We start from the raw sequence: 57671 nt of genomic DNA, 5'->3' as shown, positions 1-57671 counted from the left end.
CGAGCTCGCTCGCGAGCCCTTCTATCAATGCCTCGTCGTCGCCGCCCATGACGCTCCACGTGTAGGTCTCGACCTCGAGGTGGCGCGTCAGCGGCGCACCGCTGCCGACCAGCGCGGACAGCGTGTCGACCAGCTCCGCCTGCGTCGTGTGCTCGGCGGTGTGGACGGGGACGTGGAAGTGCACGCGCCATTCGCGCTGCCCCGGCAGCGCGCCGGCGTCCGGCAGGTCGTCGACGCCCTCGACGTGCCCGTTCACCCGCTCCCGGACCTGGTGCAGGAACTTCGGCTCGGTGTAGCGCTCGAGCAGCTCGCGCTCGTGCGGCTCGACGCGCAGTGCGCTCGAGACCTGCGCCTTGACGACGTCCACGCCGGCGTCGCGCAGCCGCTCGATCGCGCCCGCGGGCGTCTCGAACTGGACGGCGAGATGGCAGGCGTCGAGGCACACGCCGATCCACTCCGGCGCCAGGCCGGCGAGCACGTCGCACGCCTGGGCGATCGTCTCGATCGTGCAGCCCGGCTCGGGCTCGAGCGCGAGCCGGATGCGCTTGCCGGTCTCCGCATGCAGCCGCTCCAACCCGGCGGCGACCTCATGCAGCGCGGCGAGCGCGGCCCCCTGCGCCGTCTCGTCCCAGCCCTCGCGCCAGCCGAGCGGCAGCGTCGAGATGCTGCCCTCCTCGATGTCATCGGGCAGCAGCCGGGCGAGCAGGCGCGCGAGCCCGAGCGTGTAGTCGCGGCGGGCGGCGTCGGTCCAGTCGGGCGAGTAGACGCCGAGCTTGACGACCGGCGCGTGGAACGCGGTGTACGGGAAGCCGTTGAGCGTCACGACCTCGAGGCCGAGGCGCCGGACCTGCGCGGCGAGGCGGCCGGCCGCGTTCGCGTCGGCCAGCGCCGGCGCGGCGACCCACAGGCCGATGCCCAGCGTGTCGACCCCCAGCCGCTCGCGGACCCGCGCGGTGTAGCGCTCGAGCTGCGCCGCGACGCCGTCGAGGTCGTCGGCGGGATGGACGTTGGAGCAGTAGGCGAGGTGCAGGAGGCTGCCGTCGGGATGGCGCAGCCGCATCAGCGCTCGCCCCGGAGCACCGTGTTGCCCTCGAAGCTCGCGGCGAGATCGCGCTCGCCCAGGTCGTCGACGATGAGCCGGCCGCTCTGCGCGAAGAACTCGACCGGGTTGCGCCAGACGACGCGGTCGATGTCGTCGGCCTCGAAGCCGGCGTCCTGCATCGCCCTGACGGTCTTGGCGATCTTCAGCGGATCGCTGACGCCCCAGTCGCAGGCGCTGTTGATCAGGATCCGCTCCGGCCCGTGCTGCTCGAGCACGCGGACCATGCGGTACTCGTCCATCTTCGTGTTGGGATAGATGCTGAAGCCCGCCCAGCAGCCGGAAGCGAGGACCTCGGTGACCGTGAGCTCGTTGTTGTGGTCGATCAGGACCGTCTCGGGCGGCATGCCCGAGGCCTCGACCAGCTCGAGCGTGCGGCGCGTGCCGGCGGCCTTGTCGCGGTGCGGCGTGTGGACGAGCACCGGCAGCTGTTGCTCGTGCGCGAGCTTGAGCTGGGCGTCCAGCGCCTCCTCCTCGGCGCGGGTCATCGCGTCGAAGCCGATCTCCCCCACCGCGACGACGCCGTCCTTGGCCAGGAAGCGCGGCAGCAGCGCGAGGACCTCCTTGCGCAGCGCGTCGTCGTTGGCCTCCTTCGGGTTGAGGCCGATCGTGCAGTGATGGCGGATGCCGAACTGGGCGGCGCGGAAGCGCTCCCAGCCGAGCAGCGAGTTGAAGTAGTCCACGAACGACCCCGCGGACGTGCGCGGCTGCCCGAGCCAGAACGCCGGCTCCACCAGCGCCTTTACGCCGGACGCGGCCATCGCCTGGTAGTCGTCGGTGGTCCGCGACGTCATGTGCGCGTGCGGCTCGAAGATCCTCATGGTCGTCCTCCAAGTGCTCGTTCCGCCGCGACCCGCCGATCCTCGAACGGGCTCTCCAGCTCGGCTCTGATCGCCGCGATCTCCTCCTCGGGCGAATGGCGGTCGATCACCGTCCACACCTCCGCCGGCACGTCGCGGCCGGCGGCGACCCGCTCGTGGACCAGCGCCGCGAGCATCCGGGCCCCGTCGGGCGTCACGCGCTCGAGGCCGTCCAGCGGCGTGATCGGCACGCCGACGAAGACGCACTTGAGGACGGCCTGGTCGTACGCGGCGCCCGGCAGGCGCTCGGTCGCGTACGGGCCGAGCGCGGCGGCGATCAGGCGCGTGTCATTGGTCCGGATCGCGTCCTCGACGAGGTGCAGCGCGTCGACGTCGAGGTGCTCCAGCGCGCGCAGGATGCCCCGGCGCTCGGCGGCGTCGCCGTAGCGATACAGCTGGTCGAGCTCGGACTGCGCGTGCCCGCCCAGCGCCTGCAGCAGATAGGTCCGCGCCGCGTCGTCGATCGTCCACGCGTGCACGTCGTCGGGATCGGCGTTCGGGTCCAGCGGCCCGCGCCCGACCTTGCGGCCGACGGCCGGGAAGCGGGCGCCGATCGCCGCGGGGTTGTGCGCGACCTCGGCGGCGGCCTCCTGCAGCCAGGCCAGGCCTTCCGGGGCCACGCGGTCTTCGAGCTGGTCGATCATGCCGGCACCATCGCTTCCCTCAGCGCGGTCATCGCCGCGGGCACCACCTCGTGGGCGCGGTGCGCGTGGCGCGAGAGCTCGACCGCGACGAGGCCGTCGTAGCCGATCTCCTCCAGCGCGGCGAGCGCGGCCGGCAGCTCGAGCTCGCCCTCGCCGAACATCAGGTGCTCGTGCACCCCGCGCACCATGTCCTCGATGTGGACGTGCGCGAGCCGCGCGCCGGCGCGGCGGATGCAGTCGGCCGGCGACTCCGGCTCGAGGCAGACGCAGTGGCCGATGTCCAGCGTGAGCGCGAGGGCGTCCGGGCCGCCGAGCCGCTGCTCGAGCAGCTCGTAGTCGGAGAGCCGCTCGACGAGCATCCCCGGCTCGGGCTCGAAGGCCAGCGTCACGCCGGCGCGCGCGGCGTGCTCGAGCACGCGGCCGAGGCCGTCGATCAGCAGGTCCCACGCGCGCCCGGGGTCGATGTCGCCGGGGGCGGCGCCCGACCACAGCGAGACGACCGGGGCGCCGAGCTCGGCGGCGACGTCGACCGCGCGGCACAGCAGATCCACGCGTCGCTCGCGGCCGTCGGACACGAGCGTCGGGAAGTGCTTGCGGCGCGGATCGAGCACGAAGCGCGCGCCGGTCTCGATGACGCACGCGAGGCCGAGCGCCTCGAGCCGCAGCCGCAGCCGCCCGGCCCGCGCCCGCAGCCTCGGCGCCAGCGGGTCGAAGTGCACGTGGTCGAGCGTCAGCGCCACGCCGTCGTAGCCGTTCTCGGCGAGCAGCTCGAGGGCGTCCTCGATGCGGTGGTCGGCGAGCCCGTTGGATACGTACCCGTACCTCACGACCCGGCCCTCGCGAGGCGCGCGGAGATCCCGGAAGGCCGGCCGGAGGCGGCGGTCCCGCCGCGCGACGCGGTCTCGCGCGGGCGGTGCATGGCCGGCGCGCTCACGTGACGGCCCGCTTGCGGGCGAGCTTCCGGGCGACGGGCCACAACCCCGCGACCGCCGCGGCCTGCGCCGGCGCGCCGGTGCCGGCGAGGAGCCCGGCCTCGAGCGGGATCAGGCCGAGGATGCCGGTTCCGACCGCGCGCTGGAGACGCTCCGGCGACGGGTCGGCGATCGCCTCGGCGTGCGCGCGGCCGACGACCGCGGCGTACGCCCCGACCAGCCCGAGCGCGGCGATCCGGCCGGCCCGGCCCTTGGCCTTGGCGACGCTCAGACCCGCGCTCGCGGCGGCGACCGCGCCGGTGGCGACGAGCGCGCGGGTCGCGACCGCCGCGGATCCGCCCTCGACCTCGCGGCGCGAGACCTCGGTCACCACAGCCGTGTGCGCGGCGACGACCGCGGCGGCGGGCAGCGCCCGCGCGGCGCCGTGGGCGCCGGCGCCCATCACGACGTCCAGGCCGCGGCAGGCCGACATGCCCGGCGTCGCGGCGAGCGTCGGCTTCAGCGCCAGGTCATAGCCCCAGACCGCCATCGCCAGCGGCGCGACCACCTTCAGTGCGCGCGGCCCGTCCGCGGCGATCGCGAACGCCGCGCCGCCGGCCGTCAGCCCCGCCGCGAGGCCCAGGGCGAAGCCCGGCGACACGCGCCCCGAGGGGATCGGCCGTCCCGGCCGCTCGACGGCGTCGACGTCGCGGTCCGCGTAGTCGTTGAGCGCCATCCCCGCCAGGTACAGGCACGACGACGCGGCCACGAGCCCGGCGGTGCGCGCCACGTCGCGCACCTGGCCGGACGCCGCGGCGCCGACCAGCACGTCGCCGGGCACGCTCAGGACCGCCGGCAGCCGGACCAGCTCGGCGACCGCGGCAGCGTCCGGCATGACGACGCTCACGGCGCCGCGACCTCGGTTCCCACCCACTGCTCCAGCAGCTCGTACTGCCGGTGCAGCGACTGCTCCGTCGTACCCGCGGGGTCCTTGAAGAAGAACGCCAGCTGCGCCTGCGTGCCGGCCTCGCGGCGCTCTAGCGCCAGGGCGCTCAGGCGCGCGAGATCGAGGATCAGCGGCGCGGCGAGCGCCGAGTCGCAGCCCTCCCACGTGAACTGCAGCCGCATGCGCACGCCGAGGAAGCCCTCGAAGGAGACGTGGTCCCAGGCCGTCTTCCACTCGCCCAGGTCGCGCACGTTCTCCATCCGGATCGGCGCCTCGACGGGGTAGCCGAGGATCTCCTCCAGCAGCCGCCCCTTGGACGCGAGCTTCGACGCCGCGCGCGTCGGGTCCGACAGCGCCTCGCCGTCTCCCCCGCCGAGCAGGTTCGTCGCCGCCCACGAGCGCACGCGCAGCGAGCGTGCGGCGAACGCGGGCGCGAGCACCGACTTCATCAGCGTCTCGCCGGTCTTCCCGTCGCTGCCGCCCAGTGGCACCTCGTACGCCTCGGCCAGCGCCTCGAGGGCCGGCATCCGCGCGCCGGCGGAAGGCGTGAAGTCCACCCACGCGCATCCCGCCTCGATCGCCGCGATCGCATACAGCGTGCTCGGAGGGACGATCGCCTCGCCGCGCTCGAGCGCGTCCAGCAGCGCCGTCAGGTCCTCGTGCGCCGGGTGCTCCGGGACCGGCGCCTCGGTCGAGGACACGTTGATCACGACCACGCGCGCCAGGCCGTGGCGCGTGCGGAACGCGCGCAGGTCGTTGAGGATCCGCGTGATGCAGCCACGCGGGTCGTTGCGCGCGTCGAGCCCCGTGATGCCGGGCCGCTGCTCGGACTCGGCGGCCTCCAAGGCGCCCGCGAGCGCGCCCGGCAGCCCGACCGGCAGCACGCCGCCGTCGACGAGCCGCGCGGCGCGCACCGCCAGCGGCGTCTCGACCACGTCGTGGCCGCCGAACACGAGCTCGCCCAGCCCTGGGAGGCCCGCGTCGGTGAACGGCGGACGCATCGTCACCAGGCCCGTCGGCTCGGCCAGGCCGGCGGATACCGCCGCCGCTCCCGTCACCGCGGTCGTCGCGACCGACCCCCGGCCGCCGACCAGCCACACGCCCACGCGGCTCATGACGGCCACCGCGGCGCCCGGAAGGTCACGGTCTCCCGCATCAGCTCGCGCTCCTCGACGTCCTCGTATCCAAGCTCGGCGAGCCGCCTCAGGATCGCGTCGACGAGCCGCTGTGGAGCGCTCGCCCCCGCCCCCACGCCGACCACGCGCGCCCGCTCCAGCCACGCCGAGTCCAGCTCCGGCGCGTCCGGCACGAGGTGCGCCGCCGTTCCCTGCGCCCTCGCGACGTCCACGAGCCGGTTGGAGTTCGAGGAGTTGCGCGCGCCGGCCACGAGCACGAGGTCGCATTCGCGCGCGATCGCCTTCACCGCCGCCTGGCGGTTCTGCGACGCGTAGCAGATGTCGTCCTTGCCCGGCCCGATCAGGTCCGAGAAGCGCTCCCGCAGACGCGCGACCAGGCGCGCCGCGTCGTCGACCGCGAGCGTGGTCTGCATCGCGTAGGCGACCGGCGCGTCCGGCGCGATCGGCAGCGCATCGATCTCCTCCTCGCTCATGACCACGTGCGTGTACTCGGGCGCTTCGCCCACCGTCCCCTCCACTTCCTCGTGACCCCTTCGCCCGATCAGCACCACAGTACGTCCGGCACGCGCGTAACGCCTGACCTCGACGTGGACCTTCGCGACCAGCGGGCACGTCGCGTCGATCACGCGCAGGTCGCGCGCCGTCACGCGGCGCCTGACCTCGGGCGCGACCCCGTGGGCGGAGAGTATGCAGACGGCGCCGTCCGGCACCTCCTCCTCGGAGTCCACGAACACCGCGCCGCGCCCGGAGAGGTCCTCGAGCACCTGCTCGCTGTGGACGATCTGCCCGCGCACGTAGACTGGCGCGCCGTATTCGCCGAGCGCCCGCTCCACGGTCTCCACCGCCCGCTCGACGCCCGCGCAGAAGCCCAGGGGCATCGCGAGCAGCACGCGACGCGCGTTCCGCCTCTCCTCCGCCATGTCACTCCCGGACTTTAGGTGCATTGTCAAGTCGAAGCCGGGATAGAGTCAGTCAAAAGCTCAGTCGCCGAGCCACACCCACGTGGAGTCCGACCGCGAGTCGAGCAGGGCCGCGTCGGTCGCCACCACCTGGACGCGAGCCCGTCGTGTCGTGAGGTGCACGCGGGCCCGCGCCCGCACGGTGAGGAAGCGGTCCCCCGGCCTGGGCGCCTTAACCCGCGCGGTCGCGATCGTCCGCGAGCCGAGCTTGAGCTTGGCGGTGAGCGTCCCCGCCTCCGACGTCCGCACACGCACGCGGGCGCCGCGGCGCACGCCCGACACCGACAGCACCTGGACCTCCGGCCGCTTCGTGTCGCCGAGCTCGAAGACGGGCGGCGCGACCGAGGTGTTGAACGCGGCCGCGGGCCCGGCGGGCGCAGGGCTGGTATCCGGCACCGTCCAGGGCTGGCCGGGATCCTCGACCGGGCCTGGATCGTCCGTTCCGACCGTGATCGTCCCGTTCATGCCGTTGGGCGAGAGCCCGTCGTGGACCGAGCAGTAGAAGCGATAGACGCCGGGCTGGTCGACGACCGCCGTCGCGCCGTCGCTCGGCCCCGCGTACGCGAGCTGCGTCCCGGTCGTCTCCCCCGGCTTGATCAGCCACACGTCGTGCGACGCGGCGATCGGGTTGCCGGGCTGGCGCAACCGCCACTCGATCGTGTCGCCCACCTGCGCCGCAACGGCGTTCTTGAACCAGTAGCTGCGCCCGCCGGCGTCGGTGGCCTGGATCGGCCGGGTCGCCGCCGACGCGACCGGCGCGAGGACCGTGAGGACGAGCGCGCAGAGGCAGGCGGCGCGGATCATGCGACGACCTCCATCTGGCCCATCATCGACATGTCGCCGTGCTCGGCGGCGTGGCAGTGGAACACGTAGCGGCCGGTGTAGTAGTCGAAGTTCGGCCGGATCACGACCGTCTGGTGCGGGAGCACCGGGATCGTGTCCTTCCACGCCGCATCCCCGGGTTGCGGCGGCTTGCCCTCGATCGAGACGACGCGGAAGAAGTGCCCGTGCGTGTGCATCGGGTGCGTGCGCTCGGAGTTGTTCGTGAACGTCCACAGCTCCGAGGAGCCGAGCCGGGGGCGGCAGTCGATGCGCTCATCGTCGAAGCCCGCGCCGGCGATCTGCCACTGCGCGCGGCCGAGGCCGTTGAACGTCAGCGGGAAGCTGCGCTGGGCGTTGACCGGCGGCAGCGGCTCGAGCTCGCGCAGCACCTTCGGCACGCGCGCCTCCTCCGCCCCGCCCTTGACGACGTCGAAGCGCATGACCGCCGACGTCGTCGCCTCCCCCACCGTGTTGTGCAGGATCACCTCCGAGCCGACGCCGAACTGGCGGAAGTCGACGACCACGTCGACGCGCTCGGCCGGCTGCAGCGAGATGCTCGTGCGCCGCACCGGCTTGGGCAGCAGCCCGCCGTCGGAGCTGATCTGGATCACTTCGCGCCCGTTGCCGAGGACGAACTCGTACGGGCGCGCGTTGGACGAGTTGAGCAGGCGCAGCCGGTACAGCCGGCGCTCGACCTTCATGCGCGGCGCGATCGCGCCGTTGACGAGCAGCGTGTCGCCGCGGAAGCCGCGGTCGATGTCGACTCGATAGCGGAACGTGCCGTCGGCATTGAACGCCCGGTCCTGAATCATCAGCGGGACGTCGTAATCGCCCCGCGGCAGCTCCAGCGCGTCGTCTTCCTCGGGGTCCTCGACGATGTAGAACGCGGCAAGCCCCGCGAACAGCGTCTTGGCGGTCTCGCCGTGCGCGTGGTCGTGGTACCAGAGCGTCGCCGAGTGCTGCACGTTGGAGTAGTGATACAGCCGCTCGGTCCCGTCCGGCACGGCGTCGTGCGGATGCCCGTCGAACTGCGGCTGGGTCACGCCGCCGTGCAGGTGCACGTTGAGGTCGCGCCCGCTGCGATTGATCTGGCGGACCTCGACCGCGCGCCCGCGGGTCGCGCGGAACGTCGGGCCTGGATACATGCCGTAGTAGCCGAGGATCGGCGTCGTCAGGCCGGGCAGGATGCTCGCCGTGCCCGGCTTCATCTCGGAGATGTACTTCTGCAGCGACTTCGTCTGCTCGACCGGCCTGGCGACCGGCAGCAGCGGGACGTCGCGCTGGAACGGCTCGAACGGCCCGGCGGCGGAGGCGCGCGCCCAGGCGCTGGTGGCCGTGCCCGTGACGGGGCGCGAGCGCTTGTCGGCGGCGAACGAGCAGACGAGGAAGACGCCGCTGAACCCCTGGCTCAGCGCCTTCCGGCGCGTGACGGCCATCACCGCGCCGCCGCGAGCGTGAGCGCCCGCTTGGTCGTCACGCCGCCGGCGCGCAGGGTGACCGTCGCCGCGACGCGCTTGCGGTAGCGCTTGAGCGCGCGCTTGGCCGCGGCGGTCGGCTTCAACGTCGCGGTGAACCGGCCGTTGCCGTTGCAGCGCGCGGTCCCGCTCGCCAGCGCGGCGCCCTTGAGCTTGAGCTTCTTCGCGACCGCCTTGGACACGGTCAGCGTGAGCGTGCCCTTGCCCAGCGAGGCGCAGCGCGCCGTGAGCTTGAGCTTGCCCGCGAGCAGGATCGGGAGCGTCGTCTTCGAGCCCGCCGGCCTCTCGAGCGCCGCCCAGGCCTTCGGCTTCGGCGCCGGCGTGCCGTCGCGGACCGGCGGCGGCTCCGGTGAGGCGCTCGCCTGCACGGCCGGCGTCGGGGTCGGCGTCGGCGTGGGCATGGACCCGTCGGCGTTGGCGACGGTGACCGTGCCGTGCATCTCGGTCCGGTGGGCGTCGCAGACGAAGGCGTACACGCCGGCGCTGTCGAACCGGCAGTCGCCCGCCCAGCCCTGCGGCATGACGTACTTGGGCAGCGGCGGCACGGCGCCGAGGTTCGGCCCGGCCGTCTGCGTGCACACGGGCTTGGCGTCGCCGGTGAAGTCGACGTTGTGCGACGTCGCGCCGGCGGGGTAGCTGAAGTGCACGGTGTCGCCGGGCTTGACCGTGACGTCGCCGTTCTCGAACCAGTTGCGGGCCGGCGAGGCCTGGTCGCGTGCGGTGACGGACGCGGCGGCGGTCGGGGTCGCCGTCGGCGTTGCGGTCGGGGTCGCCGTGGGAATCGCGGTCGGCGTTGCGGTCGGGGTCGCCGTGGGAGTCGCGGTCGGTGTCGCCGTCGGCGTGGGCGTCGGCGTCGCCGTGTCCGCGACGACGATCGCGCCCTTCATCTGCTGTGGGTGCGCGGTGCAGTAGAAGCTGTAGGTGCCGGGCGCGGCGAATGCGCACGTCGCGGTCCAGGGAGCATTCCACGCGATCTGCGGGACGGGCGGGATCGGGAACGCCACCGGGTCCAGCGGCGGCGGACCGCCCGCGGTGACCGCGCACGTGGGCTTGGGGCTCTCCGGGGTGAACGCGACGTTGTGCGGCTGCGTGCCCGTTCCCGTGGCGTAGCTGAACGTCACTGTCCCCCCGGCGGCGATCTCCACCGACGTGTCGGCCGGATCGGACTGCGAACCGTCGCGGAAGCCGGTGTCGAACGCCACGATGCTGCCGGTCTGCGGCGGAGCGCTCGCGGCGGATTCCGCCTCTCCCTGCGCGAGCGCAGGGAACCCCACCGCCGCGATCACGGCGCACACCACCCACGGCAGCCACTTGCTCCTCACGACCAACGACTCTCCCCCTCGACGGAATAAATCCGGGACCTGACCCGAACGGAACGGTAGCTCGTACGTAATACCTACGTCAATTCATTCGTCCTATCGCCCAACAAATGCTGGGACGAAATGTCAGGCGGGCCACCAATTGCGCTCGCCGAGCATGACGGCGAGCGACGGCACCAGGAAGGTCCGGACGAGGAACGCGTCGACCAGCAGCCCGAGCCCCACGGTGAAGCCGACCTGGAAGAGCGCCTCGAGGTCGAGCGCCATCAGCGCCGCGAACGTGCCCGCGAGGATCAGGCCCGCGGAGGTGATCACACCGCCGGTGCTGCGCAGGCCCGCGAGCACAGCATCATGCGTGCTGAGCCCACGCCGGTGCTCCTCGCGCACGCGGGTCAGCAGGAAGATGATGTCGTCGACGCCGAGCGCGACGAGGAAGATGAACGCGAAGATCGGCAGGTTCGGGTCGGAGTCCGGCTGGCCGAAGACGTGCGTGAAGACCAGCGAGGACGCGCCGAGCGCGAACGCGAACGACAGCAGCACCGTCGCGATCACGTACAGCGGCGCGACGATCGCACGCAGCAGCAGCACGAGGACCACGAAGATCAGCCCGAGGACGAGCGGGACGATCAGCTTCGCGTCCGTGCGCAGCGCCTCGAGGTTGTCGTGGTTCTCGGCGGTGATCCCGCCGATCAGCGCGACGTGGCCGCCCGCAGCGCGCCTGGCCACCTCGCGCAGGCGCGGGATCAGGTCCATCGCGCGCTTGGAGAACGGGTCGACGTCGAGCAGCGCCTCGAGCGAGACGAGCGTTCCGTCGCGGGACTGCGAGTCGGTGTCGGCCGACGAGATCCCCGGCGTGCGACGGAGCGCGTCGCGGACCTCGATGTTGACCTCCGACGACGCCAGCACGTCGAGCGGCGCGACGCGCCCCGCCGGGAACCGCCGGCGGATGAGCTCCTGCCCGGCCACGGCCTCGGGCTTGGTGCGGTACTGCTCGGACAGATCGAGGTAGCCGCGGCCCTCCAGGTTCCCGAGCGCGCCGGCCGCGAGCAGCGCGATCGAGACGGCAACGAGCAGCCGCGGGCGGCGCTCGACCAGCTGCGCGACGCGCGCCCAGCCGCGGCCTGACCCCTCCGCGCGCGGCCTCGCCGGCCAGAAGGCGCGTCGCCCCAGCACCGCCAGCGTCGCCGGCAGCAGCGTCACTCCGCAGGCCATCATCACGACGATGCCGAGTGCGAGGATGGGTCCCATCTCCCGCGTCGCCCGGAAGCCGGCGAGGCCGAGCACCAGCATGGAAGCGACGACGATCGCGCCCGAGGCGAGGATCGCCGGGCCGGTCCGGCGCGCCGCGCGCGCCAGCGCCGCGTCGACGTCGTCGACGCCCCGCAGCTCGTCGCGATAGCGCGAGACGATCAGCAGGCAGTAGTCCGTCCCGGCGCCGAACATCAGCACGATCAGGATCGCCGTGGACTGGCCGCTGACCGACGTGGCTCCCGCCGCCACGAGGCCGTAGATCGCGCCTGTGGCGATCACGTAGGCGATCGCGACGACCCCGAGCATCACCCCGGCGATCAGCGGCGAGCGGTAGGTCAGCAGCATCAGCGCGACGACCATCGCCATCGTGATCGCCAGCAGCTTCCCGTCGATGCCCTCGACCGCCGCGCTGCGGTCGGCGTCGAAGCCGGCCGGGCCCGTCACGTAGCTGGCGAGCGGGTTCCCGGCGGGCCCGGGGAGCGTGGCGCGCATCGCGGCGACGTCGTGCGCGACCGAGTCCGTGTCGTCGCGGCCGTTGATCGCCGTCACCAGCAGCGTGCTCTCGGGGAAGTCGTCGGAGATCGGCGACGGTGGCGTCTCCGGCCCCAGCACGTGGCCGAGCTCGCCGCACACCGGCCCGTCCGGGCCCCCGACGCCCTTCAGCGCCGGCAGCGCCCGGTCCGCGCACAGCGCCTGGTTGTGCGCGTCCATCTCACGGCTGTGGAGCAGGACCTGCCCGCGGCGCGAGACGTACGCGATCACCGCGGTCGAGTCGCGGCCCTCGGGGAAGCGCTCGTCGAGCAGGTCGCTGACGCGCGTCGAGTCGGCCCCGCGGGTCAGGAAGGTCTTGCTCTCGTCCGCCGCGCGCGCCTGCAGCTTCGGCTGCAGCCCGGCGAGCGCGACCGCCAGCGCCAGCCACGCGCCGACGGTCACCCATCTCGCCCGGCGCCCGAGCGCCAGCACCGCGATCCTCCCGAGCATCAGCGCGGCAGTATCCCGGCGAACGGGACCGCGGCGGCCGTTCGGGCCGCCGCGGCCTCCGCCTGGTTCACGGACTGGTGGTCGAGAGCGTGAACGTCAGCGTCTTCGCGTAGGGCCCGGTCCGCAGCGGGTCGGTCGAGCCGACCGTCTGCTGGAACTGGAGCGAGACGCCGTCGTTGGTGATCGGACCCGCGTAGGTCAGCAGCTGCCGCGGCGTGCCCGAGACGTCGCCGAACGCCGTGTCCGGGTTCGCGGCGTTGGTCGCCCGCGCCTTCAGCGCCTGCGGCATCACGTACGTCCCGTTGACCAGATGGCCCGGGGCCTGCGATGACGGGTCGGTGACGCTCAGCGCCGCGTCGCCCGCGCTGGACAGCACGGTCGCCGTGGTGCTGGCGTTGTAGGTGTTCGGCACGCCGAGGACGAAGGCGCCGAAGCCGGCGTTCGGGCCGAGCGAGAGCGAGAGCGTCTGGGGGACCGTGCCCGAGACGTCGGTCGAGGTCGACGGCGGGACCTCGGTCGTCACCGTCTTGCTCGCGGTCTGGCCGTCTGCGTAGGTCACGGTCAGCGTCGCCGTGTGCGAGCCGCCGTTTCGGAACGCGTGCTCGGCGGTCGCGCCGGTCGCCGCCCCGCCGTCGTCGAACGCCCATTTGTACGACACGCCGCCCGACTTGCCGATGTCGTACTTGACGAGGCTCGACGTGGCGCTCGGCGTCGCCTTCGGATCCGGGCCCGGGGTGTCGGGACCGCCCGTGTAGGTGAAGCGCCATACCCCAGTGTTCGCGTTGCTGACCGAGAAGTTGCTGCCGCTGTAGCTCGCGACGTACAACGCCCCGTCGGCACCGAAGTCGAGGTCGATCGTGCGGTTGGGCCCGAACAGGCTCGTCGGGATGATCCCGTACAGCGAGTCGGCCGCGATCGGCTGGCCGCCGGTGAACTCCGTCGCCGGGTCCATCAGCAGCGCGTGGCGGATGTTGTTGGCGCCGGCGAAGTCCGACAGGAACCAGCGGCCGTCCCAGTAGGCGGGCCAGGCGCCGGGGCTGTCGGACGTCTTGCGATACGTGCCGGCGGTCATCGGGGCCTGGCTGCCGCCGAACGCGAACGGGCAGCGGCGGAACGTGTCCGGCCCGGTGCCCGTGTTGGTGCCGTTGTAGATCGGCACGCCGTTCGCGTTGCGCGGGTAGTCGTGGCAGCCACCCTGCGGGCCGTACCAGATGTTGGTCGGGCGCGGCGCCGGGATCGTCGTCAGGCCGGTGTTGTACGGCGAGTCGTTGAGGAGCGGGCCGCGGCAGTCCCAGTAGCCGCCGGTCTGGCCGTCGGCCCCGCCGCCGACCGTGCCCGGATGGCCGAGCGGCGCCGCGGCGCCGCCGCCGGTCGTGGCGGGCAGCTTGGCGCGGTAGTCGAGCCGGTCGCCGGTGCAGTAGGGCCAGCCGTAGTTGCCGGCCGAGTCGATCAGGACCGCGTTCTCGGTCTTGGCCGGACCCCAGGTGGTGCTGTTGGTGCCCTGGTCCGGGCCGACCCAGGCGGCCGCGACCTTGTCGGTCTTCGGGTCGATGTCGATCGAGTAGAGGTTGCGGACGCCCATGGCGAACACCTCGGGCTTCGCCTTGCCCTGCAGCACCGCGTCGCTGTCGGGCGGGAACATGTTCGGCCCGTTGGGCGCATTCGCTCCGGGGATCGTGTACGTCTTGCCGATGCCAGGCGTGTCCCCCGGGTCGGCCATCGGCTTGATCCGCAGCAGCTTGCCCTCGTAGGCGTTCGTGTTGCCCGACGTCTGGCGCGCGTCGGCGTAGCTGATGTGGCCGCAGCGGGCCTCCGAGCCGGGTCCGGTCTCCGCGCACGGCTCCTTGACGCCGCAGCCGGTGCCGTCATAGGTGGCGGGATCGCCGCCCGGGCACGGGATCGTGTAGGCCGGGCTCGGGTTGGTGTAGCCGCCGTTGTTGGAGTTCGGGGTGTTGCCCGTGTTGTCGCCGGTGGCGAAGTACAGGTTGCCCTGCGAGTCGAAGTCCATCGAGCCGCCCAGGTGGCAGCAGCTGAACACCTGGGTCATCCAGTGCAGGATGATCCTCTCGGAGCCGGGGACCAGCGTCTTGGTCGCGTCGTCGTACGTGAAGCGCGACAGGCGGCGCTCGGCCATGTAGTCCTTGCGGACGAAGCCCTCGCCCAGGGCCGGGCCCTCGTTCTTGCCCTGCTCGCCCTTGTAGTACGGGTGGTACTGGACGTAGATGTACGGCCGGCCGTTGGTGAAGTCGGGATCGAGCGCGATGCCGAGGATGCCCTGCTCGTCCTTGGACTGCTGGCCGGTCTCGTTGCCGGAGCCCTTGGCGCCGAACACCGGCATCTCGGCGACCTTGGAGACCTTCGCCGCGTTCTGGTCGTCGGAGCCCGCGACGCGCGGATCCCACACGTGGATCGTGCCGCAGCCGAGGCCGACCTGCGGATTCGTCCAGTCGCGGAACTGGACCGCCGCGGGCGAGCGCGCCTCGTCGCAGACTGCGCGGCCGGCGTAGAACACGCGGCCGTCCTTGGCCATCGAGAGGCCGTCGATCTCGCCCACGTACGCGTTCGAGTTGGGGTTCGGGTTCGGCGGCGTCAGGCGCGTGCGCGCGTAGTTGGAGTTGATCGTCGCCTTGCAGTTGCCGCGGACCATGCCGGCTGCCCACTCGATCGCGCCGAGCAGGTGCTTGCCGAGCACGTCGCCGTAGCCGGCCGTGGTCTGGCCGAGGCCGGTGTAGAAGGAGCGGCCCTGCTGGATGTCGCGGCACCACGAGACGGCGCGCTCGAGCTGCGGCTGCAGCGTGGCCGTCATGCCCGAGAAGCGCGTCACCGCGTCGTTGGTGACCGACGTCCCGTCGGGGATCGTGTTGAAGCGCACGCGCGCGACGGTGTGCACCTGGCCCGTCGGGTTGTTGGTCCAGGCGTAGAAGTTGTCCGAAACGCCCTTCTGCAGCAGCGGCAGCGCGCGCGTGGCGGGGTGCACGCGGTCCAGGAACTCGACGTCCTGGGCGCTCACGGCGGCGCCCGCGGTGCGGCTCGCGCCGGTGAGGCCGATCAGCGTGTCGAAGAACGCGTTGCCCTGCTCCAGCAGGGCCGTCTCGCCGATGCCGACGAAGCCGCCGCCGCCTTCGACGTAGGACTGCAGGTCCGCCTGCTCGGTGTTGTCGAGCGCGTCGCCCTGCGAGTTCACGAACACGACGGCGCGGTAGCCCGCCAGGTTGGCGGCCGCGATCTTCGTCGCGTCGGCGGTCACGTCGACCGTGAAGTCATTGGCGCTGCCGAGCGCCTGGATCGCCGTGGCGGCGGTCGCGCTCGCGGGATTCGCCTGGCCGGCGGTCCACGTGAAGACCAGCACCTTCCCGGCGTCCGCCGCAGCGGGCGCGACGCCGATCGCGGCTGTCGCCGCGAGTGCCCCTATGAATCCGAGGAAGCCTCGGACCGCGCGTAGCCTCCGCCCGCGCGGGTCAGACACCGTCTCGCTCACTCCCATCCCTCTCCTCCGGGTCGAACGGTGAATGCCGATGAGAATCCCGGCGCCCCTGAGCACCCTGGACTTTCGTCGTATGTCGGCGCGGATGCTATTTGGCTTTCGTGAGGGTGTCAACGCCTTTTGCCGTTTAGATTGGCAGAAGTCGGACATTTCCTCTTGGCTTAACGAGACGGGTTTAAGGTTCGTCAGGTCCGGCCACGAAATCGAGGAGAGTGGATGCGGGGAGGGCAAGTGCGCGCGGCCGCGGCGGTCGCGCTGGTCGCCGGTTCGGTCGCGGCGTGCGGTGGCGGAGGCGAGGCGCCTGCCGCCAAGGGCAAGATCGTGCGCGGTGAGACGGAGACGGGGATGAAGCTCGAGGTCGAGACGTTCGTCGACCCGGCCTCGGATCCCGAGCTGAAGAAGCTCGACGCGTGGCGCTCGGCGCGCCACTACCCGGCGGTCGACTACCACCGGATCACCGCCGACAACACCAAGGGCCAGATGCCCGACCGCGACCGGACGATCAGCTTCGCCAAGAGCGCGGACGCGATCGCGACCGGCCAGGGCGTCGAGAGCCGCTTCGCGTGCGACGCGCTGCGCTACGAGTGGCTCCCGGTCAACGGCGCCGGCAGCGCCACGTACGAGGGGCTGCGCAAGCAGCTGTGCCCGGTCGCGCCGGACACGCCGGACGCGATCGCGCCGGGCAAGCGCGAGGTCTACTACCTCGTGACCGATCGCGGGTTCGCCGAGCGCGGGCTCGACCGCCTGCGGATCTTCGGTCCGCGCTCCGCCGAGCTGCGCTAGCGCGCTCGCCTCGCCCCGAACGAGGAGCGGCCCGCCGAGGCGGGCCGCGATCCTTGCTTGGCCGCGGCGGTCGCTCGGACCGCCGCGGCCGGGTGTGCCCGCTAGGGCGTCGTGGTGGACAAGGTGAACGTCAGCGTCTTGCTGTAGCTGCCGGTGCGCAGCGGCTCCAGCGCGGTGACGGGCTGCTTGAGCGCGATCGTCACCGGGTCGTTGGCGATCGGCGCCGAGTAGGTCAGCAGCGTCAGCGGCGTGCCGGACAGCGGCCCGAACGCGGTGCTCGGGTTGGCGGCGTTGGTCGCGGCGACCTGCACCGGCGTCTCGAGCGCGAACGAGCCGTTGACGAGCTTGCCCGGCGCCGTGGCGCTGGTGTCGGTCACGCTCAGCGTCGTCTCGGCCGCCGAGCTCGACACGGACGCGGAGACGCTGGTCTCGTAGTCGTGCGCCAGGCCGGCCGTGAGCGAGCCGAAGCCGGCCGCGCCGCTGATGCTCAGCGAGAGCGTCGGGTTGACCGAGCCGGAGACCTGGCCCGTCTTGCTGACCGAGTCGACGGGGGTCGGGGTCGGGGTGGCCGTCGGCGTTGCGGTGGGCGTGGCCGTCGGGGTCGCCGTGGGCGTGGCCGTCGGAGTCGGCGTCGGGGTCGCCGTGGGCGTCGCGGTCGGCGTGGCCGTCGGGGTGGCGGTCGGCGTGGCCGTCGGGGTCGGCGTGGCCGTCGGCGTCGCGGTCGGAGTCGCCGTGGGCGTCGGGGTCGGCGTCGCCGTGGGCGTGGCCGTCGGAGTCGCCGTCGGCGTCGCCGTGGGCGTCGGGGTCGGAGTCGCGGTCGGAGTAGGCGTCGCCGTGGGCGTGGCCGTCGGAGTCGCCGTCGGCGTGGCCGTCGGGGTCGGCGTCGCGGTGGGCGTCGCCGTGGGCGTGGCCGTCGGCGTCGCCGTGGGCGTGGCCGTCGGCGTCGCCGTGGGCGTGGCCGTCGGCGTCGCCGTCGGCGTGGCCGTCGGCGTCGCCGTCGCCGTCGGAGTCGGAGTCGGAGTCGGAGTCGGTGTCGCGTCCGCCACCACCACGACGGTGCCCCGCATCTCCGACGAGTGCGCCTCGCAGTAGAACGTGTACGTGCCGGGCGCGCCGAACGTGCAGCGCCCGGCCCATGGAGACCGCATCGGCAGCTGCGGGACCGGTGGGACGGGATACGGCGGGTTCGGCAGCTGCGTGCCCTGCGTGACCGTGCACGCGGAGGGCTTCGGGCTCTCGAAGTCGAACGCGACGTTATGGACGCTGCCGCCACCGGCCGGATAGCTGAACGTCACGGTCCCGCCGACCGCGATCTCGACGGTCGAATCCGAGTGGTCCGTCCCCGAGCCGTCGTAGAAGCCGTTGTCGAAGGTGACGATGCTGCCGGTAGCAGGCGCCGCGTCCAGAGCCGGCGCCGGGGCGCCCAGCGCCAGCGCCGGGATGCCGACGGCCGATACGACCCCGCACGCCAGCCATGGCACGTACTTCTTCCTCAGACCCAACGTTTCCCCTCCTCCGGACGTGAGTACCGCGCAAGCGGAACGGTATCCCGCGTCCAGGCACAAGTCAACGACTTTTGCAGCTGTCAGCGTCAAAACATTGCCGCTCACCGCGCAGTGTCAGAGCACGGCTCGAAACGGCCGCATTTCCAGCGTCGTCGCGGGCGGTGAGCCGGACGCGCGCACGCAGCGAACGCGCCCGCCGTACGAGCGCCCGCCCGCTCGGGGACAGCCGCACGGTGACCGTCCCGCGCGCCTGAAGCCGCCGCTCTGACCGTCCGAGCACGCGCGACCGGGCGGAGACGACGACCATCGCCCGGCACCGCTCCGAGCACGCGACCGTCACGGGGAAGCCCCGCGCCAGCAGACGGGCGCGGGAGACGGCCGCGACGCGGAACGTGACGCGCGGAGCGACACGATCGCGCGAAGGAGGCCAGGCGCCGCGATCGGGCGAAGCGACCGGCGCCGGCGGCCCCGTCGCGCCGGGAACGCCCGTCGCCGTGGCGAACGCGGTCGCGGCCGGCACCGCCGTGGCCGCGGGGGTCGGCTCAGGCGTGGCCGCTGCCGTCGCCGTCGCCGTCGCTGTCGCCGTCGCGGTCGCTGTCGCCGTCGCGGTCGGCGTCGCCGACGGCTCTTCGCCCAGGCCCGCCTCGACTGGCGCGTACGCGATCCCGGTGTCTCCTCCGGCGTCGGTGACCTTCAGACCGACCGTGTGCGCGCCCGCCGCCACCGTCGCGGTCGTGCCCGCGGCGTCGCCGAACGTCCCGTCGTCGTCGAGGTCCCAGGAGAAGGCGGCGAGGTCGTCTCCGTCCGGATCGGAGGCCGTGGACCTCAGGGTCGTGCCGTCGATCGTGAACGAGGCGGCCGGCGGCCGGGTCCCGACGGTCACGCTGCGGGACGCCACAGCGGCCGCGCCATCATCGTCGGTCGCGCGCACCGCGATCGTGCGCGCTCCCGTCACAGGCGGCGGCAGCGTGAGCGAGGCGCCCGCGCCGTCGTCGAACTCGCCGTCGCCGTCGGCGTCCCACGCGAGCGCGACCGTCCCGCCGTCCGGATCGGCCCCCTCGGCGCTCACCGTGACCGGCGCGCCCGCGACCAGGTCGGCCGGCCGCAGCGCGACCACCGGGCCCACGTTGGACGCGACCGGCCGCACGTGCGCGGTCCGGATCGCCGAGCGCCCGGACGCGTCCGTCGCGCGGACCGCGATCGTGACGGGCGTCGTGAACGTCCAGCCGGCCGGCGAATCCCCGAACGCGCCGTCCCCGTCGAGGTCGTAGTCCAGGGCCACGGCGGCGTCGTCCGGGTCCGCAGCGGCGGCCGACACGTCCACCGGCCGGCCCGCGCGGATGACCGCCGGCAGGGTGAGCGCCGTGACCACCGGCTGGACACCGGCGTCGTCGCGGACGTCGACGGTCGCCAGCTCGACCCCCTCGCCGCCGCGTCCGTCCGTCGCCCGCACCCGCACGCGGTAGAGCCCCGGCGACGGGAACGCGAACCGCAATCCGGTGCCCGCGCCGTCGTCGAACGCGCCGTCGCCGTCCGCGTCCCAGGCCAGCACGACCGGGTCGCCGTCCGGGTCGCCGGCGGTCGCGCGCAGGTCCGCCGGCACGCCCGGATGGACGCCGCGGCTGGGCACCGCGAGCTCGAGCGCGGGCGCGCGGTTCGCTCCCGGCAGCCCGTCCGCGGCCACGCGCACGGTGCGCCGGCTGACCGCGCTGTTGCCGGCCTCGTCGGTGACGCGGACGCCGACCTCGTGGCTTCCCGCGTCGCCGAAGCGCGCGACCGCGGACGGCGTGCCGCTCGCGTCGGTCTCGTACGCGCCGTCGCCGTCGAGGTCGAACGCGTAGTCCGCGACCGGACCTTCAGGGTCGAAGCCGTGGGCGGCGAGCGTCACCGGCTCGCCTGGACGGACGGCGCCCGGCGCGGCGTCCAGCGTGGCCGAAGGCGCGAGGTCGCCGTCGTGCACCTCGAGCCCCGCCGACACGACCGTCGCCGCGCCCGCGTCGTCGATCGCGCGCACGTGGAGCGTCTGGCGTCCGGCGCCCGGATCGCGGTAGTCGTGCTCGACCTCGGCGGCGGCGCCCGGCGGGATCTCGTCGGCGAGCTCGTACTCGCCGTCGCCGTCGAGGTCGCTCTCGATCCGCGTCACGCGCCCGTCCACGTCGGTCGCGGACACCTGCGCCTCGACCGGCGACGTCGAGGCCGGTGACGGATGCGGGAGGCGCAGCACCACGTGCGGGGCCACGTCGTCCTCGTGGGCCGCGAGCGAACGCTCCGCCACCCCCGCCCGGCCGTCCTCGTCGGTCACCCGTACGCGGGCGAGTCGCGTCCGGGCGACCACGGCGGCACCGGCCGCGTCGTCGAACGCGCCGTCGCCGTCGAGGTCCCACGCGTAGGTCACGCCGCGGCCTGGGCTCGCCGCCGTCAACCATGCGGGCGCGCCCGCACGCGGCACCGGCGGCCGGACGTCGATCGACGGGCTCGGGCGGCGCGCGTCGCAGCACGGCGACAGCCCGGCGAGCGCGACGGCGAGCACTGCGGCGGCGGACACGCGCCCCACGGTAACCGAGCGCCATGCTTAGGTCCGGCTCCATGCAGAAGGTCTACCCAGTACACCAGATCTTCGAGTCATGTCGTGCGGGATTCGAGCTTCTGGTGCTTTGTAATGCAAAAGTCATTGACTTGTGCGCATTCCATGGATAGCTTGCCTCGCGCGCTGGAAGCTCGGGGCAGGGCGCTCGAGTCGAGGGTCGAACCGCGTCGGACGGTTCGCGAACCGTCCAGAAGGAGGAGAGAGGCTTTGAAGGGATTCGGGATGGTGCGCGCGAGCGCCGCGGTCGCGGCTGCCGGTGCACTGCTGTCATGCGCAAGCGCCGCACAGGCGCAGCGGCCGCCCTCGCTCGGCGCCGGTGCGCCGAGCGGCCAGATGGGCGTCCAGCTCTACGACTGGAGCCAATACATCGGCTCCGGCGCCGGCGAGCTCAACCCGCCCGCGCCGACGACCACGGACGGCCGCGTCGAGCGCGTCTTCCAGTACCTGCAGTCGCGCAACGTGAAGCTGGTCGAGCTCTACGGCTACTCGAACATCTTCCCGGGCACGAACCCGGCGACGCCGAACAACACGGCGGCGCTGACGGCGCTGCGCGCGCTCGGCGACCAGTACGGCCTTCGCTTCGTGAGCCGCCACGGCAACCTCAACGAGGCCAACTGGGACAACGACATCGCCGCGTCGAAGATCCTCGGGCAGGAGTACATCGGCGCCGCGGACCTGCCCAGCGACTACCGCAACAACTACGCCGCGACGCTCGACGTCGCGCAGCGGCTCAACCGCCTCGGCAAGCGCTCTGTGGAGGCCGGCCTCGGCCCGGTCTACTGGCACAACCACGCCGCCGAGTTCTCGACCAAGTTCGTGGACAACGGCGTGCTCAAGAGCGCCGAGGAGATCGTCCTCGACCACACCGATCCGCGCTACGTCAAGGCGCAGATCGACATCTTCTGGGCCGTCTCCGGGGGAGCCGACGTGACGGCGTTCGTCAACAAGTACCAGAGCCGCGTCGTGAGCTTCCACGCCAAGGACGGCGTGAATCCCAACCCGAGCGCGGGCACCTCCAACCTGCGTGCCCTCGGCCAGGGCGTCGTCGACTTCGCCCCGATCTTCGCGGCCGCGAAGAACCGCACGAGGTACTACCTGTACGAGTACGACCCGGTGGCGATCGGCGCCAACGGCGGCTTCAACCCGTTCACGAGCGCGGACACGAGCTTCGCCGCCCTCAAGGGCGACGCGGCGCCGGTCCTGTACGTCCCGCCGACCAACTTCCCGTCGGTCCCCGCCGGAACCGCCGCGGCGTCCAATGTGGTCCCGGTCACGGTGACCAACGCGGGCGACGCACCGCTGACGATCACGGGCAACCCGGCGATCGCGGCCGACGCGAACGACGGCGGCGGCGCGACGGCCGCCGACTTCTCGGTCGTCAACCACAACTGCACCACCACGCTGCAGCCGGCCAAGGCCGCCGTGGCCGACGATCCGGCGACGCCGGCCAACGAGGCGTCCCCGGCCGTCCTGGCGGGCACGTGCGTCGTCAACGTCGGCTTCAAGCCGACGCGCACCAACTACGTGTCGGTCGCGCGCCTGCAGTTCACGTCCAACAGCGACGACGCCGTCGAGAGCGCGCCGCTGTACGGCAAGAGCACCGGCACCGCCATCGCGACCGTCGGCGGCGACGTCCCGAGCTTGCTGAACCTCCAGCTCAACAGCGCCTCGGCGAGCTTCGGCACGTTCGTCCCGACGATCGGGCGGTCCTATGAGACGGCGCTCGCCGCCACGGTGACCACCACGACCGGCGACGCGGCGCTGTCGGTCTCGGACACGAGCACGACGGCTCCCGGCCACCTGGTCAACGGCGCCTTCGCGCTGCCGCAGCCGGTCAACGTCCGCGCCGGCAACGCGGCCAACCAGAGCCCGGCCTACGTCCCGCTGGCCGAGTCCACCGGCGCTGCCACGCCGCTGCTCACCTACACCGGCCCGACGAACTCCGACATCGTCACGCTCGGCCTGCGCCAGGCGATCGGCGCCGGCGACGTCCTCCGCTCGGGCACCTACAGCAAGTCGCTGACGTTCACGCTGGCGACCACCGCTCCCTAGCCGCAAGGGGGTCCGTCAGAACGCCGGCCGCGCTGCGCGGCCGGCGTTCTACGTCCACCGGCCGTATGCCGTCCGTCCGCATCCTCGTCACCGCGCTCGCCGCGGTCCTCTGGCTCGTCCTCACGCCCGCGGCGCACGCCGACGGCGATCCCGCGAGCGACGTGCTCGTCCAGCAGGACGTCTTCTACGGCAGCGCGCTCGACCTGGAGTCCAAGCCCGCCGCCCAGCTCCCCGCCCTGCTCGCGCAGGCCTCCCAGAAGGGCTATGAGATCAGGGTCGCGGCGATCTCGCGCTTCGCGGACCTCGGCACCGCGGGCTCGATGTGGGAGGTGCCGAAGGCGTACGCGAAGTTCCTCGGAGAAGAGCTCAGCCTCGTGTACGGCGGGCGCCTGATGATCGTGATGCCCAACGGCTATGCGCTGTTCCACCTCGGTCACTCGACCGTGCGCGAGCAGCGACTGCTCGGCCGGCTCGCCGCGCCGCGGCGGGCGGAGCGCTTCCTCCCCGGCGCGATCGACGCCGTCGAGCGGCTCGCCGCCGCCGAGGGCGTGAAGCTCTCCGTGCCCGAGGTCGAGCCGCCCCCCGGCGGCGTCCCCGCCGTCGACCCGATCCACGCCGCGCCGCCGGCCGCGAGCGTGACCACGGCGCCCGGCGCGACCGTCACGCCGCGCTCGGGTCCCGCCCGCGCGCCCGCGGCCGCGAGCGGCGGATCGAGCGGCGCCTGGCTGTTCGTGCTCCCGGTCGCCGCCTTCGTGCTCGTCGCCGTCGTCGCGATCGTCCGCGGCCGCGTGCGCGACCGGCGCTCGTCGCCGACCTAGCCGGGACGTACGCCAGAATCACGGGGTGGACGTACGCGACCGCATCGCCGAGCTGACCGCCGAGGTCAAGCGGCTCAACGACCTCTACTACCGCGGCGGCGACAGCCCGCTGCCCGACGCCGACTACGACGCGCTGAAGGACGAGCTCGCCGCGCTCGTCGCCGAGCACCCGGAGCTCGAGCCGGCCGACAGCCCGCTCGGCAAGGTCAACGCTCCCGCCGAGCTGACCGGGCCTACCATCCGCCACGCCCGCCCGATGCTCTCGCTCGCGAAGGCGACCGGCGAGGAGCAGATCCGGACGTTCTGCGAGCGCTTCGGCGGCCAGGTGTTCCGCGTCTCGGAGAAGCTCGACGGGCTCTCGCTCAGCGCCGTCTACCGCGACGGCGAGCTCGACTACGTCGCGACGCGCGGCACGGGCGCGGTGGGCGAGCTCGTGACCGAGAAGGTCCGCTGGGTGATCCCCGGGCTGCCCGCGGAGATCGCCGCCCCCGGACGCGTCGAGGTCCGCGGCGAGGCCGTGATGCTGCGCTCGGTGTGGGCGGCCTACAACGAGGCGCATCCGGACCGGCCTCTCACCAACCCGCGCAGCGGCGCTGCCGGGACGCTGATGCAGAAGGACCCCGAGGCGGCCGCCGAGGCCAAGCGGCTGCTGCGCTTCTTCGCCTTCGGCGCCGACCGCGACGGCGTCGCGCTCGGCCTCCCGGAAGGCTTCGAGCCCGCCGCGCAGTACGTCTGCGCGACGGTCGAGGAGGTCATGGACGCGATCCACGAGATCGGCGGCCGCCGCGAAGGGCTGGACTACGACATCGACGGCGCGGTCGTGCGCCTGCACGAGCCGGCAGCGTTCGACGCGGCGGGCTTCAACAGCGCCGAGCCGCGCGGCGCGATCGCGTTCAAGTACCCGCCCGAGGAGAAGCTGACGAAGCTGCTCTCGGTCGAGTGGCCGGTCGGCAAGATCGGCCGCGTCCCGCCGCGCGCGAAGGTGGAGCCCGTGTTCGTCGGCGGCGTGACGGTCGAGAACATCACGCTCCACAACCCGCGGCTGATCCGCGAGCGCGACCTGCGCCTCGGCGACACCGTGGCGGTCGTGCGGCGCGGCGACGTCATCCCCTTCGCGGGCCGCTCGCTCCCGGAGGAGCGCGACGGCTCCGAGCAGGAGATCGTCCCGCCCACACACTGCCCGTCGTGCGGCTCCGAGCTCGAGGTCCGCGGCACCGGCGAGGAGCGCTGGTGCCTGAACCTCCAGTGCCCGGCACAGGCGACGCGCCGGCTGATGCACTGGGCCTCGCGCGCGGCGGCCGACATGGAGGGCGTCGGCGACGTCTGGATCGAGAAGCTCGCCGAGGACGGCGTGCTCAAGCGCCGCAGCGACTTCTACTCGCTGACGGCCGAGCAGCTGCTGGGCTACGAGCGCATGGGCGACGTGAGCGCCCGCAACATGATCGCCTCGATCGAGGGCTCCAAGGGCCTGGGCCTGCGTCGCGCGCTGATCGGCCTGGCGATCCCGATGGCCTCCGAGGGCGTCGCGAAGCGGCTCTGCCTCGCCGGGTACGAACGCATCGAGGCCGTCGCGGCCGCGAGCGCCGAGGAACTGGTGGCGATCCGCGACATCGGCCCGAAGGTCGCCGAGAGCGTCGTCGCGTTCTTCAATCGGCCCGAGATCGGCGAGGAGATCGAGGCACTGCGCGGGCACGGCGTCGTGCTCGACGTGCTCGAGGAGGACCGCCCGGTCGACGCGGCCGCGGCCGGCGACTCGCCGCTGAAGGGCAAGACGGTCGTGATCACCGGCGCGTTCACCGACCCGCGCTCAGGCGCAAAGGTGAGCCGGCCCGACGTGACGCGGCTGGTGGAGCAGGCCGCCGCGACGACGGCGTCCTCGGTCTCCGCCGCCACCGACTACCTGCTCGCCGGCGAGAACGTCGGCGCGTCCAAGACGGGCAAGGCGGAGAAGCTCGGCGTCGAGGTCGTCGGCCAGCAAGACCTCTGGCGCTGGCTCTCCGAGGCCGGGGTGGCCTAGGACGCCGCCGCGGCGCGCGCCGTGTCGTGCATGTGCTCGACGCGCACGAGCTTGACGCGCGGGCGGCCCTGGGCCTCGCCCGCGGCGGTCTCATGCTCGTCGATCGCGCGCCAGCCCTCCCAGGTGATCGCGCCCTCGGGCGCCTCGGGCACGGCGACCGGCTCGTTGAGCACGCCGTTCTGCTCGTCCTCGAGGATCTTCGCGACCGTGTCGGCGGCGTCCTTCTTGTTGGTCCCGATCACGCCCGACGGCCCGCGCTTGACCCAGCCGACGACGTACTCGCCGCGCTGCTGCGCGCCGTCGTCGCCGATCACGCGGCCGCCCTCGTTGCGGATCAGCCCCCGCCGCTCGTCGAACGGGATCCCGGCCAGCGGCGTGCCGCGGTAGCCGATCGAGCGCAGGACGAGCCCGCACGAGATCACGGCCTCCTCGCCGGTCGGGACGGCGCGGCCCTTCTCGAGCCGGTTCTTGACGACGCGGACGCCGGTCACCGGCCCGTCCTCGCCCTCGCCCAGGATCTCCACCGGCGACCACAGGAAGCGCAGCTCGACGCGCCGCTCGCGTCCCGACGGCTCGCGCTCGGCGTAGTCGCGCATGACCTCGACGTTGCGCTTGGTCGTCGCGTCGCACTCGCCGGACTCCAGGAACGCGGCGCTCGCCTCGTCGAGCTCCATCGCCCCCGGCTCGATCGCGATGTCCGCGCGCGTGAGCTCGCCGAGCTCGCGCAGCTCGGGCGTCGTGAACGCCGCCTGCACCGGGCCGCGGCGGCCGAGCACGATCACGTCGTGGACGGAGGCCGAGGCGAGCGCGTCGACCGCGTGGTCGGCGGTGTCGGTGGCGGCCACCTCGTCGGGATCGAGCACGAGCATGCGCGCGACGTCGACCGCCACGTTGCCGTTGCCCACGACGACCGCGCGCGTCGCGCTGAGGTCGAACTCGTGGTCGGCGAAGTCCGGGTGGCCGTTGTACCAGGCCACGAACTCGGTCGCCGAGTGCGAGCCGGGCCGGTCCTCACCGGGGATGCCGAGCCGGTTGTCGGTCGCCGTGCCGATCGCGTAGACGACCGCGTGATAGCGCTCGAGCAGCTCCTCGCGCGAGATGTCCTTGCCGAGCGCGACGCCGCCGAAGTAGCGGAACGCCGGATGCTTCGCCGTCTTCTCGTAGACGCGGGTGACGCTCTTGATCTTCGGGTGGTCGGGCGCGACGCCGGCGCGCACGAGGCCGAACGGCGTCGGCAGCACCTCGTAGAGGTCGACCTCGAATCCGGCCTTCAGCAGCTGCTCGGTGGCGTAGAAGCCGGACGGCCCGGCACCGATGACGGCGGCGCGATTGCTCATATTCCTATCCAGATTAGGACTTGAGCACCACCGACTTGAGGTCGGTGTAGTGGTCCAGCGCCTCGGAGCCGTGCTCCTTGCCGAACCCGCTGCTCTTGACGCCGCCGAACGGCAGCTGGTCGTAGACCTTGGTCGGCGAGTTGATCCACGTGTAGCCGCAGTCGAGCTCCGATGCGGCACGGCGGGCGCGGGCGACGTCGCGCGTCCAGACGCTCGAGCCGAGGCCGAACGGCGACGCGTTGGCCAGCTCGATCGCCTCGTCGAGGTCCTTCACGCGCCAGATCGGCAGCGCCGGGCCGAAGACCTCCTCGGTCGCCATCGGCGAGTCGCGCGGGGGCTCGAGCACGACGGTCGGCTCATGGAAGAAGCCCCCGGCCAGCCCCTCGGGGCGCCCGCCGCCGGTCAGCACCTCTCCCCCGCGCTCGAGCGTGCGTGTGAGCTGGTCCTCGAGGAGGTCGCGCTGGCGGGCGGAGTGCAGCGGACCCATCTGGATCCCCTTCTCCGTCGGTAGGCCGACCTTCAGGCGGCCGGCCTTGGCGGCGATCGCCTCGATCACCTCGTCGGCGACGCTCTCGAAGACGTAGACGCGCTTGATCGCCAGGCAGGCCTGGCCGCAGTTGAAGAAGCGGCCCATCGAGGCGGCGGACGCGGCGGCGGCGAGGTCGGCGTCGTCGCAGACGATCAGCGGGTCGCTCCCGCCGAGCTCGAGCGTGACGCGCTTGGCGCCGCGCGAGGCGAGCGCCATCACGCGCTCCCCGGTCGGCGTCGAGCCGGTGAAGGCGACCTTGCGCACGAGCGGGTGCGTGACCAGCGCCTCGCCGGCGACCGGCCCCGTGCCGGTGACGACGTTCAGCACGCCGGGCGGCAGCCCCGCTTCGGTGAGGATCTCCGCCAGCGCCAGCGTCGTGAACGGCGTCGTGTCCGCCGGCTTGGCGACGACCGTGTTGCCCGTCAGCAGCGCAGGGCCCAGCTTGTTCGACAGCAGCGTCGTGGGGAAGTTCCACGGGACGATCGCGCCCACCACGCCGAGCGGGCGGCGCAGGACCGTGCCGTCGACGCCCGGATCGAGCTGATGGACAGAGATCGCACGGACCTCCTTGCCCATTCCCGCGTAGTGGTCCAGCGTGTCTGCGGCCTTGTGGATCTCGAGCTTCGCCTCGCGCAGCGGCTTGCCCTGCTCGGCCGTCAGCCCGGGCGCCAGCTCGTCCGCGCGGGCCTCGAGCAGCTCGGCCCCGGCGCGCAGGATGCGCGCGCGGTCGGTGATCGAGCGGCACGACCACTCGGCGAACGCCCCGTTCGCGGAGCGCACCGCGCGGTCGACGGTCTCGGCGCCGGCGGCGGTCACCGTGCCGACCGGCTCGCCGGTCGCGGGATCGTGGATGGCGAGCGTGTCGCCGTCGATCGGCTCCACGCTCCCGTCGATGAAGCACCCGCGCGCGAGTGCGGTCATGGCAGGGCTTGACGGCATGCCCAGAAGACTATACGCTTGCGGACGTGAGTCAAGTGTCACACGTTGACGAGCTCGCCCAGCGGACCGAGGACGAGGTGCGCGAGCACCTGAAGGCCGGCAAGCTCGTCGAGGGGCTCCAGCACATGTCCCCCGAGTACCTGAAGGGCATCCGCCGCATCCTCACCGTGTCGGCGGACACCGAGCTGGTGTCCGCGCCTGCGTATCTGCGCGCCGCCCAGCACGCGCCCGCGCTGAACAACTTCGGGTCGGCGATGTCGATCATCCAGGACGAGCTCGCTCACGCCCACATCGGCTACCGCCTGCTCGGCGACCTCGGCGTCGACATGAACGCGCTGATCTACGAGCGCGAGCCTGGCGCGTTCAAGTACCCGTACGCGTTCGACGTGCCGCTGGACTCCTGGTACGAGCTGGTCCTCGCCAACGCGCTCTACGACCAGGCCGGCTTCGTGCTGCTCTCCGACGTCCACGCCTCCTCGACCTTCGGCCCCTGGAAGCGCGCGCTGGCCAAGGTCGACAAGGAGGAGACGTTCCACCTGCGCCACGGGCGCACGTGGGTCAAGAAGCTCGCCGCCGACCCGGACGACAAGAAGCGCCTACAGGCGTCGCTGGACTGGATGTTCGTCCTCACGCTGGAGTGGTTCGGGCTGCCGGACGAGCGCAAAAGGCACGGCATCCAGCTCGAGTACGGCTTCAAGGGCAAGAGCAACGACCAGCTGCGCCAGGACTGGATGGCCGAGGTCGTGCCCTTCATGACGGAGGTCGGGCTCGACGTGCCGGCGCACCACGATGGCGAGCGGTGGGTCATCGACTGCCCGTTCCCGCGCGCCTTCGACGAGGAGGCCAAGCGCTGGGGCGACGAGATCAGCTGGGACGATGTGATGGTGCGCTGGAAGGCGCGCGGCCCGATGAACGTCGACTACGTCAACCGGCTCCAGCGGGGCTACCGGCATGCGTAACGTCGACCCCGTTCTCTCCCGGCTCTGGAACGCCCTGCGCGAGGTCGAGGACCCAGAGATCCCGATCTCCGTCGTCGGCATGGGGCTGATCGTGTCGCTGCGCTACGACGCCGGCGTGGTCGACATCGAGCTGACGTTCACCGCGATGGGCTGCCCGGCGATGGACTTCATCCAGGACGACATCCGCGACCGCCTGCTGCAGGAGCCCGACGTCGACGACGTGCGGATCGAGATCGTCTGGGACCCGGTGTGGACGCGCGCGCGGATCCGCGAGGAGTCGCGCGCGACCATGCGCAGCCTGGGGATCGTCGCATGACCTGGGAGGTCTTCGCGCGGCAGGCGTACGACGAGCCGCTGCACCATGTGGGCGCCTTGAACGAGGACGACGAGGACCTCGCGCTGGTCGCGGCGCGCTCGATCTACGACGAGCAGCCGTGGATCCAGATGATCATCGTGCCGCGCACCGCGATCCGGGAGGCGATCAGCGCATGACCATGCTCTCGCTGGTGGGCTCGCTGGCCGACAACAAGGCCGCGCTCGGCCGCCGCTACGGCGAGTGGGCCGTGAGCGCGCCGACGCTGGAGTCCGCCGTCGCCGCCGCCGCGATGGCGCAGGACGAGCTGGGCCACGCACGCTCGACGTACCCCGTGCTCAAGCAGCTCGGCGCCGCCGACCCCGAGATCGACGCCGGCCGGCGCCTCCCGATCCTCGACGAGGAGCTTCCGGACTGGACGACGTTCATCGCCGTCAACCTCGTCGTCGACGGCGTCCTGACCGCGTTCGTCGAGGCGTCGACCGACAGCGCGCTCGAGCCGCTGGCCCAGCGCGCGCGCAAGATCCTCCAGGAGGAGGGCTCGCACCGCGTGCATGCGGAGGCATGGACGCGGCGGCTGCTCAGGCAAGAGGACTCCGAGTTGCCCGCGCGGATCGCCGAGGTGTGGGAGCAGGCGGCGCGCTGGCTCGGTCCGGCGGACGATCCCGGATTCGCGTCCGCGGTCGCCGACGGCTACGTCGCCTCCGGCCCCGCCGAGCTGCGCGCGGCGGTCGCCGGGCGCATCGGCGCGCTCACGGGCATCGAGCTCTCCGAGCCCGCCGACTTCACGGGCTGGGACCCCGACCGCCGCCGGTGACCGCGCCGGCCTGCCCGTTCTGCTCCTCCGCCGACTGCGAGCGCGTCTCGCAGTTCGGCGGCCAGATCATCACCGCGCAGTGGCGCTGCCGCGCGTGCGGCTCCTACTTCGAGGCCGTGCGCGAGGACTTCGGCGACGCGACGCCGCCCGCGGCGTAACTATCGCGGCTCCCGCGGCGGCCCGTCCTCGTCGTCGAGCACCCGCTGCATCCACGCGACGTCGTGCCAGGCGCCGTGCTTGTAGCCGACGCGCCGGTACACGCCCGCGGGCTCGAAGCCGAGCGCGCGGTGCAGGCCGGCGCTGGCCTCGTTCGGCAGCGTCATCCCTCCCATCGCGACGCGGTAGCCGCGCTCGGTCAAGCGGGTCAGCAGCGCCTCGTAGAGCATCCGGCCGCCTCCGGTGCGGCGGCGCCCGGACTCCAGGTAGACGCTCACCTCGCACGCCCAGCGGTACGCGGCGCGGGGTGCGAACGGGCCGCCGTAGGCGTAGCCGACGACGCGTCCCTCGTCCTCGAGCACGAGCCAGGCGTGGGTACGCTCGGCGGCGGCGATGCGCCGCGCCATCTCGGCCTCGGAGGGCGGCTCGGACTCGAAGCTGACCGCCGTGTCGGTGACGTATGGGGCGTAGATCGCGGCGCACGCCGCCGCGTCGTACTCGGTCGCGTGTCGGACGATCATGCCGCGATAGTAGCCGCCATTGCCACTATGATGCCACCCCATGGATGAGCTCACGTCGTCGCTGGCCGAGGCGGTGCGCGCCGCGCGCGTCGACCGCGGGCTCTCCGCCAACGCGCTCGCCGAGCGCTCGGGCGTGTCGCGGGCGATGATCGCGAAGGTCGAGCGGGCCGAGGCGCAGCCGACGGCGGCGCTGCTGGGCCGGCTCTCGGCGGCGCTGGGGCTGACGCTGTCCGAGCTCGTCGCCCGCGCGGAGAACGCCGACCGCCGCCTGATGCGCGCGGCCGAGCAGCCGACGTGGACGGACCCGGAGACCGGCTACCGCCGGCGCGCGCTCTCGCCGGTCAGCGGCGGGCCGCTCGAGCTGGTCGAGGTCGAGCTCCCGCCGGGTGCTGAAGTGCCGTATCCGGCGGACTCGTACGCGTTCATCCACCAGCAGATCTGGATCCTCGAGGGGCGCCTGCGCCTGCGCGAGGGCGCCGCGCTGCACGAGCTGGAGGCCGGCGACTGCCTCGAGTTCGGCCCGCCGTCGGCGCGCACGTTCTCGAACGTGACCGACCGGCCGTGCCGCTACCTGGTCGCGCTCACCCGCCGTTGAGCCGTGCGAGGGTGCCGGGCCGCGGGAGGTGGATCCAGCCCTCCTCCGCCGCCAGCTCCGCGTGCTCCGGCGGCGGCCCGGCGGTCAGGTCCAGCGCCGCGGCGCGGGCGATCAGGGCGGCGATCAGCGCATCGAAGGCGTCGTGGACGCGCGCGCACAGCTCGCGGTCGGAGAGCTCGAGCGGCACGGCGTCGAGCACCCGGTCGAGCTTCGCCGCGAGCGCCTCGGTGCTCTTGCCCTTGTATCCCGAGGCGCCGAGCCCCCAGACCTCCAGGGCGCCGGCGGGATAGACCTCGACGAACTTCCCGCGACCGCTGCGATCCACGGCCTCTCCCGCGATCCTCCAGCGGTGCAGCAGGTGCGCGCAGCGCATCGCCGTCACGCCGATCCGGTCGGTCGAGACGCTCAACGGGCGGCGCGTCGGCATCACGGCGCGGTCGGTCTCGCGGTAGCTCAGCTCCGCCCGGTACTTCTCCGGCTCGCCGTCCGGCGCGGGCCACGCCTCGTGCCCGCGGTGCGCGACCAGCGCCTCCACGAATGCCCGCGGCCAGCCGAACGGCGCGTCGATGCCGACCTTCTCGCGGCCCGCCGCGAGCTCGAGCAGCGTGTCGTCGTCGCAGCGCTCGTGCAGCTGCGCGCGTGTCCCGTCCAGCACGCACGCATACGTGCGCCTCGCCCCCGCCGCCAGGTCGATGCCCAGCACGCTCACGACCCAAGTGTGCCGGGTTCCTTGCCCGCTGAGCCGGGAAGTGGGAGCGTGGGCGGATGGAGCCGACGCGGATCCTGGTCGTCGCGAACCGGACCGCCGCCGCGCCGCGGCTGCTGGACGAGGTCCGGCGCCGCGCCGAGCTCGCGCCGTGCGAGTTCGCGCTGCTGATCCCCGACGTCAACGTCCACGGCACGGCCGACTGGACGCTCGAGGTCGCGCTGCCGATCCTGCGCCGCACCGCGCGCGGGCCGGTGGAGGGCATCATCGGCGGCCCGGAGCCGCTGGAGTCCGTCAAGGCCGAGCTGGAGCGCAGCCGCTACGACGAGATCATCGTCTCCACGCTGCCGCGGCGCGTCTCGCGCTGGCTGCGCCGCGACCTGGTCGGCCAGATCGCGCGCCTCGGCCTGCCCGTCACCACGGTCACCCCGCGCCGCCGCGCCGATCGCGCCGCGGATGATCGCCTGGCGCGGTTCGCCGGCATGGGCGGCGGTCCGGGAATCCCGTAGGGATCAGAAGCCCAGCGGGTGGCGCTCGGTCCGTGTCCGGCGTGGGCTGGAGCGGGCGGCATGAGCCCGGCGAGAGCCCCGCGCCGCCTGCGAACAGCGCAAGCCGCAGCTCGACGGCCCCGGCGCGCGAGCCCGCGATCTGCGACGGCTGGGCGACACAGGGCGGACCTTCGCGCGTCTGCGCGACCAGCAGGCCGTGGCCCGGGCCGCCGCCGGGATCGGGCGCGCGCGCCTCGACGCGCTCGCTGCCCGGGACCGGCGTCGGGAACTTGATCTTCACGCGGCCGCCGAAGGTCGGGGCGCTGCGGCTGGGGCCGAGCCGCAGCGTATGGCCGCCCGCCTCCACGCGCGCGTCGTCGTCCGCCTTGGCCTCCGGGCCGCCGAGGCGCAGGAATGCGTCATCGCCGGACGGCGCCGGACCGTCGGCGCCGCCGGTGCCCGCGACGGTCACCGGCGCCGGCTTCGGCGCGATGCCCCAGACGACGCTGCCGGTGATCGTGGGCGCCGCCGAACCTGCCGTCCTTGATCCGGCCGAGCTGCACGCCGTTGGCCTCGGGCAGCTCGCGGAAGCGCCCGTCGAGGCCGACGAGGCCGAACGCGCCGTCGCGCACCTGGCCGACGGTGCTGCGCAGGTCCTCATCACTGCGGCGATCGTGACGGCGCACCATCTATAGAGACGCACCGCGCGAGATCTTGTGACGTGGACCGGCGGTCGCCGCGATGTCGACCGACGGGCGATACGGACGATGAGACCCGGTTGGCAGCATCCCGGCCCGGTCAATCCAAGGAGGGGTTCGTTCGTGAAAAGGGCGTCATCGCTGCTGCTCACGGCTGCCGCCGCCGCGCTCGTCGCGGCGTCGCCGGCCGCTGCCGTCACCACCGTCACCAGCGCCAACGGCGCGAACTGGCAGATCCACGACGCGGCGCCGCCGGGCCTGGACACCGGGAGCATCCGGGCGATCACCGACAACGCCTTCTTCGGCTTCGGCGGCATCCGCGTGCGGGTGTCGAACGTCCCGGCGAGCGATCCCTCCGGGCGCTTCAACGGCGAGCTGATGCGCGGCTTCGGCCTGAAGTTCGACGGCACCGACGCATTCGCCACGACCGAGCCGGTCGTGCTCGGCGGCGTCGCGATCAGCCGCGCGGTGAAGGTCGGCACGGCGGGCAACTGGACGCGCTGGCTGGACACGTTCGCGAACACCACGTCGCGCGCCGTCACCGTCGATGTCTCGTTCGGCGGCACCGCGGGCTACAACAGCGGCAACAACCGCAGCTTCGTGGTCGCCAGCTCGAGTGGCGACGCGGCGATCGGGACCGACGACAGCTGGGTCGAGGTCGCGGCGTCCGCGGCGGCCGCCGGCCCGTCGCCGCGCGGGCCGTCCGCGGTCGTGCTCGGCACGCCCGGCTCGCTGTTCGGCACCGGCAACTTCCAGTACGGCCCATTCGGCGCCGCGCTTCCCGCGACCGGGCTGGAGAGCAACTTCTACGGCTACAACAGCACGCTGACGCTCGCGCCTGGGCAGACCAAGTCGCTGCTGCACTTCGTCGTCGCCGGCCGTTCGGAGACGGCGGCGACGGCGGGAGCGCAGATCTCCTCGGTCGGCTCGACGGCGGCGACGCTGGCCGGCGCGCCCGACGTGTCCGGCATCGACGCCGCGCTCGCGTGCACGGTCGCCAACTTCCCGCCGGCGAGCGCCTGCGCCGCGACGCCCGCGCCGGCCGCGCCGGCGGAGACCGAAGAGCGCTACCCGGTCACGACGTCGCCGTACGACGTGGTCGACAAGCCGATCATGCAGCTCCAGCACGACATGGAGACGGGGCTCGCGACGTCGCAGCAGATCACCCAGGCCTACCTCGACCGCATCGCCGCCTACGACGGCGGGCCGTTCGGCTTCCACACCTACATCACTGTCGCCTCCGACGCGCTCGCGCAGGCGAAGGCGGCCGATGCGGCGCGGGGGGCCGGCGCGCACGGCGATCTCCTCGGGATCCCGGTGAACGTGAAGGACCTCTACGACACCAAGGACATGCCGACGACCGACGGCAGCCTCGCGTTCGAGGGCTGGCAGCCCAAGCGCGACGCGTTCCAGGTCGCGCGCCTGCGCGCCGCGGGCGCCGTGATCCTCGGCAAGGGCACCCTGTCGGAGTTCGCGAACTCGGGCTCCTACAGCGACTCGGGCTACGGGATGGTGTGGAACGCGTTCAAGCCGTCCAAGACGTCGCTGGGGTCCAGCGGCGGCCCGGCGGTCGCCACCGCGCTCAGCCTCGCCGGGTTCGGCATGGGCACGCAGACCGGCGTGTCGCTGTACGCGCCGTCGACGGGAGCGTCATTGGTCTCCCTGCGCGGGACCGACGGCATCTCCTCCGGCGCCGGCGTGATGCCGCTCACCTGGCTGCAGGACTTCGAGGGCCCGATCGCGCGCACGACGTCCGACGTCGCCCGGATCCTCAACGTGACCACCGGCACCGACCCGGACGATCCCGCGACGGTGCACGCCGACGCGGACGCCCAGCGCCCGGCCGACTGGAAGACGGCGCTCGATGCGAATGCCCTCGCGGGCAAGAGGATCGGCTACATCCCGGCGTCCTTCGACGGGTCCTTCAGCTACGGGCAGGACGACGGCACCTCGGCCGCGCTGAAGGCGCGCTTCGCCGACATCGAGGCGGCGGGCGCGACGATGGTGCCGATCGCGACGGCGGCGCCGGGCGCGCCGTCGAGCCCGCGGCTGTCGGGCAGCCGCACCGAGGAAGGATGGCAGCGGTACTTCGATCGCCAGGAGAACCCGCCGTACCACACGGCGTCGGAGATCCTCTCCTCGCCGAAGGTGCTGCCGTACAACCGCGGGACGCAGGCGCCGGCGGCGCGGCTCAACGAGGCCGACGTGCAGGCGATCTTCGCCAACCGTGACGAGTACAAGGCCCGCTACAAGGCCTGGATGGACGCCGCGGGCGTCGACGCGGTCGTCTATCCGGGCTTCCGCAGCGACGTCTACGACAACGACGGCGCGCAGACGATCTCCTCCGACCGCGGCTCGAACGTGCCGACGTCCAACGCCGGCCTGCCGACGCTGATCCTGCCGGTCGGCGCGAACCCGCACGGCGACCCGATGTCACTGCAGTTCGTCGGGCGCGCGTTCGACGACGCGAAGATGCTCGGCTTCGGCTACGCGCTCGAGCAGCAGCTGGGCGGCGAGGGGCACCTGATGCCCGCGACGGCGCCGCGGCTCGCGTACGAGACGTCGACGACCGGGAACGTGGGCGGCACGGTTCGCGCGACGCTGACGCTGACCCTCGGCGGACCCGCCTCGTTCGGCGCGTTCGCGCCGGGCGTCGCGAACACCTACGAGGCGCGGACGAGCGCGAACGTGGTGTCGACGGCGGGAGACGCGGCGCTCAGCGTCTCGGATCCCGGCCACCTGGTCAACGGAGCGTTCGCGCTGGTGCAGCCGCTGCAGGTCTCGCTCTCGAAGGCCTCCTGGACGGCGCCGGTATCCAACGATACGGTCGCGATCCTGTTCAAGCAGGCGATCGGCGCCAACGACCCGCTGCGGACCGGCGGCTACTCGAGAACGCTCACGTTCACGCTCTCGACCACGACTCCCTAGAGCCGTGCTATGACCGCGGCCGTGACCTCGGCGGTGGTGTGCGAGCCGCCGAGGTCGCGGGTGCGGATGCCATCGCGGATCGTGGCGGCGATCGCCGCGCGGATGCGGTCGCCGAGGTCCGCGCGGCCCAGGTGCTCGAGCAGCATCGCGCCGCTGCCGATCGCGCCGAGCGGGTTCGCGATCCCCTGGCCGGCGATGTCAGGCGCCGAGCCGTGGACGGGCTCGAACATGCTCGGGAAGCGGCGGTCGGGGTTGAGGTTGGCGCTGGCCGCGAGGCCGAGGCTTCCGGCGAGCGCGCTTCCGAGGTCCGACAGGATGTCGCCGTGCAGGTTGGACGCGACGACGACGTCGAGCGTCTGCGGGCGCAGGACGAACCGGGCCGCGGCGGCGTCGACGAGCTCCTTGTCGGTCGTGACGTCGTGGTAATCGGCCCGGACTCGGTCGAAGACCTCGTCCCACAGGACCATCGCGTACTGCTGGGCGTTGGACTTCGTGATGCTCGTCAGATGGCGGCGCGGGCGCGAGCGGGCGAGCTCGAAGGCGAAGCGCATGATGCGCTCGCAGCCCTTCTCGGTGAAGAGGCTGGTCTGGACGGCCACCTCGTTGCCCGGGCCGCGGGCGGCGAGCTGGCGGCCACCGAGGCCGGCGTACTCCCCCTCACTGTTCTCGCGCACGACCACCCAGTCCAGCGACGGGTCGCCGTCGAGGCCCTCGTAGAAGCGCACCGGGCGGACGTTCGCCCACTGGTCGAAGCCCTGGCAGATGGCGAGGCGCAGGCCCCAGAGCGTGATGTGGTCGGGGACCTCGCGCGAGCCGACGGCGCCGAAGTAGATCGCGTCGAACCGTCGCAGGCGCTCGAGCGCGTCGGGCGCCAGCATCGCGCCGTGCTCGGCGTAGTAGGCGGATCCGTACGGGAAGGTCGTGACCTGGATCTCGGCGACCTGCTCGAGCACGCGCAGGCCGGCGTCGAGGACCTCGCCTCCGATGCCGTCCCCGGGGATGGCGGCGATCTCGAGCGGCGGCATGGCCGTGATCGTAGATAGGCTCGTGCGATGACACCGGTCCGCACCGAGCGCGCCGGAGGCCTGGCGATCCTGACGCTCGACTCGCCGCCCCTGAACCTGTTCGACGAGGCGCTGATCGAAGGGCTCGAGGCGGGCGTGCGCGAGCTGGACGGCGCGCGTGCGCTGCTGATCCGCGCCGAGGGGCGCGCGGTCAGCGCGGGCGTCGACGTGCACCTGTTCGACGGGTTGTCCGAGCATGCCGCCGCCGCGCTGTTCCACCGCCTGCTCGAGCTGACGCGGCGCGTGGAGTCGCTGCCGTTCCCCGTCGTGTTCGCCGCGCACGGGCTGTGCCTGACGGCGGCGTTCGAGGTCGCGCTGGCGAGCGACCTCATCCTCGCCGCCGAGTCGGCGCGCTTCGGGCTCGTCGAGTCGGTGATCGCGATCACTCCTGCGATGGGCGGGACGCAGCGGCTCGCGGAGCGGGCCGGCACCGGGCGGGCGCGCGAGCTGGTGATGACGGGCGACCTCTACGGCGCCGCCGAGCTCGAGCGCTGGAACGTCGTCAACCGCGTGCTTCCGGACGAGGGATTCGGCGCGGCCGCGCTGGCGTTCGCCACGCGGCTGGCCGACGGGCCGACGCGCGCGCACGCCGTGACCAAGCAGATCGTGCGCGCGTTCGTGGCCTCCGGCGTGAAGGGTGCGGACTCGATCACCGCCGAGGCGGTCGGCGACCTGTGGGGGACGCAGGACACGCGCGGCGCGATCCGCTCGTTCCTCGAGAACGGACCGGGGAAGGCGTCGTTCTCCGGGCGCTGATCGTCGCGTGCGCGGTATGCGCCTTGCTTGCCGCGGACGCGGACGCCGACGCGCGCGTGCTCGTCTTCACGAAGACGACGGGGTACCGCCACGACTCGATCCCGGCAGGGGTGGCCGCGCTCTCGCGCATGGGGTTCGCGGTCGACGCGACGGACCACTTCCCCACATCTCGGCTGTCCCGCTACGAGGCGGTCGTGTTCGTCTCGACGACCGGAGATCCGCTGCCGCGGGCATCGCAGCGGCGGGCCCTGCGCGCCTATATGGCGCATGGCGGCGGGTTCCTCGGCATCCACGCAGCCGCCGACGCCGGCTATTCGTGGCCGTGGTACCGGCGGCTGGTCGGCGCGACGTTCAAGCATCACGCGCCGGGGACGCCGTCGGCCGTGGTCAGCGTCGTGGATCGGTCCTCGGAGGCGACGCGCGGGCTGCCGCGCGCGTGGACGCGGATGGACGAGTGGTACGAGTTCCACGACGACCCTCGCGGCCGCGTGCACGTGCTCGCGACGGTGCACGGCCATCCGATCGCGTGGTGCCGGCGCTTCGGCGGTGGCCGCTCGGTCTACACCGGCATGGGGCACACGACGGCGTCCTACTCCGAGCCGCGGTTCCTGCTCCACCTGCGCGGCGCGCTGCGGATGGCGGCCGGGAGGGCGAGCTTCAACTGCGGCGTCAGCGGCGCGGCGGTGCGGTGACGCAGCGCGCCGGCGACGACGCCGGCGCGGTAGGCGGGATGGCCGCGGGCGATCCCGCGCGCGCTCGCGGCAAGGGCGCGGAGGGTGTAGAGCGGGGCGAGCCGCGCGGGGATGCGGAGCGCGTGCAGGCGGCGCGCCAGCAGCGCGGTCTGGAGCGCCAGGACGGCCGCCGCGGTCCTCGGGCGGCGCGCCGCCAGCAGGGCGAGGATCGAGGCGGGCACGGGATCGATGACGAACGGCGCCAGCCGCTTCGGGTGGCGCTTCGCGAGCGGCGCGGCTGACGTCCCGTAGCGGAAGCGGCGCGCGGTGAGCGCGACCGCCGCGTGCGCGACGACGACGCGCGGGTCGTAGCGGACCGTCCACCCACGGTCGTGCAGCCGCCAGACGAGGTCCACGTCCTCGCCGAAGCGCAGCGCCTCGTCGAAGCCGCCGCCGATCGCGACGCGGCGGACCAGCAGCGCGGCGCCGGGGACATACGGCACGCCGGTTGCGGGCGCGACCGCCGCGGGCCTGCGGCCCATGTCGAGCGCGGGATCGTCCACGCGCGGGGCGACCGCGGCGACGCGCGGGTCCGCGAAGTGGCCGGCGAGGTCCGCGATCCAGCCGGGGGGCGCGACGCAGTCGCTGTCGAGGAACGCGACGAGGCCGGTCGTGACGTGGGCGAGCGCGTGGTTGCGCGCGGCGGCGGGGCCCCCGGACGCGGCGCGGCGGAGGAGGCGCGCGTCGCGCCGGGCGCAGATGGCCGCGATCGCGCAGGGGTCGCGGGAGCCGTCGTCGACGACGATCACGGGCGGGCGGCCGCCCCCCGCGATCGCGCCGAGGCAGCGGTCCAGCTCGCGCGGGCGGTCGCGGGCCGGGATCACGACCGTGGCGGCGGGCGGCTCGACGCGCGCGGGGATCGGGTGCGCGAGGCCCGCGTCGACGAGGCGCCGCGCGAGTGCGGGGTGGGCCGCCTCGCCGGCGAGGAGGGCGTCGAGGGCCGCGGCTCCCGCGTCTGTGAGCCGCAGGATCCGGCCGGCGGCGCCGACGAGCACCCGCCCGGCGTCGTAGCGCCGGACGCGGTCGTCGAGCACGACGGCAGCGAGAGCCCGCTCGCCCGTCACACCGACAGCCCGCCGTCGAACGGGAGCTCCGCGCCCGTCGTCCCCCGGCCGCCCGGGCCGGCGAGCCAGGCGATCAGCGACGCGACCTCCGCCGGCTCGAGCAGCCGCTCGATCGGCGCTTGGGCGGCGAAGGCCTCGGCCGATTCGAGCCCGTAGAGGCGGGCGCTCTCGTCGAGGATCGGCGTTCGCGTCGAGCCCGGGCTGACCGCGTTGGCGGTGATGCCCGTGCCGCGCAGCTCGGCCGCGAGCCCGCGGATGAGACCCGTCACCCCGGCTTTTGCGGCACAGTACGCCGCCAGCATCGGGAGACCGCGCCCGGAGGCGCTGGACGCGATGGCGATGAAGCGGCCGTCGCGCGGCGCGGGCCGCCGCAGCAGCGCAGGCACGGCCACGCGGGCCGCGGCGACGACCGCGAGCAGATCCACCTCCAGCACCGCCTCGACCTCGGCGCCGGGCATCTCCCACAGCGGGACGCCGCCGGCGATCACGCCCGCGGCGGCGACGAACGCGTCGAGACCGCCGAACGCGCGATCCGCGATCGCGACCGCCTCGCGCAGGACCTCTTCGCTCGCCGCGTCGCCCTGCAGGACCTCCACGCGCTCGCGCGCGAGCTCGCGAAGCTCCTGCGACGTCCCCAGCGCGTACGGCAGGCGCGGATCGTCCGCGGCGCGATCGACGGCCACGACCGCCCAGCCGGCGCGCCCGAGCTCCCGCACTGTCGCCGCGCCGATCCCGCGCGCCGCGCCCGTCACGATCGCGACCCGGTCCACCCCCGGCCCGCCCCCGGCCCGCGCCCGCAGGGGCCGCGGCCGCGAGACGGGGCGCCGCGCCGCACGCGGGCGAAAGCGCGTGGACGGCGGCCTCACGCGGCGAGCTCCGCACCGATCCAGCCCCTGACGAACGCGCGCAGCTCCGCGGTCGCGCGCTCGAGCAGCTCGCGGCCCTCCGCCGCCGTGGCGCCGGTCGGGTCTCCGAGGATGCCGTTGGGACTGACCGCGCGCACGCCTTCCCGCGTCAGCCGCGGCATCAGGGCGCCGATGTCCTCCGTGCAGCCCGGCTCCGCCAGCTCCATCCGCACGCGCGACGGCGCGAGCGCGAGCATCATCGACGTCTCGGTCCGGCCGGCGTGGGCGTCGCCGCCGAAGCGCGGGCTCCAGGCGCGCACGTCGCGCCCCTCGAAGCGCAGGTACTCGACGGCGCGGCCGACGGGCGCCGCGTTGCCGCCGTGGGTGCTGACGAACAGCACGTGCGGGTAGGACTCGCTGGCCGAGCGGCCGAGCTCGATCAGCACCAGCTGCGTGACCTCGCGGCCGATCGAGAGCGTCCCGGGGAATCCCGCGTGCTCGCCCGAGGACCCGAAGCACAGCGGCGGCGCCGCGACCGCCCCGGTCAACCGCGCGACCAGCGCGACCGCGATGTCGGTGTCGGTGGTGAGCGGCAGGTGCGGCCCGTGCTGCTCGGTGGAGCCGACCGGGACCGCCAGCAGCATCAGGCGAGCCCCGCCACCGGACTCTCGTCGCAGGCGCGCACGCGCGAGTGGTCGACGCGTGGCTTTGGCGGACGCCGCTCGCGCACCGCCAGCGCCGCCTCGCCGTGCCCGAGCACGCACTCGGGATCCGGCCCGTCGAGCGGCAGGCCGGTGAAGAACTTCGCCGCCATGCACCCGCCGCGGCACGAGTCGAAGAACGTGCAGCTCGAGCACGCGCCGCCGCCCTGCGGCGAGCGCAGCCGGGCGAACAGCTCCGACTCGCGCCACACGCCCGCGAACCCGCCGGGCGCGCGCACGTTGCCGGCGAGGAACGCGTCGTGGATGGCGAACGGGCACGCGTAGACGTCGCCGACCGGGTCGATCAGGCACACGACGCGCCCGGCGCCGCACAGGTTCAGTCCCGGCAGCGCCTCGCCGAACGCCGACAGGTGGAAGAACGAGTCGCCCGTCAGCACCTCCTCGCCGTGGGCGAGCAGCCACGCGTACACCTCGCGCTGCTGCGCCGCGGTGGGATGCAGCTCGTCCCAGACGTCGACCGCGCGACCGGACGGCCGCAGGCGCGTCAGCCGCAGCTGCGCGCCGTAGCGGTCCGCGAGCGCCTTGAACGCGTCCAGCTGGCCCGCGTTCTCGCGCGTCACCACCACCGACAGCTTGAACCCGGTGCCGGCCAAGTGCTCCATCGCCCGCACCGCGGTGGCGAACGAGCCGGCGCCGCGCACGCGGTCGTTGACCTCGGCCGTCGCGCCGTCCAGCGAGATCTGGACGTCGACGTAGTCGTTGCCCCGCAGCCACTCGGCACGCGACGCCGTGATCCGGCTGCCGTTGGTGGAGAACTTGACGCCGACGTGGTGGGAGGTCGCGTACTCGACGAGCTCCCAGAAGTCCTTGCGGACGGTCGGCTCGCCCCCGCCGACGTTCACGTAGAAGACCTGCATCCGCTCCAGCTCCTCGATCACCGCGCGGCACTCGGCGGTCGTGAGCTCGCGCGGGTCGCGCCGGCCGGAGCTCGAGAGGCAGTGCACGCACGCGAGGTTGCACGCGTACGTCAGCTCCCAGGTGAGGCAGATCGGCGCGTCCAGCCCGGCCTCGAAGTGCTCGACGAGCTTCATGCGCGCGCTCGGATCATGTCCGTGTCAGCCAGCGTCGCGAGCGCGCGCTCGTAGGCCGGCAGCTGGGCTTCGGGGACTCCGGCGGAGCGGCACGCGGCGAGCGCGGACGGCTGCTCGGCAAGCGACTCGACGACGCGCAGCAGCCCCGGGCTCTTCAGGAACGAGAGGCGGCGCGTGCCGAAGTGGTAGGCGAGCGCACCGAAGCGCTCCGGTCGCAGCGACACCTGCGGCGACAGCGCCCAGGGCCGCTCGAGCTCGAACGCCACCGGCTCAGTAGACGCCGCACATCCCATCGATCGACACGTCCTCGACGAGCAGCTCCTCCTCGACCAGCTCGCCGGCCTCGACGGGCTCCGGCTCCGGCGCCGGGGGCACCTCGGTCACCGTGGGCGTGGGATCCGGCATGACGTTCCTCCTCGCTCGGGTCGCAGGATGCAAAGCTACTACGTGCTCCCGAGCGATTTCCGGGTCGCGCTCGACCCCGCGACGATCGTGCGCGGCGACGCCCTGCTCGGCGGGACGCCGTTCCGGCTCGTACGGCTGAGCGCCGCGCAGCGGGCGGCGGTCGAGGCATGGCGCGAAGGCGCGCCGGTCGGAGACGACGGCGCGCTCGCACGGGCGCTCGTGCACGCCAACCTCGCGCAGCCGATCCCGCCGGGCCGGCCGCGCTTCCCAGGCCCGGACGACGTGACGATCGTCGTCCCGGCGCGCGATCGCGACGTCGCGCATCTGACCGCGCTCGCCCCCCGCGTGATCGTGGTCGACGACGGCTCGCGCGTCCCCATCCCCGGCGCCGCGATCCGCCACGACGCCCCGCGCGGCGCCGGCGCCGCGCGCAACGCGGGAGCGCGCCTGGTCACGACGCCGCTCGTCGCATTCCTCGACTCGGACACCCACCCCGAGCCCGGCTGGCTCGATCCCCTCCTCCCCCACTTCGCGGACCCGCGCGTCGCGCTCGTCGCGCCCCGGATCACCTCGCCGGCGCCGACCACGCGCCTCGCCCGCTACGAGGCGGCCAACTCCCCGCTCGACCGCGGCCCGCTCCCCGCGCGCGTCGTCCCGCACGGCCGCGTCCCGTTCGTGCCCGGCGCGGCGCTGCTGATGCGCACGCCGCTCGCGCGCTTCGACCCCACGCTCGAAGGCGGCGAGGACGTCGACCTCGTCTGGCGGCTGACCGCGCAGGGTCACCACGTCCGCTACGAGCCCAGGGCCCACGTCCTGCACGCCCACCGAACGAGCCCGCGCGCCTGGCTCGCGCGCCGCGCCTACTACGGCCGCACCGCCGCGCCGCTGTCGAGGCGCCACCCCGGCAACGCGCGCCCGCTGCACATCTCCCCCTGGACGACCGCCGCCTGGCTCGCGCTCGCGGCGCGCAGGCCCGTCGCCGCCGCCGCCATCACCGCGACGGCGACCGCGCTGCTCGCCCGCCGGCTCGACGACCCGCGCCTCGCCACCAGGCTCGCGGCCGGCGGCACGCTCAAGGCCGGCCGCCTGATCGCCGACGCGATCGCCCGCACCTGGTGGCCGCTCGCGCTCGCGAAGCCGAAGCTCCTCGCGGCCGCGCTGCTCGCCACCGGCTCACCGCTCCGGGCGCTCGACGGCGCCGCCTACGGCTGGGGCGTCTGGCACGGCTGCATCGTGCAGCGCACGGTGGATCCGCTGCTTGGAGACCTCTCCTGGCGGATCGTCGAGTGTCCGGCGGAGATTCTCATTGAACTCGCGCGCCCGGACTGAGAGGATCGCGCGCGGTCAATAGGGCAAGGAAGCAAGGAGGGTGTTGTTTTGAAGTTGGCAGGCATTGCCGCGAGCGCGCTTGCGCTCGCGGCGATCGGCGCTGGTGCGACGTCCGCGCAGGCGCAGACGACGCCGGCTCCCAGCTATCAGCTGGGCGCAGATGGCACCACCGCGCCGATCTACAGCTACGCCGACGCCATTCGCGAACGGGTCTTCGTGCCCGTCGCCGGCGTCGACCAGGATCAGGACGGCGTCACCGACCGGGTGGCGATCGACATCATCCGGCCCAAGGAGTCCGGGCCGGACAAGCAGGTCCCCGCGATCATCGACGACAGTCCGTACTACACGTCGGTCGGCCGCGGCAACGAGACGCAGTTCATCCACACCACGGCGGCGGGGAACCTGGACTTCTTCCCCCTCTTCGTGGACAACTACTTCGTCCCGCGCGGCTACGCGTACATCGCCGCGGAGGCCGTCGGCACGGCGTTCTCCACCGGCTGCCCGCTGCACGGCGGTCCGGGTGACGTCGCCGGCTTCAAGGCCGTCATCGACTGGCTCGAAGGGCGCGTGCAGGGCTTCACCAGCGTCGCCGGGAACGTCCCGGTCGTCGCGAGCTGGGCCAACGGCAAGAACGCGATGATCGGCAAGTCCTACGACGGCACGTTCGCCAACGGCGTCGCGGCGACGGGCGTCGACGGGCTCACCACGATCGTCCCGATCTCCGCGATCTCGTCCTGGTACGACTACTCGCGGATGGGCGGCATCGCGGAGAACAGCAACTACCCGCGCAGCCTCGACAACAGCATCACCTCGGACCAGCCGGCCAGCAGGCTCGGCGTCGTCCCGCCGGTGAACCACAACACCGCGTGCCAGAAGACCCCGATCCCGGACGTCTTCAACTACCTCAACGGCGTCGACGGCGACGAGACGGGCGACATGAACCCGTTCTGGATCGATCGCGACTATACGAAGGACGTCAGCAAGGTCAAGGCGGCGGTGTTCGAGACGCACGGCCTCAACGACGGCAACGTCATGCCGAAGCAGTTCTCGCAGTGGTGGACGCAGCTCAACGTCCCGAAGAAGCTGTGGCTGTCCAACGAGGGTCACGTCGACCCGTTCGACTACCGCCGCGACCAGTGGGTCGACACGCTGCACAAGTGGTTCGACCACTGGCTCTACGGCATCAACAACGACGTCATGAGCCAGCCGCAGGTCGACATCGAGCGCGAGCCCGGGCAATGGGAGACGCAGGCCAGCTGGCCCGCGGCCGCCTCCAGCACGGTCAACGGCTACCTGCAGGGCACCAAGCCCGGCGCGGCCGGCGCGATCAACCTGAGCTCGGGCGGCGCCGCCGACACGGTCACGTTCAAGGACGGCTTCACGTCGTCGTCGAACGGCCCGACCGAGGCGACCCAGATCGCCAACCCGACCGGCTCGCAGGCGAACCGCGCGGTGTTCCTCACGGCGCCGCTCAAGCACGACCTGCACCTCTCGGGCACGCCGTACATCGACCTGTTCGCTTCGCTCGACAAGCCGCAGAGCAACATCGGCGCGATGCTGGTCGACTACAACTCGACGCCGTTCACGAAGATCAATCCGGCCAACGACGGCGTCAAGACGGACACCGCGACGCCGCGTGACTGCGTCGGCGACTCCACGCCGGCCGACAGCGCGTGCTACCTGCGGATCATCAAGAACCTGCAGTCGACGACGTCCTTCCGCTTCACGCGGGGCATCCTGGACTCGTCCAACCGCGACTCGCTGTACTCGTCCTCTCCGGTCACCCCGGGTCAGGAGTACGAGTTCAAGGTCGAGCAGGAGCCCGTCGACTACATCATCCCGGCGGGCCACCAGCTCGGCGTGATCGTCGAGGGCAACTTCCGCTCGTTCGGCCTGGCCAACACGCTCGGCGCGACGTTCACGATCGACACGAAGAAGAGCACCGTCCAGCTGCCGGTCGACGGCGGCGCCGGCGCGGCGTCCGCTTCGGGCGGCTTCATCACCGACAGCACGGCGCCGACCATGACGCCGGTGCCCGCGGACATGACCGTCGACTCGACCGACGCCACCGGCGCGACCGTGAACTTCGCGACGCCGACGGCGACGGACGACATCGATCCCAACCCGATCGTGACCTGCACGCCGGCCTCCGGCACGAAGTTCAAGGTCGGGACCACGACGGTGACCTGCGCCGCCAAGGACGCCAACGGAAACGCCTCGGCGTCGGGCTCGTTCAACGTCACGGTGCGGTTCGTCGGGACGGCGACCGGCGGCGCCAGCGGCGCCGTGCCGGCGACGCTGTCGCTCACGCTCGGCACGCCCGCCTCGTTCGGCGCCTTCGCGCCGGGCGTTGCGAACGACTACACCGCCTCCACCACGGCGACGGTGACCTCCACTGCCGGTGACGCGACGCTCAGCGTCTCCGATCCCGGCCACCTCACCAACGGCGCGTTCTCGCTCGCGAGCCCGCTGCAGGTGAGCTTCGCCCCGGCGTCCTGGACGGGCCCGGTCTCGAACGCGAACGTCGCGATCTCGTTCGCCCAGCACATCGGCGCCAATGACGCGCTGCGCACGGGCACGTACGGCAAGACGCTGACGTTCACCCTGTCCACAACCACCCCCTAGGACGGCCTCAGGGGCGCCGGCTCGATGGCCGGCGCCCCTCGCCGCCTGCTAGGGACTCGTCGTCGAGAGCGTGAAGGTCAGGGTCGTGGAGTACGTCCCCGTCCTCAGCGCCTCGTTCCCGCCGATGTCCTGGCGGAAGCCGATCGGCACGACGTCATTGGACACCGGGCCGTCGTAGCTCTTCGCTGCGCCGACGATCTGCAGCGGCGACGCGAGCGAGAACGCGCCGTTGCGCAGGTGATCCGGGCCCGTCACGCCGAGCGTCGCGTCGCCGGCCGTGGAGACCACGTTCGCCGTCGTCGACGCCTCGTACGTCTTGCCGATCCCCGGCGTGAACGCGCCGAGGCTCGCGGCCGGGCCGAGCGTCAGCGACAGCGTCGCCGGCACGTCGCCGGCGGCGGTCCCCTGGTCCGACACGGCGTCCGTGCCCGGGTCCGGCGCGTCCGCGAGCAGCTCCAGCTCGGCGATCGTGGGCGTGGGCGCGTCGCCGCTGCTGGCCGTCACCACGAGCCGGTACCTCGCGTACTGGCCCGGCTTCGCGATGGTGAACGGGCGCGTGTAAAGGCGCCACGTGAACCCCTGGTCGGAGCGGGTGTCGAGGTCACGCCACTTCACCCCGTCGTTGGAGCCCTGCAGCGTCCAGCTCGACGGATCGCCCGCCACGTCGCCGGACGTGATCGTGTACATCGTCGCCTTGCGATGGCCGGCGGGCAGCGGGAACTCGATCGTCGGCGTCGCCGAGGCGAACGTCTGCCGCGTGCTCGAGGTGTTGTCGAACAGCGCGCCGGTCGCCGTCGTGGCGTCCATCAGCGGGGCCGGCTTGTGCGAGCCCTTGGTGATCGACGGCGGAGCGTCGTCCTCGCCGCTCCCCCAGCCCGACGGCGCGGGCCCCATGTCGAAGTCGAGCGTCGCCCCGCCCGACAGCACCGACGCCGGGATCGAGGTGCTCGAGTACGGCTTGCCGTTGATCTTCAGGCCCTGGACGTAGACGTTCTTCGCGCTGTTGCCGGGCGCGTTGATCACCAGGTCCTTGCCGTTCTCCAGGTGGATCGTCGCCTTCTTGAACAGCGGCGAGCCGACCGCCCAGTTGGCGCTGCCCATCTGCAGCGGGTAGATCCCCAGCGAGGACATGACGTACCAGGCCGAGAGCTCGCCGTTGTCCTCGTCGCCCGGGTAGCCCTGGCCGATCTCGGAGCCGATGAACTCGCGCTGCAGCGCTTCGCGGATGATCGCCTGCCCCTTGGAGGGCGCGCCCGCGAAGTCGTACATGTACGGGATGTGGTGCGACGGCTGGTTGGACAGCCCCCACTGGCCCAGGCGCACCGCGGCCGCCTCGGTCATCTCGTGGATCGTCCCGTAGGAGCCGAGGCCGGTGGCCAGCTCAGGCGTCGAGAAGAACTGGTCGAGCTTGGCTTCCAGCCCTGCCTTTCCGCCATAGAGGTTGGCGAGGCCGTTGCCGTCCTGGGGAACCGTGAACTGCATGTTCCACGGGTCGGTCTCGGTGAACTGCGTCGAGCCGCCGGCCTTGCTGCCGGTGCCCCAGATCGCCGGGTCCCAGTTGGCCGGCGAGACGGTGAACGCCCCCGCCGCGTTGCGCGACTGGAAGAAGCCGATCGAGGGGTCGAACTGGTTGACGTACTGCGTCGAGCGGTTCAGGAAGTACGTGTAGTCGTCCCAGTACTCCTGCTTGCGCGGGTCGTTCGCCGACGCCTTGTCGTACAGCGCCTTGGCCATGTTGGCGACGCCGTAGTCGTTGATGTAGCCGTCGACCGCCCAGGAGAAGCCCTCGCTGGTCGACGTGGGCGTGTAGCCGAGGAAGGCCGACTGCGCCAGCCCCTTGCGGCCGACGTTGGCGTTCGGCGGGACGACCGCCGAGTTCTTCAGCGCGGCGTCGAACGTCGCCCCGGCGTCGGAGAGCGGCGCGCCCATCAGGTACGCGGTCGCGAAGGCGACGTCCGAGCTCGCGCCGTCCATCAGGTTCGCGTAGCCCGGCGAGGACCAGCGTGCGATCCAGCCGCCGTCCTTGTACTGCTGGACGAAGCCGTCGACCATCTCGCCGGTCTTGCTCGGGTACAGCAGCGAATCCGATGCCCAGACGGTCCGGTAGGTGTCCCAGAACCCGTTGTTGACGTAGGCCTTGCCGGCCACCGGGGCGACGCCCGTGGTCGCCGTCGCGCCGGAGCCCGGCGAGGACAGCGTCGAGGCCTGCGGGGCGTGCATGTAGACGGGCGCGTCGGCCGAGCCCGTGTTCTCGAACGCCGAGTTGGGATAGAGGTTGAGGCGGTAGAGGTTCGAGTAGAGCGTCGTCGACTGGTCGGGCGTCGCGCCGTCCACGTCGATCACGCCGAGCGCCTTGTCCCATTGCTTCTGGGCGTCCGCCTCGACGTCGTCGAAGCTCTTGCCGGTCAGCTCCAGCTCGAGGTTGTGCTGGGCCTGCGCGACGCTGATGAACGACGTCGCGATCTTCATCGTCACGACCTTGCTCGAGGACGTGTCGAAGTTCAGGTAGCGCGTCACGCCACTGCCGCCGGCGCCGGTGGAGGGCCGGTCGAACACGCCGTAGACGAACATCCGCCGCGCGCCGACCGAGAGGCTGCCGCTGCTGACATCCGAGTAGCCGGTGACGACGGTCTGGCCGTTGCCGTCGGACGGCGTCAGCGTGACGCCGGCGTTGTTGTTGACGTTGTCGAGGATCAGCGACGACGCGGCGCCGGTGAACGTGAATCGCAGCTCCGCCGCGTGGTCGGTCGGCGCGATCTCGGCCTTCATCCCGTTCTTGAACGTGACGCCGTAGTAGTACGGCTTGGCCGTCTCGTCGTCATGGGAGAACTCGAGCGCGCGCGCCGAGCGGCTCGTGTTCGGCGACGCGTTCGGCGACGGCATCACCTGGAACGTCTGGCGATCGCCCATCCACGGGCTCGGCTCGTGGCTGATCGAGAGCGCCTGCAGCGTCGGCAGGTTGTTCGCGTTGTTGGACTCCTGGTAGCGGTACAGCCAGGACGTCGAGCCGGCGTCGGTCGCCGGGGTCCAGAAGTTGAAGCCGTGCGGGACGGCGGTCGCGGGGATGTTGTTGCCGCGCGAGAAGGAGCCGTTGGCGTTCGTGCCGCGGCGCGTGTCGACCCAGTCCGACAGGTGGTCGTGCGCCGGCGTGGCGGCGTTCCCGGTGACCTTCAGGTCGTCGATCCAGCCCTGGAACGCCATCCCGCTCTTGCCGGCCGGGTTGTCGTAGTCGACGAGGATCCGCTTGATCGTCCTGCCCGCCGCGACGGCGCCGATGTTCGACGAGATCGCGTTCCACTGCTGCACGTAGAGCGACTTCGAGTCGCCCTGCCCGCGAGCGGAGAGCTGGTAGCCGTGCTGGTCGACGGCGCCGAGGTCGCGCAGGTAGGTGCCGTCGTCGAACTGCAGGTCGACGGCCGCGTACGTGCTCTGGCGCGCGGGATCGCCGCCGCTGAACTCGGGGAAGATCTTGTAGGACAGCTGGGTCGACGCCGTGACCGGGACGTCGACGTCGTAGACGCGGTTGTACGCGTAGTCGCGCCCGTCGGCGGTCAGGCTGCCGCCGTAGCGGAGCGCCTTGAGCCCGGTGAAGCCGACGTTCGGCTTGGCCGTGTAGACGTTGACCGGGCCGCTGCCGATCTCCGCGCGCATGTCGGTCGGCGGCGGGACGGTGTTCGAGCCGTCCGAGAGCACGAGCTCCGACAGCTGGATGATCGAGTCGCCGTGGTTGCGCGTGATGTTCAGCCGGTAGTAGCTGTACGCGGTGGCGTTGTCGAAGTCGTAGGTGTTGACCGCGAAGCGGGCGGCGAAGCTCTGGCCCGTGCGCGTGTCGATCGTCGTCCAGTCGGTCCCGTTGTTGGAGCCCTGGAACTGCCAGTCCTGCGGGTCGCGCCCCGGCGAGTCATTGGCCGCGGCCAACTGGTAGCGCTTGACCACGGTGGGGGCCGACAGCTGATAGGCCGCCCAGCCGGTGCTCGTGAAGCTGAGCCACTTCGTGTTGACGTCGCCGTCCTTGAGGTTGTTGGCGATCTCCCGGGGCGGGTTCTCGCCGCTGGCCGTGACCGCCACGACCTTGTCCATCACACTGCCCGGCAGCCCCGGCTTCGTGCCAGAGACGCCGGACGAGGCCTCGCTCGTGTTCGCGTACGTCGGCGCGGTGTCCGACGCCTCGAACGAGGTCCCGAAGTCGGCAGCCGCCGCCGGCGTCGCCCCGATCAGCGCGACCGTTGTCGCGACCGCGGGAAGCCAGCGGCGAATCCGTTCCGTCTGCATCCATTCTCCTCTGCCCTGGACCCTTGTCTGACAACGTTGTCAGACAGCAGCGACGAATGACACCACTCAGGCAGCGCCGAGTCAAGCCCCGATGAGGACGTACTCGCGCGCGAGGCGCCGGCTCGCGCTCGCGTGCGTGCCGAACGCGTAGCGATGCGGGATCTCGATCCGCTCGACGCGCGGCTTATGGCGGCGCAGCAGCGCCTCGAGCTCGGTCACCTCCAGTGCGGCGTTGGAGCCGTAGGAGACGACGATCGCCGCGTCGCGGAAGCGCTCGAACAGGTCGTCGAGCGCGGGCCTGACCGTGCGCTTGGAGGCGAACGGCGTGTGGCGCTTGCGCAGCTTGCGCGTCCGCGTCTCCCACATGATCTCCTGCCCGCGCCAGTAGGTCGCCAGCCCCTCGAGGAAGTGGTAGCGCTTGATGTAACAGGTGTCGTCGCGCGGCGGCGCATACGGCGGGTCCAGGTACGCGACGGCGAAGTCGTCGTCGATCTCCAGCGCCTCGCCGCAGCGGCTCTCGCATGGGCTGGCTCCGGCGAAGACGGCGCGGTTGAACGCCTCCGCGGCCTCGCGGAAGAGCGCTTCGAGCGGCATGCGCAGGTGGCGGCGGCCGTCGTCGTAGCGCGGCGTCGTGACGGTGAAGACGCCGCGCGGCTGCTTCCAGGCGGCCGCGAGGCAGAGCGCGCCGATCGCGAGCGCGTGCTTGGCCGGCGCCAGCGTGTCGACGTGCGACCAGGCGGCGTCGAGGAACGCGTGGTCGGCGTCCGGGAAGTACAGGCCGGCGAACGTCGTGGCGATGAAGTCGCGGCCGTCGCGGTTGCCACTGCAGATCGCGTCGACGTCCTGCGCCGTGAGCTGTGTCGCGTCGTTGGCCACGAGCGCCTCGGTGAGCGCCGCGGCGAACGTGAGGTGGTCGTTGGCGACGACCGGGCGCCCGCTCGCCTTGAGCACGTAGGAGACGACGCCGGAGCCCGAGAACGCGTCGAGCGCCGGCCCGGGCGGCAGCGCGGCGAAGACCTCGCCGAGCCGCGCGCCGAGGCGGTGCTTGGACCCCATGAAGCGCAGCCGCGGGTAGACGCTCAGCCTCTGCTCGATCGAGAGCACCAGCGAACCGTAACGACGCCGGCGGCGGGCGAGGGCGACTGCCTCGCCCGCCTGCGCGGCTCGCTACGGCGTCGTCGTCGACAGCGTGAACGTCAGCGTCGTGCTGTACGTCCCGGTGCGGAGCGCCTCGTTCGCCCCGATGTGCTGCTTGAACGCGATCCCGAACGCGTCGTTGCTGACGGGACCGGTCCAGCTCGTCTTCCCGGGCGTCACGGCGACCGGCTCGGCCAGCGTGAACGCGCCGTTGGTCAACGTGCCCGGCGAGACGCTCAGCGTCGCGTCGCCCGCCGTGCTCGTCACGGTCGCCGTCGTCGACGCCGTGTAGGTGCCGTCGATCCCGGGAGTGAACGCGCCGAAGCTCGCCGGCGCGCCCAGCGTGAGCGAGAGCGTCGCGGGCACGGTGCCGGCGACGGTCGTGCTCGGCCAGGTCGTGTCGCTCGCCGACGCGCTGGTCCCGAACCGGTTGGTCGCGGTGCAGGTGACCGTGTGGCTCGAGGAGGCGCCCACGGTCGCGGTCCACGTCGCCGGATCGACCGCCAGCGGCGCGCCGTCGACGGTGCACGACGGCGTGCCCTCGATTCCGCTCAGCGTGTCGCTCGCATGCACGGTGATCGTCTGGCCGTCATGCGTGACGCTGATGCTCGGCGGGTCGCTGAGCGACGGGGGCGACTGGTTCGCGCCCCACGTCGTCGGCGTGGCGGAGAGCGTGTAGTCGAGCGTGCCGCCGTCGCTCACCAGCGAGGCGGGGACCCACGGCTTGTCGCTGTCCTGGCCGTTGACCTTCAGGCCCGACACGTACATCGTGCTCGCGTCGGCGCCGGGCGCCGTGATCGTGATCGTCTTGCCGTTCGGCCGCTTGATCTCGATCTTCGGGAACAGCGGGCTGGCCAGCACGAGCTCCGCGCGGGCCGGGTTGTACGGGTACATGCCGAGGCTCGACCAGACGTTCCAGGCCGACATCGTCCCGAGGTCGTCGTTGCCGGTGATGCCGCCGGTCGTGTTCGTCCAGTTCTTCGTGATCAGGCGGCGGACCGTCGACTGAGTCGAGGCCGGCTGCCCGAGGTAGTCGTACATCCACGGCGTCTGGATGTCCGGCTCGTTGGTCGGGTCGAAGCGCGCGCCGCTGCTGCCCGTGGCGTTGAAGTACGCGTTGAAGAACGCGTCCAGGCGCGTCGCGGTGGCGGTCTTGCCGCCCATCAGGCTCGCGAGCTTGGCGACGTCGTCGTAGACCATCCACGAGTACTGCGTCGTGGAGCCCTCGGCGAAGCCGGTCTGCGAGGTCGCGCTGAAGCCGCCGGCGAAGGCGCCGGGGGCGGACGGCGGGACGACGTCGGAGCCGTCGGAGATCGAGAAGTCCGACAGCTGGATGTCCACGTCGCCCTTGTTGGCGGTGAACAGGATGCGGTAGTTGGTGTACGCCGTCGCGTTGTCGACGGCGTAGGTGTTGGTCACCTGACGGTCGGAGAAGCTCGCGCCGGTGACGGTGTCGATCGTCGTCCAGCTGGTGCCGTCGTTGGAGCCCTGCAGCTGCCAGTCGGCGGGGTCGCGCGTGGGCGTGTCGTTGCCGGACGTGAGCGAGTAGCGCTTGACGACCTGCGGCGCGTCGAGCTTGTACGCGACCCAGAGCGGGGCGGCCGCCGTGGGGCGCGCGAACTGCAGCCACTTCGTGCCGTTGTTGCAGTCCTTCAGGCTCGCGGCCGACTCGCTCGGCGCGTTCTCGCCGGACGCCGTGACGGCCGTGACGTGCGCGCCGAGGTCGCCCGGCGGGCAGGCGATCGGCCCGTTCTTGTTCCAGGCGTAGCCCTTGAAGGTGCCGCTCGTCTGGTTCGCGTTGAAGACGTTCTGCCAGTTCTCGCCGCGCTGCAGGAACGTCTTGAACCTGGCGGTGTCGCCGAGTGAGCGGGCGAGCTCGGCGAGGCTGTAGTCGGCCTGCGCGTCCTCGAGCGTCTCGCCCGCGGCGCCCCAGCAGTGGCAGTTGTTGGCCGGGACGTAGCCGAGCTTGAGGTAGTCGGCGAGCGCCGGGCGCTGGCCCGGGCAGCCGATGTTGCAGCCGTTGCCGATCGTCGCGTCGCCGCTGTTGAGCGTGTCGTTGGCGGTGGGGACGGTCGCGGCCTGGATGAGCGAGTTGGTCGCGCCGCCGACGTCGAACGCGTCACCGCCGAACGCGCGGATGCCCGCCTCGATCGCGGGCGACGGGTCGCCCTCCATGATGCTCGTCTTGGCGCTGCGGTCCAGCCAGCGGTCCCACTCGCCGCCGCGCTGAGTGGCGAGGTTGAGCAGCGACTGCGCGAAGTCGGATCCGACCTGCGGGTCCAGCAGCGTGAGCAGCTGCACCTGGCCGCGGTACTGGTCCCAGCCCGAGAGGGTGTCGTACTCCGCCTTCTGATGGGCCGGATCGACGGACTGCGTGGTGCCCGGATGCCCGTGCTGGTCGTCGGCGCCCTCGTACTCGCCGTTGACGTCGCTGGCGAGCGTCGGCTGCAGCAGCGCGTGGTAGAGCGCGGTGTAGAAGACGGTCAGCTGGTCGTTCGTGGTCGTGTCGCCGGGCGTGATGGCGATGCGGCCGAGCTCGTCCTTCCACGCGTCGTGCGCCGCGGTCTTGACCGTGTCGAACGACGTGCCCGCCGGGTTCTCCGCGTCGAGGTTGGCCTTGGCGTTGGCCGCGCTGACGTAGGAGATGCCGACGCGCAGGCCGACCGTCGAGCCCTGCGCGAAGCCGACGTAGGCGCCGGAGCCCTTGTTCTTGCGCGTCGCGCTCGTGTAGCCCTCGCCGCCGGCCGCGGTCGTGGAGTTGGGCGTGACGGTCGCGTCCTTCCAGGTGCCGTAGCTCGTGATCGGCTTGTCGAACTGGGCGGTGAAGAACAGGTGGTAGTAGTTGCGGTTGTTGGTGGTCGTGCCGTTGGCTCCGCAGAAGCCGCCGCCCGTGACCTCACCCGAGACGGTGCCCGTGTCGGGGTCGATCGTCACGTTGGTGGGGTCGCCTGAGCCGACGCCCGAGTTGGACACGCGGAAGAGGACGTTCGCCGGCTTGCCGTCCGGGAACGCGAAGCGGCCGGAGCCGGTGCGCTTGGTGGCCGACAGCTCGGCCGTGACGCCGTTGTCGAGGCCGAGCTTGTAGTAGCCGGCCTGGGCCGTCTCGTTGGCGTGGCTGAACGTGGACGAATACGTCGCGTCGGTCGTGTCGGTCGACGGCGACGTCGTGACGTCGGCGGTGTAGGGCAGGATCGGGACGTCGGAGTCCAGTCCCGCGCAGCCCGTGCCGTTGAGGTGCGTGAGGCTGAAGCCGCGCACCTTCGCGTTCCCGTACACGTACGACCCGGACGCGCCGCTGATGCTGTAGAGGTTGCCCGTCGCCGTCACCGGGCTCCACTGGATCATCCCGAACGGCAGCGTCGCGCCCGGGAACGTGTCACCCGACGCGGTGGACCCGATCAACGGGTTCACGTACGCGGTCGGGTCGGCGACCGGGCCGGCCGCCCACGCGGGCGCGCCGAGCACGGTGGTCGCCAGTCCGGCGAGCAGCGCGGCCCTGCGCGCTCGCCTGAAGGTTGCATCCCGCAAAGGATCCCCTCACTCTCCTCGATGGCGCTGACAACGTTGTCAGCCCTGTCGGCCCGCGATTAGACCGCGCGACGATGAGAAGACACGGAGTCAATAAGGGGGCCCGGGCGCCGCGGGCGTGGGCGGGCGCGGCGTCGCGAGGCGCCGCGGGCACGACGTCGCGAGGCGCCGCCGGCGCGGCGTCGCGAGGCGCCGCCGGCACGACGCCGCGAGGCGCCGCGGGCACGACGTCGCGAGGCGCCGCCGGCACGACGCCGCGAGGCGCCGCCGGCACGACGCCGCGAGGCGCCGCGGGCACGACGTCGCGAGGCGCCGCCGGCGCGGCGTCGCGAGGCGCCGCCGGCACGACGCCGCGAGGCGCCGCGGGCACGACGTCGCGAGGCGCCGCCGGCACGACGCCGCGAGGCGCCGCCGGCACGACGCCGCGAGGCGCCGCGGGCACGACGTCGCGAGGCGCCGCCGGCGCGGCGTCGCGAGGCGCCGCCGGCACGACGCCGCGAGGCGCCGCGGGCACGACGTCGCGAGGCGCCGCCGGCACGACGCCGCGAGGCGCCGCCGGCACGACGCCGCGAGGCGCCGCGGGCACGACGTCGCGAGGCGCCGCTCCCGCGGCCGGCTCAGCGCAGCAGGGCGAGCTGCCCGGTGACGGCCCGCACGGCCTTGGGCGGCCCGCTCACGAGCAGCGCGAGGTAGCCCAGCTCGGGGCTCGCGGCGACGGCGGCGCGGAACTCGTCGTAGTCGTTCGTCTGCTGAGCGGCGACCGGCGCATCGACGACGAGCAGCCCGCGCTCGCGCGCGGCGTCGCGGATCGCGGGGAGCTCGGCGGCCTCGGCGCCGAGCACGGGGAGCCCCGTCGGGATCAGGCCGGGGTGCTGCGAGCCCGCGGCGTCCTCGAACGGCGCGCCGATCAGCTGCGGGCGGTGGACGCCGAGCGTCAGCGCGAGGATCGCGGCGGCGTTCGCGGCAAGCCCCTTCGGAAGCTCGCGGTCGATCACCAGGACCGTGCGGGTCGCGGTGGTCTGGGGCTCGGGCGTGGAGGTCATCGTCTGTGCGGCCATCGGCGCCGATGCTAGACGTACAGACGGCATGGAGTGCGAGACTCCGCAGGATGAACGGTGAATTGACGATGGGGGCGGCCGGCGTACGGCGGCGGCCGGAGAAACGCGGGCGGCGGCGCACGGTGTGCGGCGGCGCCGCGATGGCGTCGGAGGCACGCGATGGCGCGGCGATGGCGCCGGCGGCACGCGGTGGCGCGGCGATGGCGTCGGCGGCACGGAGCGGCGCGGCGATGGCGTCGGCGGCACGGAGCGGCGCGGCGACCGCGCCGCGGACGCGGGGCGGCGCGGGATGAGCGCGCTCGACGCCGTCGACCGCGCGCTCCTGCGCGAGCTCCAGCACGATGCGCGGCGCAGCAACCGCGAGCTCGCCGCGGCTGTGCACGTCTCCCCCTCCACCTCCTCCGAGCGCGTGCGCGCACTGCGTGGGAGCGGCGTGGTGCGCGGCTACCACGCCGACGTGTCGCTCCCC

Annotated in this window: 48 protein-coding genes (2 of these 48 cut by a window edge); 18 read left to right on the top strand and 30 right to left on the bottom strand. The window is 72.8% G+C overall.

Annotation, left to right across the window (positions count from 1 at the left end; translation table 11 throughout):
• From eboE to H958_RS40555, 12 genes are all read right to left on the bottom strand, one after another.
• Nucleotides 1-1060, bottom strand: the 5' portion of a protein-coding gene (eboE, locus tag H958_RS0126420) for a metabolite traffic protein EboE (protein ID WP_028060839.1). Its footprint begins 50 nt before the window's first position; 1060 of the gene's 1110 nt are visible here — the first part of the coding sequence; it begins with the start codon at nucleotides 1058-1060; the stop codon falls past the left edge of the window.
• Nucleotides 1060-1920, bottom strand: coding sequence for a TatD family hydrolase (locus H958_RS0126415; protein ID WP_028060838.1), 861 nt, complete (start codon nucleotides 1918-1920; stop codon nucleotides 1060-1062). Before H958_RS0126415 ends, eboE begins: the two co-directional genes overlap by 1 nt.
• Nucleotides 1917-2603: an EboA domain-containing protein gene (locus H958_RS40575; protein WP_037411481.1), complete on the bottom strand. Its 687-nt coding sequence runs from the start codon at nucleotides 2601-2603 to the stop codon at nucleotides 1917-1919. The genes H958_RS0126415 and H958_RS40575 overlap by 4 nt, the downstream gene beginning before the upstream one ends.
• Nucleotides 2600-3430, bottom strand: coding sequence for a sugar phosphate isomerase/epimerase family protein (locus tag H958_RS0126405; RefSeq protein WP_028060837.1), 831 nt, complete (start codon nucleotides 3428-3430; stop codon nucleotides 2600-2602). The genes H958_RS40575 and H958_RS0126405 overlap by 4 nt, the downstream gene beginning before the upstream one ends.
• 103 nt (nucleotides 3431-3533) lie before the next feature.
• Nucleotides 3534-4421, bottom strand: coding sequence for an SCO3242 family prenyltransferase (locus H958_RS0126395; protein ID WP_196807583.1), 888 nt, complete (start codon nucleotides 4419-4421; stop codon nucleotides 3534-3536).
• Nucleotides 4418-5575, bottom strand: coding sequence for an inositol-3-phosphate synthase (locus tag H958_RS0126390; protein ID WP_028060835.1), 1158 nt, complete (start codon nucleotides 5573-5575; stop codon nucleotides 4418-4420). Before H958_RS0126390 ends, H958_RS0126395 begins: the two co-directional genes overlap by 4 nt.
• Complete coding sequence (gene ispH / locus H958_RS0126385; RefSeq protein WP_037411480.1) at nucleotides 5572-6516, bottom strand: 4-hydroxy-3-methylbut-2-enyl diphosphate reductase; 945 nt, start codon at nucleotides 6514-6516, stop codon at nucleotides 5572-5574. Before ispH ends, H958_RS0126390 begins: the two co-directional genes overlap by 4 nt.
• Before the next feature lie 60 nt (nucleotides 6517-6576).
• Nucleotides 6577-7359, bottom strand: coding sequence for a cupredoxin domain-containing protein (locus H958_RS0126380; RefSeq protein ID WP_028060833.1), 783 nt, complete (start codon nucleotides 7357-7359; stop codon nucleotides 6577-6579).
• The gene (locus H958_RS0126375; RefSeq protein WP_037411479.1) at nucleotides 7356-8813 is read right to left on the bottom strand and encodes a multicopper oxidase family protein; all 1458 of its coding nucleotides are present in this window, start codon (nucleotides 8811-8813) and stop codon (nucleotides 7356-7358) included. The genes H958_RS0126380 and H958_RS0126375 overlap by 4 nt, the downstream gene beginning before the upstream one ends.
• Complete coding sequence (locus tag H958_RS44100) at nucleotides 8813-10174, bottom strand: cupredoxin domain-containing protein (RefSeq protein ID WP_028060831.1); 1362 nt, start codon at nucleotides 10172-10174, stop codon at nucleotides 8813-8815. Before H958_RS44100 ends, H958_RS0126375 begins: the two co-directional genes overlap by 1 nt.
• Nucleotides 10175-10297: 123 nt before the next feature.
• A complete protein-coding gene (locus tag H958_RS40560) occupies nucleotides 10298-12403 on the bottom strand; it encodes an MMPL family transporter (protein WP_081686301.1) in 2106 nt (701 codons plus the stop codon).
• 67 nt (nucleotides 12404-12470) lie between these two features.
• On the bottom strand, nucleotides 12471-15881 hold the full coding sequence (locus tag H958_RS40555; RefSeq protein ID WP_051324847.1) for a ThuA domain-containing protein: 3411 nt from the start codon (nucleotides 15879-15881) through the stop codon (nucleotides 12471-12473).
• Between the two features lie 222 nt (nucleotides 15882-16103).
• Here H958_RS40555 and H958_RS0126355 point away from each other — a divergent pair, with 222 nt between their 5' ends.
• Nucleotides 16104-16670, top strand: coding sequence for a hypothetical protein (locus tag H958_RS0126355; protein WP_156028294.1), 567 nt, complete (start codon nucleotides 16104-16106; stop codon nucleotides 16668-16670).
• Nucleotides 16671-16771: 101 nt separating this feature from the next.
• Here H958_RS0126355 and H958_RS47875 read toward each other — a convergent pair whose 3' ends face one another.
• Both H958_RS47875 and H958_RS46855 read right to left on the bottom strand, forming a co-directional pair.
• Complete coding sequence (locus H958_RS47875) at nucleotides 16772-18172, bottom strand: cupredoxin domain-containing protein (RefSeq protein WP_196807582.1); 1401 nt, start codon at nucleotides 18170-18172, stop codon at nucleotides 16772-16774.
• Nucleotides 18173-18236: 64 nt separating this feature from the next.
• The gene (locus H958_RS46855) at nucleotides 18237-20720 is read right to left on the bottom strand and encodes a PKD domain-containing protein (protein ID WP_196807581.1); all 2484 of its coding nucleotides are present in this window, start codon (nucleotides 20718-20720) and stop codon (nucleotides 18237-18239) included.
• A gap of 249 nt (nucleotides 20721-20969) precedes the next feature.
• Between H958_RS46855 and H958_RS40540 the strand changes: the two genes are divergently transcribed.
• From H958_RS40540 to ligA, 3 genes are all read left to right on the top strand, one after another.
• Nucleotides 20970-22814: a TIM barrel protein gene (locus H958_RS40540; RefSeq protein ID WP_196807580.1), complete on the top strand. Its 1845-nt coding sequence runs from the start codon at nucleotides 20970-20972 to the stop codon at nucleotides 22812-22814.
• Nucleotides 22815-22879: 65 nt separating this feature from the next.
• Nucleotides 22880-23632 carry a hypothetical protein gene (locus tag H958_RS0126325; RefSeq protein WP_028060827.1) on the top strand — a complete coding sequence of 251 codons (753 nt, stop codon included), beginning with the start codon at nucleotides 22880-22882 and terminating at the stop codon, nucleotides 23630-23632.
• A gap of 25 nt (nucleotides 23633-23657) precedes the next feature.
• Complete coding sequence (gene ligA, locus H958_RS0126320; RefSeq protein ID WP_028060826.1) at nucleotides 23658-25649, top strand: NAD-dependent DNA ligase LigA; 1992 nt, start codon at nucleotides 23658-23660, stop codon at nucleotides 25647-25649.
• Here the strand turns inward: ligA and H958_RS0126315 are convergent.
• Together H958_RS0126315 and H958_RS0126310 are read right to left on the bottom strand one after the other, a co-directional pair.
• Complete coding sequence (locus H958_RS0126315) at nucleotides 25646-26986, bottom strand: FAD-dependent oxidoreductase (protein ID WP_028060825.1); 1341 nt, start codon at nucleotides 26984-26986, stop codon at nucleotides 25646-25648. The two genes, ligA and H958_RS0126315, sit on opposite strands and share 4 nt — an antisense overlap.
• Before the next feature lie 13 nt (nucleotides 26987-26999).
• A complete protein-coding gene (locus H958_RS0126310; protein WP_196807579.1) occupies nucleotides 27000-28454 on the bottom strand; it encodes an aldehyde dehydrogenase family protein in 1455 nt (484 codons plus the stop codon).
• A gap of 35 nt (nucleotides 28455-28489) precedes the next feature.
• On the opposite strand from H958_RS0126310, the gene H958_RS0126305 reads away from it, so the two are divergent.
• Genes H958_RS0126305 through H958_RS46850 form a run of 5 tightly spaced genes read left to right on the top strand, consistent with a single transcriptional unit; the run spans nucleotide 28490 to nucleotide 30701 of the window.
• Nucleotides 28490-29413, top strand: a complete 924-nt coding sequence (locus tag H958_RS0126305; protein ID WP_037411471.1) for a Phenylacetic acid catabolic protein — start codon at nucleotides 28490-28492, stop codon at nucleotides 29411-29413.
• Nucleotides 29406-29729 (top strand): metal-sulfur cluster assembly factor, encoded by a 324-nt coding sequence (locus tag H958_RS0126300; protein ID WP_028060822.1) that lies wholly within the window; start codon nucleotides 29406-29408, stop codon nucleotides 29727-29729. Before H958_RS0126305 ends, H958_RS0126300 begins: the two co-directional genes overlap by 8 nt.
• On the top strand, nucleotides 29726-29905 hold the full coding sequence (locus tag H958_RS0126295) for a hypothetical protein (RefSeq protein WP_028060821.1): 180 nt from the start codon (nucleotides 29726-29728) through the stop codon (nucleotides 29903-29905). The genes H958_RS0126300 and H958_RS0126295 overlap by 4 nt, the downstream gene beginning before the upstream one ends.
• Nucleotides 29902-30543, top strand: a complete 642-nt coding sequence (locus tag H958_RS44090; protein ID WP_051324845.1) for a Phenylacetic acid catabolic protein — start codon at nucleotides 29902-29904, stop codon at nucleotides 30541-30543. Before H958_RS0126295 ends, H958_RS44090 begins: the two co-directional genes overlap by 4 nt.
• Entirely contained in the window at nucleotides 30540-30701 is a 162-nt protein-coding gene (locus H958_RS46850) for a PaaD-like zinc ribbon domain-containing protein (RefSeq protein ID WP_156028292.1), read from the top strand. The genes H958_RS44090 and H958_RS46850 overlap by 4 nt, the downstream gene beginning before the upstream one ends.
• Here H958_RS46850 and H958_RS0126280 read toward each other — a convergent pair whose 3' ends face one another.
• Complete coding sequence (locus H958_RS0126280; RefSeq protein ID WP_196807577.1) at nucleotides 30702-31220, bottom strand: GNAT family N-acetyltransferase; 519 nt, start codon at nucleotides 31218-31220, stop codon at nucleotides 30702-30704.
• Between the two features lie 40 nt (nucleotides 31221-31260).
• On the opposite strand from H958_RS0126280, the gene H958_RS0126275 reads away from it, so the two are divergent.
• Entirely contained in the window at nucleotides 31261-31815 is a 555-nt protein-coding gene (locus H958_RS0126275) for a helix-turn-helix domain-containing protein (RefSeq protein WP_028060818.1), read from the top strand.
• Here the strand turns inward: H958_RS0126275 and H958_RS40530 are convergent.
• Nucleotides 31802-32524 (bottom strand): DUF429 domain-containing protein, encoded by a 723-nt coding sequence (locus tag H958_RS40530; RefSeq protein WP_051324844.1) that lies wholly within the window; start codon nucleotides 32522-32524, stop codon nucleotides 31802-31804. The genes H958_RS0126275 and H958_RS40530 overlap by 14 nt on opposite strands.
• A 56-nt stretch (nucleotides 32525-32580) precedes the next feature.
• On the opposite strand from H958_RS40530, the gene H958_RS0126265 reads away from it, so the two are divergent.
• Nucleotides 32581-33030 carry a hypothetical protein gene (locus H958_RS0126265; protein ID WP_028060817.1) on the top strand — a complete coding sequence of 150 codons (450 nt, stop codon included), beginning with the start codon at nucleotides 32581-32583 and terminating at the stop codon, nucleotides 33028-33030.
• Here the strand turns inward: H958_RS0126265 and H958_RS0126260 are convergent.
• Nucleotides 32945-33481, bottom strand: coding sequence for a hypothetical protein (locus H958_RS0126260; protein ID WP_028060816.1), 537 nt, complete (start codon nucleotides 33479-33481; stop codon nucleotides 32945-32947). The genes H958_RS0126265 and H958_RS0126260 overlap by 86 nt on opposite strands.
• Here H958_RS0126260 and H958_RS46845 point away from each other — a divergent pair.
• Nucleotides 33465-33704 (top strand): hypothetical protein, encoded by a 240-nt coding sequence (locus H958_RS46845; protein WP_156028291.1) that lies wholly within the window; start codon nucleotides 33465-33467, stop codon nucleotides 33702-33704. The two genes, H958_RS0126260 and H958_RS46845, sit on opposite strands and share 17 nt — an antisense overlap.
• Before the next feature lie 126 nt (nucleotides 33705-33830).
• Complete coding sequence (locus tag H958_RS40525) at nucleotides 33831-36635, top strand: amidase (RefSeq protein WP_051324843.1); 2805 nt, start codon at nucleotides 33831-33833, stop codon at nucleotides 36633-36635.
• On the opposite strand, the gene H958_RS0126245 is transcribed toward H958_RS40525, so the two are convergent.
• A complete protein-coding gene (locus tag H958_RS0126245) occupies nucleotides 36632-37660 on the bottom strand; it encodes a tartrate dehydrogenase (protein ID WP_156028290.1) in 1029 nt (342 codons plus the stop codon). The genes H958_RS40525 and H958_RS0126245 overlap by 4 nt on opposite strands.
• A gap of 27 nt (nucleotides 37661-37687) precedes the next feature.
• On the opposite strand from H958_RS0126245, the gene H958_RS0126240 reads away from it, so the two are divergent.
• Nucleotides 37688-38455: an enoyl-CoA hydratase/isomerase family protein gene (locus H958_RS0126240; protein ID WP_028060813.1), complete on the top strand. Its 768-nt coding sequence runs from the start codon at nucleotides 37688-37690 to the stop codon at nucleotides 38453-38455.
• A 23-nt stretch (nucleotides 38456-38478) separates the two neighbouring features.
• On the top strand, nucleotides 38479-39147 hold the full coding sequence (locus H958_RS40520; RefSeq protein WP_051324842.1) for a ThuA domain-containing protein: 669 nt from the start codon (nucleotides 38479-38481) through the stop codon (nucleotides 39145-39147).
• Here the strand turns inward: H958_RS40520 and H958_RS40515 are convergent.
• From H958_RS40515 to mftA, 6 genes are all read right to left on the bottom strand, one after another.
• Nucleotides 39045-40220, bottom strand: a complete 1176-nt coding sequence (locus tag H958_RS40515) for a glycosyltransferase (RefSeq protein ID WP_196807576.1) — start codon at nucleotides 40218-40220, stop codon at nucleotides 39045-39047. The genes H958_RS40520 and H958_RS40515 overlap by 103 nt on opposite strands.
• Before the next feature lie 26 nt (nucleotides 40221-40246).
• On the bottom strand, nucleotides 40247-41020 hold the full coding sequence (locus tag H958_RS0126225) for a mycofactocin-coupled SDR family oxidoreductase (RefSeq protein ID WP_028060812.1): 774 nt from the start codon (nucleotides 41018-41020) through the stop codon (nucleotides 40247-40249).
• 92 nt (nucleotides 41021-41112) lie between these two features.
• Nucleotides 41113-41739: a mycofactocin biosynthesis peptidyl-dipeptidase MftE gene (mftE, locus tag H958_RS40510; RefSeq protein WP_051324840.1), complete on the bottom strand. Its 627-nt coding sequence runs from the start codon at nucleotides 41737-41739 to the stop codon at nucleotides 41113-41115.
• Nucleotides 41739-42848, bottom strand: a complete 1110-nt coding sequence (mftC, locus tag H958_RS40505; RefSeq protein WP_037411470.1) for a mycofactocin radical SAM maturase — start codon at nucleotides 42846-42848, stop codon at nucleotides 41739-41741. Before mftC ends, mftE begins: the two co-directional genes overlap by 1 nt.
• Nucleotides 42845-43141: a mycofactocin biosynthesis chaperone MftB gene (gene mftB, locus H958_RS0126210; protein ID WP_037411469.1), complete on the bottom strand. Its 297-nt coding sequence runs from the start codon at nucleotides 43139-43141 to the stop codon at nucleotides 42845-42847. Before mftB ends, mftC begins: the two co-directional genes overlap by 4 nt.
• Nucleotides 43119-43253 carry a mycofactocin precursor MftA gene (gene mftA, locus H958_RS45505; RefSeq protein WP_081686295.1) on the bottom strand — a complete coding sequence of 45 codons (135 nt, stop codon included), beginning with the start codon at nucleotides 43251-43253 and terminating at the stop codon, nucleotides 43119-43121. The genes mftB and mftA overlap by 23 nt, the downstream gene beginning before the upstream one ends.
• A 27-nt stretch (nucleotides 43254-43280) precedes the next feature.
• On the opposite strand from mftA, the gene mftF reads away from it, so the two are divergent.
• Nucleotides 43281-44582: a mycofactocin biosynthesis glycosyltransferase MftF gene (mftF, locus tag H958_RS40500; protein ID WP_051324839.1), complete on the top strand. Its 1302-nt coding sequence runs from the start codon at nucleotides 43281-43283 to the stop codon at nucleotides 44580-44582.
• 54 nt (nucleotides 44583-44636) lie between these two features.
• Nucleotides 44637-47207 carry a CocE/NonD family hydrolase gene (locus H958_RS40495; RefSeq protein ID WP_051324838.1) on the top strand — a complete coding sequence of 857 codons (2571 nt, stop codon included), beginning with the start codon at nucleotides 44637-44639 and terminating at the stop codon, nucleotides 47205-47207.
• Nucleotides 47208-47255: 48 nt separating this feature from the next.
• On the opposite strand, the gene H958_RS40490 is transcribed toward H958_RS40495, so the two are convergent.
• The 4 genes from H958_RS40490 to H958_RS0126170 form a co-directional block, all read right to left on the bottom strand.
• The gene (locus H958_RS40490; RefSeq protein ID WP_051324837.1) at nucleotides 47256-51479 is read right to left on the bottom strand and encodes a GH92 family glycosyl hydrolase; all 4224 of its coding nucleotides are present in this window, start codon (nucleotides 51477-51479) and stop codon (nucleotides 47256-47258) included.
• Between the two features lie 81 nt (nucleotides 51480-51560).
• Nucleotides 51561-52583: a hypothetical protein gene (locus H958_RS0126185; protein WP_196807575.1), complete on the bottom strand. Its 1023-nt coding sequence runs from the start codon at nucleotides 52581-52583 to the stop codon at nucleotides 51561-51563.
• Between the two features lie 63 nt (nucleotides 52584-52646).
• Nucleotides 52647-56144, bottom strand: a complete 3498-nt coding sequence (locus tag H958_RS44085) for a GH92 family glycosyl hydrolase (protein ID WP_156028289.1) — start codon at nucleotides 56142-56144, stop codon at nucleotides 52647-52649.
• A gap of 617 nt (nucleotides 56145-56761) precedes the next feature.
• Complete coding sequence (locus H958_RS0126170; RefSeq protein ID WP_196807574.1) at nucleotides 56762-57202, bottom strand: DUF2000 domain-containing protein; 441 nt, start codon at nucleotides 57200-57202, stop codon at nucleotides 56762-56764.
• A 289-nt stretch (nucleotides 57203-57491) separates the two neighbouring features.
• Between H958_RS0126170 and H958_RS0126165 the strand changes: the two genes are divergently transcribed.
• Nucleotides 57492-57671, top strand: partial view of an Lrp/AsnC family transcriptional regulator gene (locus tag H958_RS0126165; RefSeq protein ID WP_028060806.1) — the start only. It continues 291 nt past the right edge of the window; only the first 180 of its 471 coding nucleotides appear in the window; the start codon lies at nucleotides 57492-57494; the stop codon falls past the right edge of the window.

The sequence above is a fragment of the Candidatus Solirubrobacter pratensis genome (assembly GCF_000425945.1).
Classification (GTDB): domain Bacteria; phylum Actinomycetota; class Thermoleophilia; order Solirubrobacterales; family Solirubrobacteraceae; genus Solirubrobacter; species Solirubrobacter pratensis.
This window is presented reverse-complemented; position numbering and strand designations above follow the sequence as displayed.

Bases quoted from the DNA above. Each gene is read 5' to 3' on its own strand.
- H958_RS0126415 (WP_028060838.1), bottom strand. From the start codon at position 1,920: ATGAGGATCTTCGAGCCGCACGCGCACATGACGTCGCGGACCACCGAC.
- H958_RS40575 (WP_037411481.1), bottom strand. From the start codon at position 2,603: ATGATCGACCAGCTCGAAGACCGCGTGGCCCCGGAAGGCCTGGCCTGG.
- H958_RS0126390 (WP_028060835.1), bottom strand. From the start codon at position 5,575: ATGAGCCGCGTGGGCGTGTGGCTGGTCGGCGGCCGGGGGTCGGTCGCG.
- ispH (WP_037411480.1), bottom strand. From the start codon at position 6,516: ATGGCGGAGGAGAGGCGGAACGCGCGTCGCGTGCTGCTCGCGATGCCC.
- H958_RS0126380 (WP_028060833.1), bottom strand. From the start codon at position 7,359: ATGATCCGCGCCGCCTGCCTCTGCGCGCTCGTCCTCACGGTCCTCGCG.
- H958_RS0126375 (WP_037411479.1), bottom strand. From the start codon at position 8,813: ATGGCCGTCACGCGCCGGAAGGCGCTGAGCCAGGGGTTCAGCGGCGTC.
- H958_RS40560 (WP_081686301.1), bottom strand. From the start codon at position 12,403: ATGCTCGGGAGGATCGCGGTGCTGGCGCTCGGGCGCCGGGCGAGATGG.
- H958_RS0126355 (WP_156028294.1), top strand. From the start codon at position 16,104: ATGCGGGGAGGGCAAGTGCGCGCGGCCGCGGCGGTCGCGCTGGTCGCC.
- H958_RS0126325 (WP_028060827.1), top strand. From the start codon at position 22,880: ATGCCGTCCGTCCGCATCCTCGTCACCGCGCTCGCCGCGGTCCTCTGG.
- H958_RS0126315 (WP_028060825.1), bottom strand. From the start codon at position 26,986: ATGAGCAATCGCGCCGCCGTCATCGGTGCCGGGCCGTCCGGCTTCTAC.
- H958_RS0126310 (WP_196807579.1), bottom strand. From the start codon at position 28,454: ATGCCGTCAAGCCCTGCCATGACCGCACTCGCGCGCGGGTGCTTCATC.
- H958_RS0126300 (WP_028060822.1), top strand. From the start codon at position 29,406: ATGCGTAACGTCGACCCCGTTCTCTCCCGGCTCTGGAACGCCCTGCGC.
- H958_RS0126295 (WP_028060821.1), top strand. From the start codon at position 29,726: ATGACCTGGGAGGTCTTCGCGCGGCAGGCGTACGACGAGCCGCTGCAC.
- H958_RS44090 (WP_051324845.1), top strand. From the start codon at position 29,902: ATGACCATGCTCTCGCTGGTGGGCTCGCTGGCCGACAACAAGGCCGCG.
- H958_RS0126280 (WP_196807577.1), bottom strand. From the start codon at position 31,220: ATGATCGTCCGACACGCGACCGAGTACGACGCGGCGGCGTGCGCCGCG.
- H958_RS0126275 (WP_028060818.1), top strand. From the start codon at position 31,261: ATGGATGAGCTCACGTCGTCGCTGGCCGAGGCGGTGCGCGCCGCGCGC.
- H958_RS0126265 (WP_028060817.1), top strand. From the start codon at position 32,581: ATGGAGCCGACGCGGATCCTGGTCGTCGCGAACCGGACCGCCGCCGCG.
- H958_RS0126245 (WP_156028290.1), bottom strand. From the start codon at position 37,660: ATGCCGCCGCTCGAGATCGCCGCCATCCCCGGGGACGGCATCGGAGGC.
- H958_RS0126240 (WP_028060813.1), top strand. From the start codon at position 37,688: ATGACACCGGTCCGCACCGAGCGCGCCGGAGGCCTGGCGATCCTGACG.
- mftE (WP_051324840.1), bottom strand. From the start codon at position 41,739: ATGCTGCTGGCGGTCCCGGTCGGCTCCACCGAGCAGCACGGGCCGCAC.
- mftC (WP_037411470.1), bottom strand. From the start codon at position 42,848: ATGAAGCTCGTCGAGCACTTCGAGGCCGGGCTGGACGCGCCGATCTGC.
- mftB (WP_037411469.1), bottom strand. From the start codon at position 43,141: ATGGGATGTGCGGCGTCTACTGAGCCGGTGGCGTTCGAGCTCGAGCGG.
- mftA (WP_081686295.1), bottom strand. From the start codon at position 43,253: ATGCCGGATCCCACGCCCACGGTGACCGAGGTGCCCCCGGCGCCGGAG.
- mftF (WP_051324839.1), top strand. From the start codon at position 43,281: ATGCAAAGCTACTACGTGCTCCCGAGCGATTTCCGGGTCGCGCTCGAC.
- H958_RS40490 (WP_051324837.1), bottom strand. From the start codon at position 51,479: ATGCAGACGGAACGGATTCGCCGCTGGCTTCCCGCGGTCGCGACAACG.
- H958_RS0126170 (WP_196807574.1), bottom strand. From the start codon at position 57,202: ATGGCCGCACAGACGATGACCTCCACGCCCGAGCCCCAGACCACCGCG.